Origin of the sequence: Micromonospora sp. NPDC049497 (genome assembly GCF_044465805.1) — a bacterium.
In the GTDB taxonomy this organism is placed as follows: domain Bacteria; phylum Actinomycetota; class Actinomycetes; order Mycobacteriales; family Micromonosporaceae; genus Micromonospora.
The window spans coordinates 282,504-326,011 of record NZ_JBITMC010000001.1 but is presented as its reverse complement, the minus strand read 5'-3'; the positions used below and the strand labels follow the sequence as shown (position 1 = coordinate 326,011).

Sequence of the window (43,508 nt, the reverse complement as noted above, 5' to 3'; positions counted from 1 at the left end):
CGCCTCAAGGTCGACCAGCTCCGCGACCGACTCCGCCGACGCGGCATCACCGGCACCGCCGACATGCGCAAGGACGAGCTGGTCGACGCCCTGATCAAAGCCCTTCGGGAGGGCCGCAGGACCACCCGGTCACGCAACAGCTCCGGCACCGGTTCGCAGTCCGGTCGCGGCTCCCGTTCCCAGGGCGGCTCCCGTTCCGGTTCCGGCGAGCGGCCCGGCAACCAGACGCCGAACACCCCGAACGTCAACGAGAGCGAGATCGCCCGCCTCAAGGTCGACCAGCTCCGCGACCGACTCCGCCGACGCGGCATCACCGGCACCGCCGACATGCGCAAGGACGAGCTGGTCGACGCCCTGATCAAGGCCCTTCGCGAGGGCCGCAGGACCACCCGGTCACGCAACAGCTCCGGCACCGGTTCGCAGTCCGGTCGCGGCTCCCGTTCCCGGAGCGGCCCCGGCTCGGGAGGCGCCTCCGGCTCAGGTCGCGGTTCCGGTTCAGGTCGCGGTTCCGGTTCCGATTCCGGTCGCGGTTCCGGCTCCCGAGGCGTGGGCACCGACGGCTCGGGGGCGTCGGACTCACCCCGGGCGGCGGCGCTGGCAGACCTCGAACGGCGAGCGGCGGAACTGGCGGACGTGACGCCGCAGGCTCCGGAGGTGGAGGACGTGGAGCGGCGGGCGGCGGAACTGGAGGCGGCGATGGCCGACAGGACGGCGCTGCCGGTGCCCCCGGCGCCCGACACCCCCGCACTACCGGCCGCACCTGACGACGCGAAGGCCCGGCGGTCCGAACCGAACGACACGGGATCGCCCGGATCAGCACGGGTCCCGCGCAGCCGGGGAGCCACCGGGGACCAGTCCGTACGGACCCGGGACGAGCCGGTCGGGTCGGGCCCCGACGTGACGATGGAGACGGCCGACCGGGTGCTGGCCTCGATGGTCCCGGCGGAGATGGATCCGGTGGACGAGATCGTCACACCGGAGGGCACCGTCCTCACCGCCGGATCCGATTCGGCCGACACCGCGGTGGCGACCCCACCCCTGCCCGGCACCGCCGGACGGCACAGCACCCCCTCCCCCCGCTAGCCCGTTGATCAAGGGGTTTGCGTCAGCGAAAGCGCTCCTGCTGACGCAAACCCCTTGATCAACGGCTGCCGTCGGCGGGGCGGCGGCGGGGCGGTGCCACGGGCGGGGTCAGCGGCGGACCACGCGGCGGGGTTTTGCGGCCTTGACCTCGGCGTACCGCTTGAGGCTCTGCGAGCGGTGGTCCAGGCCGAGCGCGGTGAGCAGCAGGTAGCCCAGCAGCACGCCGGCGCCGGCGGCGGCCAGGTAGAGCCAGATCTGGGCGAAGAACGTACCCGCGCCACCGGCGAACGGGTTGTTGCCGACCAGCAGCGGCCCGACCAGCACGGTCAGCAGCAGCGCGGCGCCGACGGCGACGACCAGGTCACCGCTCCACTCGGCGACCGGCCGCTGCCGGCCCCACCGGAAGGCGACCGTGGCCAGGATCAGCCCGATCACCACGAACATCCCCAGCGACACCCGGTCGGCGGCACCGTCGTCACCGTCGAAGCCGAGCCGGATGATCAGCCGGGCGACCACGTTGACCGCGAACAGCGCGACCGCGAGAACCACGATCACGCGCCACCGCTCCCTCATCGCACGCCTCCCGCCGTACCGCCCGCCCCGCTGGCGGGCCTCCTGGCAGGAATATGTACCACCGCGACCTGTGTGTCGTCAGTACCGGTCACGGAACCGGCGGCGGGCGCAGGCGCGCCGGCGGGGGCGGGGCGGCGAGGACCTGCCGGAAGCCCACCACCGCGAAGGTCATCGCACCGGCCACGATCATCCCCAGATCGACCCAGGTCCCCGCGAGCAGCAGGTCGCCCTCATCGGTCCGCAGGCCGGCGATCGCGACGAGGAGGAACCAGGGCACGGCGGGCAGCGCCACCGCCCAGCGCCGGGACACCACCCGGTGCGCGAACCAGCCCAGCAGCAGGTTCACACCGACCGCCACCAGCACCGCGACACCGATCAACTGCCCGCCGACGCGCAGCGGCGCCAGCAGCAGTTCCAGGACCGCGCTCAGCAACCCGCCGAGCGCGGCCAACACGCCGCCGACCACCCGGAGGGCGAGGTCGAGCGACTCCCGCGACCGTCCGGGGTCGGGCGGCGCGCTCTCGTCCGGGACGACCGACATCGGCGCGGCGGGCAGGGTCACCGGGCGCCGGTCGCGCCGACCGGGGACCGGTCCGCGCCGTCGACGGCGGGCAGCCCGGCGAAGAGGTCCTCCTCCCAGCCGTACGGTCCGAAGCCGGGGCCCTTCTCCCCCACCGCGAGGGTGAAGTACTCCACCCCCATGAACTCGGCGCCGAAGTTGCCGGCGATCGAGTAGAGCCACGACGTGGCGGGGATCTGGGTGGCGTGCGCCCGCATCGCCGCCTCCTTGGCGGCGTGGTGCTCGGTGGCGTCGATCCGGGCCGCGATCTGCTCGTCGGGGGTGCCGAAGGGCAGCTCGTCGGCACTGGCGATGCCGTCGAACGGGTTGTCCGACGCCTCGGTGAAGTGGGTCAGACCGGCGTCCAGGACACTGCGCGGCATCGCCGTCCAGTAGACCTTCGCCGGCGCGCAGCCCTCGGCGCGGGCCAGTTCCACCGCCCGCATCGCCACCCGGTGGGCCTGGATGTGGTCCGGGTGCCCGTAGAAGCCGTTCCCGTCGTACGTGATCATGACCTGTGGGCGGACCTCGCGCATGACCTCCACCAGGTGGCCGGCGGCCTCGTCGAGGTCGGCCTGCCAGAAGGCCCGGGGGTGCTCGTTGGTGGCCAGGCCCATCATGCCGGAGTCCCGGTAGCGGCCGGCACCACCGAGGAAGCGGTGGTCGGTGACGCCGAGTTCGCGGCAGGCGTCGGCCAGCTCGCCGATCCGGTAGCCGCCGAGCTGGTCCGCCCCAGCGGCGGCGAGCTGCGCCAGCTCCGGCACGTGGATCTCGCCCTCCTCGCCGAGAGTGCAGGTCACGAGCGTGACGTGCGCACCGGTCGCGGCGTAGTGCGCCATCGTCGCGCCGGTGCCGATGGACTCGTCGTCGGGGTGCGCGTGGACCAGCAGAAGCCGGCGGGCGGGCAGCGTCGTCACGACCGTCACTCTATCCGGCGGTTCTCCGGCACCCGGCGCCGACGCGTCCGCGCAGGTCGCCCACATCACCCCGGCGGTCGCCCTACGATCTGAAGCTGTGGACTTTCCGGAGCTGGCCGCACGTACCCGTCGGTTCAGGCTCGGGGCACCGCGCGCCGTCACCGTGGCCGACGACGGTTCCCGGGTGGTCTTCCTGCGCTCGGCCGGTCCGGAGGACCCGGCCGACGCGCTCTGGCTCCTCGACGTCGCGTCCGGGGAGGAACGGCTCGTCGCCGACCCGGCGGTGCTGCTCGGCGCGGACGGCGACCCGGCCGCGCTGAGCCCCGGCGAGCGGGCGCTGCGGGAGCGACGGCGGCTGAGCACGTCGGGCATCGGCTCGTACGCCCTGGACGACGCCGGCCGGGTGGCGGTCTTCGCGCTCGCCGGCCGGGTGTTCCGCGCGGACCTGGTGCACGGCGACGTGGTCGAGGTGGCCGCCGTCGGTCCGGTGCTCGACCCGCGCCCCGATCCGACCGGGCAGCGGCTGGCGTACGTGACGGACGCCGCCGAGGGGGTCCGCCGGGGGCAGTTGCGGGTGGTCGAGGCCGACGGGACCGACACCCTGCTGGCCGGCGAGGACTCCGGGGTGACCTGGGGGTTGGCCGAACACGTCGCGGCCGAGGAGTTCGACCGCTTCCGGGGCTACTGGTGGGCGCCGGACGGGCGGTCGGTGCTGGCCGCGCGGGTGGACGAGTCCCGGCTGGGGCGCTGGCACCTGCACGACCCGGCCGACCCGGCGAGTGAGCCGGTCAGCGTCGCGTACCCGGTGGCCGGCGGACCGAACGCCGAGGTCAGCCTGCACCTGCTCGACCTCGACGACGGCTGGGTGGACGTGCACTGGGACCGCGAGACCTACCCGTACCTGACGGCCGTGCACTGGGCCGACGGCGGTCCGCTGATCACCGTGCTGCGCCGGTCCCAGCAGCACGGGCTGGTGCTGGCGGTGGACCCACGCACCGGCGAGACCCAGGTGCACGCGGAACTGGCCGACCCCCGCTGGGTGGAGCCGATCCCGGGCACCCCGGCCCACCTGCCTGACGGCCGGGTGCTGGTGGGTGGGGAGCTGGCCCACGACGGGTACGACGCGCGCTGCCTGTTCGCCGACGGGACCCTGCTCACCCCGCCGTCGCTGTACGTGCGGCGGGTGGTCGGGCGACTGCCGAACGGCCCCGGCCCGGCGGACCTGCTGGTGGAGGCGAGCGACGGGGAGCCGAGCGAGCAGCACCTGTTCCGCGTACGCACGAGCATCGGCGGGGGTGTGGATGCCCGCCGGATCACCACCGACGCCGCCTGGCACGTCGGTGCGGTCGGCGGGGACGTGCTGGTGGTGGGCACGGCCTCGCTGGACCACGCCGGCACCCGCTGGACCGTGACCCAGGGCGAGCGGGAGGTGGCGGTGCTGCGCTCGCTCGCCGCCACCCCGCCGTACGCCCCGCTGCCGCTGCTGGAGCGGGTGACCGACCGGCGGCTGCCGGCGGCGGTGCTCTACCCGGAGAACCACGTCACCGGCCGGCGGCTGCCGGTGCTGCTCGACGTGTACGGCGGCCCGGGGCACCAGGAGGTGATCGCCGCGCGCGCGGCCTGGCTGGAACGGCAGTGGTGGGCCGACGCGGGCTTCGCGGTGGTGGTCGTCGACAACCGCGGTACGCCCGGCGTGGCGCCCTCGTTCGAGAAGGCGATCCACCGGCGCGTGGCCGACGTGGTGCTGACCGACCAGGTGGAGGCGCTGACCACGCTCGCCGACAAGCAGCCGGACCTGGACCTGGACCGGGTGGCGGTGCGGGGCTGGTCGTTCGGCGGCTGGCTGGCCGGGCTGGCGGTGCTGCGGCACCCGGAGCTGTTCCGGTGCGGGATCGTTGGCGCGCCGGTGACGGACTGGGCCCTGTACGACACCGCGTACACCGAGCGGTACCTGGGGATGCCCGAGGACGGGATGGACGTGTACGCGCACCACTCGCTGGTGGAGATGGCCGCCGAGCCGGTGACGCGTCCCGACCAGGCACGGCCGTTGCTGCTGGTGCACGGGCTGGTCGACGACAACGTGGTGGCCGCGCACACGCTGCGGCTGTCGGCGGCACTGCTGGCCACCGGCCGCCCGCACGCGGTGCTCCCGCTGACCGGGGCGACGCACATGGCCGCCGGCGGCGTCGCCGAGAGCCTGCTGAGGCTGGAGCTCGACTTCCTCCGCCAGCACCTGGGATGAGGAAGGCCCCCGGCCGACGACGTTGTCGACCGGGGGCCCGCCTGCCGGGGTGCGGCTACTGCTTGACGTGCACGTTCACGAAGGACGGGTACCCGAAGATGCTGGAGATGAAGATCCCGCCCACCTTGGACCCGTGCAGGTAGTAGCCGTTCTCCACGAAGAGCGGCACCGCCGGGGCGAGCTCCTTCATGATCCGCTGGTCGAGCTTGGCCCACTCCTTGCCCTGCTCGGTCACCGGCAGCGCGAGGACCCGGTCGAACTCCTTGTTGATCTCGTCGCTGTTGACGTACGAGGTGTTGCTGTTGTTCTCGGCCTTGATGGTCCGGCCGTCGAAGAGCACCGGCAGGATGGCCGCGCCGCTGGGCCAGTCGGCGGCCCACTGGTCGGTGTACAGGTCGTACGGGTTGTTCTTCTTGCCGACCTCGTCGAGCTTGGCGTCGGTCGGGATCGTCTTGATCGTGATCTTGAAGCCGGCCTTCTCCAGGTTGCCCTTGAGCTGGGTGGCCAGTTCCGGCGAGTCGTCGCTGATGCCGAGCACCAGCTCCGGCGTCTTACCGGCGAGCAGTTCCTTGGCCTTCTGGACGTCGCCCGTCGGGCCGGCCGGGTAGGCGTCGTACTTCTCGTAGCCGATCGTTGACGGCGGCATGAGGGTGGTGACGGCCCGCGCGGACGCCTCACCGCCGTACGCCTTGACGAAGCCGTCCCGGTCGATCGCGTAGTTCAGCGCCTGGCGCACCGACAGGTCGGTGATCCGGGAGGTGTTGATGGTGAGCCGCCACAGGCTCGGCGTCGGGCCCTGCACCGAGCGCGGCTTGAGGGCGGCGTCACCGGTGACCTTGGCGACCAGGGCGGAGGGAACGCCGTTCCAGGCCAGCGCCGCCTGGTCGTCACCGTTGTCGGCGATGACCCGGTTGGCGCCCGCCTCGGCGTCCGGGCCGAAGTTCCAGACGATCCGGTCCGGGTACGCGTGCCGCACCGGGTCGGTGTTCGGGTCCCAGTGCTCGTTGCGCTCCATGACCACCTCGACACCCGCGGTGTTCTTGGTGATCTTGTAGGGACCGGACGAGAACGGCTGGTTGTCCAGGTTGACGCCGGTGTCCTTGTCCGCCTTGAGCGGAGCCGTGTACGGCAGGGAGGCGGCGAACGGCAGGTCGCAGTGCGGCTTGGCGAACTCGAACCGGAGCGTCTTGGCGTCCGGCGTGGTCAGGCCGGGCGGCAGCGCGGTCTTGTTCGCCTTGAAGTCCCACTTGGTGTCGTACTGCGGGGTGTCGGCGAGCCACTCCTGGAGGTACGTGGGGCCGCCGGTGAGGTCCGGGTCGAAGGACCGGGCGATGCCGTACGCGATCTCCTTGGAGGTGATCGGGCTGCCGTCCTCGAACTTCACCCCGTCCTTGATCTTGAACTCCCAGACCTTGCAGTCGGAGTTGACGTCGGTGCCGGGCGTCTCGGCGAGGTCACCGACCAGGGTGACCTTGCCCGAGCCGTCGTCCTTGAACGTGGTCAGGAAGCGGCTGTAGAGCGGGGCGTTCATGAGACCGGCGAACGAGTAGACCCGCTGCGGGTCCATGTGGGAGATCTTGGTCTCCCGGATCACCCGGAAGGTCCCGCCCTTGGCCGCGCCGGGCACCTCCGCCGCCGGGCCCATCGACTCCTTCGGGTCGGTGGCGATCGACCCGCTCTGCACGCGGTCGGCATCGGTCGTGCCACCGGTGCCCTTGTTCTCGCTGCACGCGCCCATGACCACGAGCAGTGCGAGTGCTCCGCCAGCGGCGGTTGCCCTCTTCAGGCGCATCTCGCGCCCTCCTTCCCGTCAGAAGTAGAAAACCTGCGATCTATGTAACAGAGACTGGAGGAATCCTCCATGCCCTGCCCGGACCCGATGCTCTATCGCAACCGGACGCGGGGGTCGATGACGGCGTACAGCAGGTCGACCACGATGTTCGCGACGACGATGAAGACCGCGGCCACCAGCACGGTCGCCATGATGGTCGGCAGGTCACCGGCGCGGACGGCGTCGATCGCCGTCCGGCCCAGCCCCTGGATCCCGAAGGTGGTCTCCGTGATCACCGTGCCGCCCAACGCTCCCCCGACGTCGAGGCCGGCGATGGTGACGACCGGCGTGATGGCGGCGCGCAGCGCGTGCCGCCCGTACACCGTCCGCTTGGGCAGGCCCTTGGCCCGCGCCGTCCGGACGAAGTCCTCCGACAGCGTCTCCAGCATCTGCGCCCGCGACAGCCGGGCGTAGATGGCCGAGAAGAGGAAGGCCAGCGACACCCAGGCCAGCACCAACCCGCTCGCCCACTTGACGGGATCGTCGAATATCGACGTGTAGCCCGGCACCGGCGTGATCCCCAGGTTGTACGTGAAGATCAGCAGCAGCACCGCACCGACGAAATAGAGCTGCAGTGACGCCCCGGTGAGGGCGAAGCCGATGGCGAACCTGTCCAGCCAGGTGCCGCGCCGCAACGCGGAGACCATGCCCAGGCCCACCCCGAGCAGCAGCCAGAGGATCGCCGCCGGGATCACGATGCTCAGCGTCACCGGCAGCACCCGCGTCAGGGTGTCGGTGACCGCCTCGCTGTTGACGTAGGAGTAGCCCAGGCACGGGGCCTCGCACCGGCCACCCTGAGAGCTGCCCAGGTCGCGGCCGGTCACGATGCCCTTCATGTAGTTGGCGTACTGGGTGATCAGCGGGTCGCGCAGGCCGAGTTCCTCGCGGACCCGCTCCAGCCGCTCGGCGTTGCAGTTCTTCGGGCACATGCCGCTGACCGGGTCGCGCGGAAGACCGAAGAACATGAGGAAACTGAGGACGCTCACCGCGAAGAGGGTGAGCACGGCGGTGAGCAGCCGCCGGACCAGGAATCGCGTCATCGCACACCCCTACCGGGAGGACTTCGGGTCGAGCGCGTCGCGCAGCGCGTCACCGAACAGGTTGAAGGCGAGCACCAGGAGGAAGATCGTCACGCCGGGGAAGAGGACGTACGCCGGGTCGGTCTGGAGGTACGGGATGCTCTGGAAGATCATCCGACCGAAGTCGGCGGTGGGTTCGAGGATGCCGATGCCCAGGAAGGACAGCGCGGCCTCGCCGGTGATGTACTGCGGCACCGCCAGCGAGAACGCGACCAGGACGGGTGCCCACAGGTTCGGCAGCAACTGGCGGAACATGATGTGCCCCAGCCCCGCGCCGCTGGCCCGGGCCGCCTCCACGAACTCCCGTTCCCGCAGCGAGATCACCTGACCCCGGACCAGTCGGGCGGTGCTGGTCCAGCTGAAGACCGCGAAGATCGCGATCAGCACCGTCACCTGGAACCACGCCGGCACCTCCTCCCGGGCGCCGTAGAAGCGCAGCGCCACGGTCGGCACCACGGCCAGCGCGAAGATCAGGAAGGGCAGGGCGAGCGCCACGTCGGTGATCCAACTGAGCACGGCGTCGACGGCCCCGCCCAGGTAACCGGCGAGGATGCCCGTGATCACGCCGATGGTCGTCGTGACCAGTGCGGCGGCGAACGCGATGGACAGCGACGTCCGCATGCCGTAGATCATGCGGATGAAGATGTCCCGGCCCAGTCGGGGCTCCAGCCCGAACCAGTGGTCCCCGGTGATGCCGCCCGCGTAGCCGAGCGGCATCCCGTTCCCGTCGAGCAACTGCTGGAACTGCTCGTTCGGGCCGACGCCGTACAGCCGTGAGATCAGCGGCGCGGCGAGGGCCATCGTCACGAGGACGACGAGCACGCATCCGCTGACCATCGCGGTCCGGTCGCGCCGCAACCGGGCCCAGGCCAGTTGCCCCGGTGACCGGCCCACGAACGTCTTCCGCTCGTCGGGACTCACCGCGGGCTCGGTCCCGATCTCCGCCCGGGTCTCGCCCTCCACCGGCGACAGGCTCATCTCGCCACCTCCTCGACGGCGTCCGTGCCGGTCGCGTCGGCACCGGCGGTGAGTGGTCCGGTTTCGGGGAAGTGGCAGGCGGTGGCCTGGTGTCCGCCGTCGCGGGGGGTCAGGGTGGGCTCGTCGGTGGCGCAGATGTCGCGGGCTTTCCAGCAGCGGGTGCGGAAGCGGCAGCCCGTGGGTGGGTCCAGGGGTGTGGGGACGTCGCCGGTGAGTCGGATCCGTCCGGCGGGGCCGAGGCGGGTGACGTCGGGGATCGCTGACAGCAGTGCCCGGGTGTAGGGGTGCTGCGGGCGGTGGTAGATGTCGTCGCGGTCGCCGATCTCCACGATCCGTCCCAGGTACATGACCGCCACCCGGTGGCAGAAGTGCCGGACCACGGCCAGGTCGTGGGCGATGAACACGAACGCCAGCCCGAGGTCGCGTTGCAGGTCGCGGAGCAGGTTGACCACCTGCGCCTGGATGGAGACGTCCAACGCCGAGACGGGTTCGTCGGCCACGATCAGCTTCGGACGCAGCGCCAGGGCGCGGGCGATCCCGATGCGTTGCCGTTGACCGCCGGAGAACTCGTGCGGATACCGGTTGTAGTGCTCCGGGTTCAACCCGACCAGCTCCAACAGTTCCTGCACCCGCTTGCGGACCCCGCCGGGTGGAGTGATCCCGTTGACCTGCAACGGCATCGCCACGATCCGCCCCACGGTGTGCCGCGGGTTCAACGACGCGTACGGGTCCTGGAAGATGATCTGCAGGTCCTGCCGCAACGGCCGCAACTCCCGCCGCCCCGCGCGCGTGATGTCCCGCCCGGCGAACTCGATACTGCCCGCCGTCGGCTCCAGCAACCGCACCAGCATCCGACCCGTGGTCGTCTTCCCACAACCGGACTCCCCCACCAGACCCAACGTCTGCCCGGCCCGCACCTCGAAGTCCACCCCGTCGACCGCCCGCACCAGACCGGCACGACCGAAACCCTCCCGCACCGGGAAATGCTTGCTCAACCCCCGCACCCGCAGCAGCGGCTCGCCGCTGGGCGGCGCCGGCGCGACAGCGCCCAGCGGCTCGCCGGTCTCGGCGCTCATCGGGCCACCCCCACCCGGGCGACGTCCTCGGCATACAGGCGGGTCCGCTCCTCGGCCGGCAGGTGACAGGCCACCAGATGCCCCGGCGCGCCCGCCGGACGCAACTGCGGAACCTCGGTGCGGGACCGGTCACCGTTACGGCCGGCGTAGCGGCACCGCGGATGAAACGCACACCCCGACGGCAGATCAATCAACGACGGGGGGTTACCCGCGATCGGCACCAGATCCGCGTCCGCGTCACCGTGCAACGACGGCACGCTGGACAACAGGCCCCACGTGTACGGATGCTGCGGCCGCCGCAACACCTGCTCCACACTCCCGGACTCGACCGCCCGCCCCCCGTACATCACCAACATGTCATCGGCGACCTGCGACACCACACCCAGATCGTGCGTGATCAAAATGATCGCCGACCCGAACTCCGCCTGCAGATCCGCCAACAAATCCAAAATCTGCGCCTGCACCGTCACATCCAACGCCGTGGTCGGCTCATCAGCGATCACCAGATCCGGATCATTCACCAACGCCATCGCGATCATCGCCCGCTGCCGCATCCCACCCGAAAACTCATGCGGATACTGATCAAAACGCCGGGCAGGCTGCGGAATCCCCACCCGACCCAACATGTCCACCGCACGCTGCCGCGCCTCACGACGACCCGCCCCCGGATGATGCACCCGATACGCCTCCGCGACCTGCCGCCCCACCGAGTAGTACGGATGCAACGCCGACAACGGATCCTGAAAAATCATCGCCACATCCCGACCCCGCAGCCGGCGCACCTCCTCCTCCGGCAGGCCGACCAGCTGGCGGCCTCCGACGGAGATCTCACCGGTGACGGTGGCGCGCTTCGGGTCGTGCAGGCCGAGGATGGCCAGCGAGGTCACGCTCTTGCCCGACCCGGACTCGCCGACGATGCCGAGGGTCCGTCCCCGCTCGACGGCGAACGACACCCCGTCGACCGCGCGGACCACGCCGTCCTCGGTGTCGAAGCGAACCCGTAGGTCGTCGACCCGGAGGTAGGGGCCGTCGCCGGAGCGCGGCTCCGGCACGGCGGGGCGGTCCGGACTACCGGACGGCGTCGACTCGGGGCTGCCCACGACCGCCTCCCTCCGTGAGATGTAGGGAACCTACAACAGAAACCAGAGGGTGAAAATAAGCTACATCCGCGGCGCTGTCAGCGGGCCACAGCGTAACGACTCGACAACGCCTCGGACACCCTCAAACACCGCCGACAGGGCGGACCGTGGGTGCGACGGTGGTGGCGACAGTCAGGAGAGGATTTCGGTTGGGCGAGGTGGAGGTGACCATGACCGCGGCGGTGTTCGACCACGAGGGTCCGTGGACCGAGGCGAGATCATCTCTCCCGGCAACGCCGCCACCGACAAGGTGCTGAAGATGCACTACTACGCCGCTGCGGGTATCGACTGGTGTCTCCTGGTCGATCAGGTGACCGGCGCGCTGCACCTGCACCGACGCCAGGGACGCACTATGTCGAGCACGCCTCGGCGAAGCGCGGTGAGACGTTGGAGTTGACGGAGCCGGTACGGGCATCGATCCGACCGGACGAGCTTCTCGCCTGACGGATGTCGGTGCGCTCGCCTAGGGTCGGGCGCATGAGCGAGCGCCAGCGAGCGAATCATCGACGCGGTCCGGCGGTGCCTCACGACGGCACGGAGCGAAGCGGAGTGCCGTCGTGAGCGGATTCGAAGCGGCGTCCGCCGCCGTCCAGGCCGCCCTCGACGCCGGAGCACGGTACGCCGACGCCCGGGTGATGCACCGCCGCTACGAGTCGATGTCCGCCCGCAACGGCGACATCGAGGAGCTGACCCAGGACGAGAGCATCGGGCTGGGCGTCCGCGCGCTGGTCGGGTCGAGTTGGGGCTTCCACGCCGTACCCGACCTGTCGGACGCCGCGGCCCGCGACGCCGGCCGGCGCGCCGCGCGCATCGCCGCCGCGAGCGCGCGGGTCCCCGGTCCCGCGATCGACCTGGTGCCGAGCGCGGCGGCCGTGGCGAGCTGGTCCTCCCCGTGCACGGTGGACCCGCTCACCGTCCCGCTGTCGACCAAGGGCGACCTGCTCGTCGAGGCGACGAAGACGATCGTCGAGCACGGAGCCGACCACGCCGAGGGGCTCTACCAGATCTGGGACACCGACAAGTGGTTCGTCTCCAGCGAGGGCCACCGGATCGACCAGCGCATCCGGGAGTGCGGGGGCGGCATCTCGGCGACCTCCATCGGCGACGGCGAGACACAACGCCGGTCCTACCCGAGCTACCGGGGCCAGTACGGCACCACCGGCTGGGAGCTGGTGGAGTCGCTCGACCTGACCGCGCACGCCGCGGAGATCGCCGACGAGTCCCGCGCGCTGCTGACCGCGCCGCTCTGTCCGGCTGGCGAGACGGACCTGATCCTCGGCGGCGAGCAGCTCGCACTGCAGATCCACGAGTCGGTCGGCCACGCCATCGAGCTGGACCGAATCCTCGGCTGGGAGGCCGCGTTCGCCGGCACCTCCTGGCTGGACCTGGCCCAGCTGGGCTCGCTGCGCTACGGCTCGGACCTGATGACGATCACCATCGACCCGACCATCCCGGGCGCGCTGGGCAGCTTCGGCTTCGACGACGAGGGCTCCCCGGCGGTGAAGCGTGACGCGGTCCGCGAGGGGCGCTGGGTGGGTGTCCTCGCCGGCCGCGACTCGGCCTCGGTGGCCGGTCTCGACTACGGCGGCAGTGTCCGCGCCGACGGGTGGGCCCGGCTGCCGATGGTGCGGATGACCAACGTCGGCCTGGAACCGGGCCCGCACACGCTGGAGGAGATCATCGCGGCCACCGACGACGGGGTGCTGATGGACCTCAACCGGTCCTGGTCCATCGATGACAAACGGCTCAACTTCCAGTTCGGCTGCGAGGTCGGGTGGGAGATCAAGAAGGGGAAGCGGGGACGGATGCTGCGCAACCCGACGTACACCGGCATCGGCCCGCTCTTCTGGCGCTCGATGGACATGCTCTCCGGCGAAACGGTCGCCTGGGGCACACCGAACTGCGGCAAGGGCCAACCCGGCCAGGTCGGGCACACCGGGCACCCGGCGGCCCCGGCGCGTTTCCGCAACGTCCGGGTGGGGGTGCGTGCATGACCGAGCTGGACCTCGCGGGGCAGGTGATGGAGCTGGTCCGTCGCCTCGGCGGCCCGGGCGCACAGGCGGAGGCCACGGTGCTGCGCAGCGACCTGGCCCTGACCCGTTTCGCCAACTCGTTCATCCACCAGAACGTCGCCGAGTCCGGCGTCTCGGTGCGGCTGCGGCTGCACGTCGACGGGCGCACGGCGGCCGGCGGCGGCAGCGTGGTCACCCCCGACGGGCTGCGGGCGCTGGTCGAGCGCACTCTCGCCGCCGCACGGCTCTGCCCGCCGGACCCGGCGTGGCCGGGGCTCACCCCGCCCGCGCCGACACCGTCCACCACGGCCTTCGACGAGGCCACCGCGTACGCGGACCCGGACGAGCGCGCCGAACGGGTCCGCGCCTTCGTCGCGGCGGCCGGCGGGCTGGAGAGCGCCGGCTACTGCCGCACCGCGTACCGGTCGGCGGCGTTCGCCAACTCGACCGGCCACTCCGCGTCGGACCGTACGGCCGAGGCGGCGATGGACGGGATCGCCCGCAGCGGCAGCGCGGACGGGGTGGCCCGGTTGTGCGCGGACCGGCTCGCCGACCTCGACGGCGCGGCCCTCGGGGCGCGCGCGTCCGCCAAGGCCCGCGCCGCCGCCGACCCGGTCGAGCTGCCACCCGGCCGGTACGAGGTGGTGCTGGAGTCAGCCGCCGTGGCCGACCTCCTCCAGAACCTCTCCTGGTACGGCTTCAACGGCAAGCGGTACGCCGAGCGCCAGTCCTTCGCGGAGCCGGGCGCGGCGCAGTTCGATCCGTCGGTGACCCTGGTGGACGACCCGCTCGGGGCCTCCGGGCTGCCCTTCGACGTCGAGGGCACCCCGCGCGAGGCGCTAACCCTGGTCGACGCGGGGACCACCCGGGGCGTGGCGCACGACCGGCGTACCGCCGCCGAGGTCGGCGCGACCTCCACCGGCCACGCCACGCCGGGTGCGGCCACCTCAGGGCCGATGCCCCGCAACCTGCGCCTGTCCACCGCCTCCGGCGCCGACGCCCGGGGCTCGACGGACGCGCCCGGTGCGGCCGGCACGCCGCCCGGGGCGGCCGGCCTCGCGGGCGCCGTCGCCGACGGGGACACCGCCGAACTGCTGGCGGGGGTGCGCCGTGGACTCCTGGTCAGCGACCTCTGGTACACGCGGGTCCTCGACCCGAAGACCCTGGTGGTCACCGGCCTGACGCGCAACGGGGTCTGGCTGGTCGAGGACGGGACGGTCACCCGGGCGGTCCGCGACCTGCGCTTCACCGAGTCGTACCCGCGGGCTCTCGGCCCGGGCGCGGTGCTGGGTCTCGGGCGGCACGCGGTCCGACAGCCGGACCGGTTCGACGGTGTCTGGTGGGAGGCGCCGTCGCTGCGGCTCTCGTCGTGGAACTTCACCGGGGGCGCCTCCGGCTGACCCGTCCGTCCGCGCGGGAGTCATCGGCGTCCAGTGAACTTCTTAACATCCGGACATCGATCATCGCCCGAGGGGTTTTCCCCGGCCCGGACACACGGGACACTCCCTTGCGCGGACGGCCCGCGGAGATCGGCGTAACGTGTGTCACTTAGCTGCGCCGTATCACCGGTGCGGTCGTTGGTGTGCGCATGACGTTGGCAAGCGGGTGCGGGTTCGCCGGTCCGGTTGCCTACCGGAACTTGATCCGCCGCCCGTGAGGGCCCCGTCAGGGAGACGACTCGAATGACATCAACGGCAACGAAGCCGGGAGGAGCGCGTCCGCGCGCCGCCATCACGGCGAGGACGTTGCGCACGGACCGCTGGTGGGTTCAGCCCCTCATCATCGCCGCGATCCTGCTCTTCTTCATCGTCTACTCGACGATCCGCATCTTCATGGCGAAGTGGTACTACGTCGAGGACTACCACTACCTGACGCCGCTCTACTCGCCCTGCATCTCCAACGAGTGCGTACCGGGCTCGGCGCACTTCGGCACCCCGCTCGGCGACTTCCCGTTCTTCGTTCCGCTCGGGATCATCGCCTTCCCGATCGTGGCTGGCTTCCGGGTGACCTGCTACTACTACCGCAAGGCCGGCTACCGGTCGCTGTGGGCGTCCCCGCCGGCCTGTGCGGTCAACGAGCCACACAAGTCGTACAGCGGTGAGACCCGGTTCCCCCTGTTCGTCATGAACTGGCACCGCTACTTCTTCTACCTGGCGGCGCTGATCCTGCTGGTGAACATCTACGACGCCGTCCTGGCGTTCCGCGGGCCGGACGGCGGTTTCGGCTTCGGCCTGGGCACGCTGATCATCCTGGTCAACATCGTGGCGCTCGCCGGCTACACGGCCTCCTGCCACGCCTGCCGACACGTCATGGGCGGCCGTCTCAAGCACTTCTCGAAGAACCCGCTGCGGTACCGCCTCTGGACCTTCGTGTCGAAGCTGAACGTCCGGCACGGCACGTTCGCCATGACGTCGCTGTTCACGGTGATCTTCACCGACTTCTACATCATGGCCGTCTCCGCCGGCTGGTTCAGCGACCTGCGCTTCATCAACTAGAGGGCCCCTGACATGACAACTTCCTCGCGACCTGACACGGGTTCCACCACGCGAATCGAACGACACCACTACGACGTCGTCGTCATCGGGGCCGGCGGCGCCGGGCTGCGGGCGGCGATCGAGGCCCGGCTCGCCGGCAAGAAGACCGCGATCATCTCGAAGTCGCTCTTCGGCAAGGCGCACACGGTGATGGCCGAGGGCGGCGCCGCCGCCGCGATGGGCAACGTCAACAGCCGGGACAACTGGCAGGTGCACTTCCGCGACACCATGCGCGGTGGCAAGTTCCTCAACAACTTCCGGATGGCGGAGCTGCACGCGAAGGAGTCGCCGCAGCGCATCTGGGAGCTGGAGACGTACGGTGCGCTGTTCGACCGTACGAAGGACGGCAGGATCTCGCAGCGCAACTTCGGTGGCCACGAGTACCCGCGTCTGGCGCACGTCGGCGACCGCACCGGCCTGGAGCTGATCCGCACCCTCCAGCAGAAGATCGTCTCCCTCCAGCAGGAGGACAAGCGGGACCTCGGCTCGTACGACGCCCGGATCAAGGTGTTCGCCGAGACGACGATCACCGAGCTGCTCCTGGACGGCGACCGGATCGCCGGCGCGTTCGGCTACTACCGGGAGTCCGGCGAGTTCGTCCTCTTCGAGGCGCCGGCCGTGGTGCTGGCCACCGGCGGTGTGGGCCGGTCCTACAAGGTCACCTCGAACTCCTGGGAGTACACGGGTGACGGGCACGCCCTGGCGCTGCGCGCCGGCGGGACCCTGATCAACATGGAGTTCCTCCAGTTCCACCCGACCGGCATGGTCTGGCCGCCCTCGGTGAAGGGCATCCTGGTCACCGAGTCGGTGCGTGGTGACGGCGGTGTCCTCAAGAACTCCGAGGGCAAGCGGTTCATGTTCGACTACGTCCCCGACGTCTTCCGCAAGCAGTACGCGGACAACGAGGCCGAGGCCGACCGCTGGTACAAGGACGCCGACAACAACCGGCGTCCCCCGGAGCTGCTGCCGCGTGACGAGGTCGCCCGCGCGATCAACAGCGAGGTCAAGGCCGGTCGGGGCACCCCCGCCGGCGGCGTCTACCTGGACATCGCCAGCCGCCTGCCGGCCGAGGAGATCCGCCGGCGCCTCCCGTCGATGTACCACCAGTTCAAGGAGCTGGCCGACGTCGACATCACCAAGGAGCCGATGGAGGTCGGTCCGACCTGTCACTACGTGATGGGTGGCGTGGAGGTCGACCCGGACTCGGGCGCCGCCTTCGGTCACGTCCGTGGGCTGTTCGCCGCGGGTGAGGTCTCCGGCGGCATGCACGGCTCCAACCGGCTCGGTGGCAACTCCCTGTCCGACCTGCTGGTCTTCGGCAAGCGGGCGGGCGGCCACGCCGCGTCGTACGCCGACGGCCTGAGCGGACGCCCGAAGGTGCCGGTGGCCGCGGTCGAGGCCGCGGTGGAGACGGCGCTGGCGCCGTTGCAGCGGGACACCGGCGAGAACCCGTACACCCTGCAGCAGGACCTCCAGGCCGTGATGGGCGACCTGGTCGGGATCATCCGGCGCGAGAACGAGTTGGTCGACGCGCTCCACAGGCTGGCGGAGCTGCGCGAGCGCGTAGCCAAGGTGAGCGCGTCCGGTGGCCGGCGCTACAACCCGGGCTGGCACCTCGCCCTGGACCTGCGCAACATGCTGGTGGTCTCGGAGTGCACCGCGAAGGCGGCGCTGGAGCGGCAGGAGTCCCGCGGCGGGCACACCCGGGAGGACCACCCCGCGATGGATCCGGCGTGGCGGCGGGTCAACCTGGTCTGCTCACTGGAAGGCGACACCGTGCGCCTGGAGCGCAAGCCGCTGCCGAAGATGCGCTCGGAGCTGATCGGCCTCTTCGACCGCACGGAGCTGGGCAAGTACCTGACCGACGAGGAACTGGCGGAGTTCGACGCCCTCATCGCCACCGACGCCGCCGCCGCTGACGCCGCCGCCGAGAAGGAGAACCTCTGATGGGTACGAAGCGCCAGTTCCGCATCTGGCGGGGTGACGAGAGCGGCGGTGACCTGCAGGACTACACGGTCGAGGTGAACGAGGGCGAGGTCGTCCTCGACGTGATCCACCGTCTGCAGGCCACCGACGCGCCGGATCTCGCCTGCCGGTGGAACTGCAAGGCCGGCAAGTGCGGCTCCTGCTCGATGGAGATCAACGGCAAGCCGAAGCTCAGCTGCATGACGCGGATGTCGACGTTCACCGAGGACGAGACGATCACGGTGACGCCCCTGCGGACCTTCCCGATCATCCGGGACCTGGTCACCGACGTGTCGTTCAACTACGAGAAGGCCCGGGAGACGCCGGCCTTCGCGCCGCCGCCGGGCGTCGCACCGGGCGACTACCGCATGCAGCAGGTGGACGTGGAGCGGTCGCAGGAGTTCCGCAAGTGCATCGAGTGTTTCCTGTGCCAGACCGTCTGCCACGTGGTCCGCGACCACGAGGAGAACAAGACGGCGTTCGCCGGGCCGCGCTACTTCATCCGGGCGGCCGAGCTGGACATGCACCCGCTGGACGCGCGGGACGACCGCAAGGAGTACGCGCAGGCCGAGCAGGGTCTCGGGTTCTGCAACATCACCAAGTGCTGCACGGAGGTCTGCCCGGAGCACATCAAGATCACCGACAACGGGATCATCCCCATGAAGGAGCGGGTCGTCGACCGCAAGTATGATCCCCTTGTGTGGCTTGGTAGCAAGATCTTTCGGAGGGGTCAGGTGCCTCAGACCAGCGTGACCAGCGGGCATTCCAGCGGCACCGCGCACTCGGGCGGCGGGCCCGCCGGCGTGCACTCGCACGCGGGCGGTTCCCACGACCCGCGGGCGGAGGCGCAGGCGCAGGCGGGTGTCAACTGGCACCGCGAGGTGCCGCACCCGACGGCTCCGGCGGTCGACGACCGCGGCAAGCTGCCGCTGACGGAGCTCACCTTCGACCGCGCGGCGGCGCCCTCGCCGTTCGGCGACGACGTGACCTTCCCGCTGCCTCCGGAGCACCTGAACTTCGCCCACCCGGAGCAGGACAAGCACTGACGGGCACAGAACCACGACGGGGGCCGCGGCACACGCCGCCGGCCCCCGTTCCCGTTCCCCCGGTGCGGCGCGGCGAGATCGCGCTCGAACCATGACGTAGTGGCCTCGCGGGCTTGTCGAGGCCACTACGTCTCTGTTCGTGCGTGATCGTGGCGCGGCTAGGGATGCGGCGGGGCTTCGAGGAGGGGGCGGAGGGCGGCGACGATGGGAGCGTCGGCGGGGAGCCAGGTGACCGAGTCGAGTTCGGCGGCGGAGAGCCAGCGCAGCGCCGAGTGCTCCAGGGCCTGCGGCTGGTCGTCGTGGAGCAGGCGGGCCGCGTACACCTTGAGCACGGATCGGCCGTGGGCCATCCGGACGTTGCGCCCGACCCGCTCGCCGACCTCCACGCGTACGGCGAGTTCCTCGGCGCACTCCCGGGCCAGCGCGGCGGTCTCGCTCTCGCCCGGCTCGACCTTCCCACCGGGGAACTCCCACATGCCCGCCACCTCGGGCGGCGCGGAACGGGCACAGGCGAGGACCCGACCGTCCTTGATGATCGCCGCCCCGACGATGACCTTCAGGTCCCGTCGTTCGGCCTGCCTACCGCCGTTAGCCCGTTCGGTCCACACGGCCGTCCAGCGTGCCAGATCAATAGGCGGTTTGGGTACCGCGACCGACCGTCAGGTCAGGAGAACCCGGAAGTGTGGGCGTGGACACACCGTCTGCCCGACGACAGACTGTAGAACACCGACAAGACACGGGACGGCGACGATTTGGCCACAAGCCGGCAACGACGCCTGGGAGGTGCGGTGATGCGCGTGCTCTTCAGCGGCCGGGTCAAGCGCGACTATCTGAACGACGCTCTCACCTTACTCAACGGGTGGGTCCGCGAGGGAGAGCAGATCAGTCGGACCCTGGTGATCGACGATGCGCAGCACGCGGCCCTGACCGAGCGGGTCAAGGTGGTCGCCGACGCCCTGCGTGTCCGGCCGGAGATCAGCCGCCGGTCCGACCAGACCCGGATTCGCGTCGGCCACGGAAGCACCCCTCTCTCCGAGGGGGAGGTCCTGCTGGCGGCCCGCATCGAGGACGCGTACCGCGCGGTGACCGAGCACTGAGACGGGCGGGCGGCTGACGGAGGGCGCGGCTGCCTGAGAGGAACCTGGGAAAGCTGTGGTTTCCCTGAGAAGTACGCGGGTACAGATTCGGCGCGGGAGCAGACAACCAGCCCGCAGAGGACTGAACCCCTGATTCGTTACTTTTCGGGAGATGCCATGACGACGCCCACCGCCTCGAACCCGCGGCTGACCGACCACGAGCACGACGGTCACCACGACGGTCACCACGACGGTCGCGACCTGCACCGCCGCCACCTGCGTGGCGACGAGACCAAGCCGTCCTGGAAGACCACCGAACTGGCCGTCTACCTGCTGTCGGTCATCGGTGTCCTGATCGCCTCCAACGCCGTCGGCGACGGTGCCGCCGACAACGGCAGCGACTACTTCGCCGCCGACAAGGCCTGGTGGTACATCACCCTCCTGACCATCGGTTACCTGGTCAGCCGGGGCTTGGCCAAGTCGGGCAGCCGCACCCGCGACAACGACCCGCGCACCAGCCGGTAGTCGGCACGGCGCACGGGAGCCCCGCCGGCCGTCCGGCGGGGCTCCGCCGTGTCCGCCGGCGGATGGCTCGGTCAGCCGGCGACGTCCTGCGGGTACCAGCGAAGCTCCACCACGTTGCCGTCCGGATCACGCACGTAGAGCGAGGTGGCGTTGCCCCGCGCGCCGAACCGCCCGACCGGTCCCTCCACGACGGAGAAGGTCCCCGACTCGACCACCGCCGCCCAGTCCAGCGGCTCGACCACCACGCAGAAGTGATCGACGTTGGACTCACCCCGATCCCGCCGGACGAGGTCGATGATGGTGCCGGCGTCGATGCGTACCGAGGGGAACGGCACCCGGCCGGCCCGCCACTCGTCGACGCGCACCGGGGTCAGGCCCAGCGGCCCGCAGTAGAAGTCGAGGGAGCGTTCGACGTCGGAGACGTTGAGCACGAGGTGGTCGAAGCCGGTGACGCGCAGGGTGTCGGTGGTCATCAGAGGGCCTTTCCGGTGCGGTGAGGGTGTCGTCATCACGATCCGCTTCCGTGCGATCCCGACCAAGCCGTGATCGGCACACGATCGTTGCCCCGGATTCAACGATGGAGCGCGCAGCTCGCCGGGGCCGCTAGCGTCCGGTGCCTAGCGTGGAACGCATGGCGAACGCGACGTACGACCGCAAGGAGCAGTTCCAGCAGATCCAGAGCGGCCTGCTCGACGGCGAGCAGATCATCGCCGTCTACGACGCCGTCGGGACCGGCACCGGTTTCATCGGCCTGACCGACCGGCGCGTGATCATTCAGGACCGCTCGTTCGTCGGCAAGCGGTACGCGATCACCAGCATCCCGTACTCGAAGATCACCAGTGTCAGCGTGGTCAGCAACAAATCCTGGGGCGGTTCGTTCTTCTCCACCGGCGCCATCGCGATCCACGTCGGCACGCACACGTACGAGGTGGAGTTCCGCGGCGACCAGAAGAGCCACCACGTGCACAACGTGATCCTGCACCACATCAGTTGACGTTTACCGGTTGCCGGTCTCGTCCCGCCGGGGTTGGGTGAGGTCCGAAGACCGAGTGGAGGGAGCAGACGATGAGGTTAGCGCCGAGGTCCGCCCAGGTAGGAGTCACCCACCGAACGGAATCGAGGCTTCGTGTCAACTCCCGCGACTCCGGCGCCCGAGGGCGCCACTGACCGCACCACCGACCGCACCACGTCGATCTTCGACGATCCCGGCCTCTTCGGCCGGCTCTGGGCCGACACCTACGACGGCCCCGGCAACCCGAATCCGGCTCCGGCGGTCGACCTCCTCGCCGACCTGGCCGACGGCGGCCCGGTTCTGGAACTGGCGATCGGCACCGGCCGGGTCGCCTTGCCACTGGCCGCACGCGGTCTGGCCGTCGATGGTGTCGAGGCGTCACCGGAGATGGTGGCGAAGATGCGCGCCAAGCCCGGCGGCGACCGCCTTCCGGTCGTCATCGGCGACATGGCCGACGTGCCGGTGCCGGGTCCGTACCGGCTGGCGTACCTGGTGTTCAACACCCTGTTCAACCTGGCCGAGGCCGAGCGGCAGGCGGACTGCCTCCGCAACGTCGCCCGGGTGCTCGCTCCCGGTGGCGCGTTCGTCGTCGAGGCGTTCGTGCCGGACCCGGCGGACTTCGACCGGGACGAACAGGTCCACATGCGGTCGGTGACCGAGGATTCGGCCACCATCCGCGTGCACCAGTACGACCGGGCGGCGCAGACGTTCGTCCGGCAGACCATCACGTTCGACCGTGCGGGGGTGCACCTGCGCCCGTTCGCGATGCGCTACCTCTGGCCGGACCAGATCGACGAGCTGGCCGAGCGGGCGGGTCTCCGCCTCGCCGACCGGTACGCCGACTGGCACCGGTCCCCCTTCACCACGAACAGCACGTCCCACGTGTCCGTCTACCGAAAGCCCTGACCGGGCAGCAGTTTCCGGGAAAGAGTGGCTATTCCTGCTCGGATTGCCACTCTTTCTCGGTTTCTGCTCGGGCGAGCAGGGCGCGGCGTTCGGCGCCCGTGTGGGCCTCCGCCGCCTGGCGGAACAGGGCGGCGGCCCGGTGACGGTCGCCCCGCCGGGCCGTCAGGTCCGCCTCGACGGCGACCGCCAGCGGGTACGCGTCCAGCCCCCCCGCCGGCCCGCGCCGCCGCGAGCAGGGCCAGGCCCTCCGCCGGCCCGTACGCGTAGCCGTGCGCGACCGCCCGGTTCAGCTCGACCACCGGTGAGGGCTGCACCCGGGCCAACCGGTCGTACGCCTCGGCGATCGCGACCCAGTCGGTGGCCGCGGCGGACGGGGCGGTGGCGTGGTGCGCGGCGATCCGGGCCTGGAGGGCGTACGGGCCGTCCCCGGTCGCGCGGGACAGGGCGGCCAGACCCTCGGCGATCGACGTCCGGTCCCAGCGGGCGCGGTCCTGCCGGTCCAGGGTGAGCAGGTTGCCCTCGGCGTCGCGCCGCGCGTCCCGCCGCGAGTGTTGGAGGAGGAACAGGGCCAGCAGCCCGGCGATCTCGGACCGCCCCGGCAGCAGCCGGTCGAGCAGCCGGGCCAGCCGGATCGCCTCGTCGGCGAAGGCCGGCTCGCCGTTCGCGTCGTAGCCTCGGGTGAAGAGCAGGTACAGGACGGCGAGCACCCCGGGGAGCCGCTCGGCGAGCATCGGCCCGCTCGGCACCCGGTAGGGGATGCCGGCGGTCGCGATCCGCGTCTTCGCCCGGGTGAGCCGGCGGGTCATCGTCGACTCCGTGACGAGGAAGGCCCGCGCGATGTCCGCCGTGGCGACCCCGCAGACCGTACGCAGGGTCAGCGCGACCCGTGCCTCCAGCGCGAGCGCCGGATGGCAGCAGGTGAAGACGAGCCGCAGCCGGTCGTCCACGATCTCCCCCTCCCCCGACGGCGGCCCGTCATCCGGGCCGGTCAGCGCGAGCACCGCCAGCTCACGCAGCTTGCGTCGCTCGACGGTGGCCCGCCGGAGCACGTCGAGCGCCCGGTTGCGGGCGACCGTCATCAGCCAGCCGCCCGGGTTGGTGGGCACGCCCTCCACCGGCCACCGCTGCCACGCCAGCGTCAACGCCTCCTGGGCGCAGTCCTCGGCCAGGGTCCAGTCCCCGGTGACCCGGATGAGTGCGGCGACGATCCGGGCGTACGACCCGGTGGCGGCGGTGGCGACGGCCTCCGCGGCCGTCGCCACCGCGCCCTGGTCAGGCATTCAGGTCCGCGAAGGGCCGCAACTCGATCCGGCCCTGCCGGGCCATCGGGTGGGTACGCGCGACCTCGATCGCCTCGTCCAGGTCCGCGCACTCCAGCAGGTCGAACCCCACGATCACCTCCTTGGTCTCGGTGAAGGGGCCATCGGAGACCAGCAGCTCACCGTTGCGGACGCGGACGGTGGTCGCGGCGGACGTCTCGGCCAGCACGTCGCCCGTCAGACGCCGGCCGCGGGCGTCGTTCTCGGCCACCCACTCCTCGACGTCGGGCCAGTCGGACCGGTCGGTGTCCGGCTCGGTGTCGCTGCAGACGAACATCATGTACTTCATCGTGTGCTCCTCTCGGGCCTGTTCACCACCATGACGAACGGCGGGCGGCCTTCCGGACAGCCCGACGTCAGAATCTCGGCGGAAGCCGGGTGCACGGCCCGTCGTGGTCGGCGCGCAGCGAACAACGCCGGCCGCCGGGCAGCAGGGTGTCACAGAAGACCCGGTGCCGCAGGTGCTGCGCGTCCTCGGCGGAGACCGTGGTCTCGCCGGGGTCGGTGTGGGCGAGCACGCTCGCCCACCGCGCCACGACCCGAGCCAGGCGTACGGCGGACGGAGTTCGCTCCGGGCGCGTCGGTGACCGCTCGGATGCCGACCAGCAACGAACGCCGCCGGGGATCCACTTGACGTCATTGAAGTCGGGGCCTCCTGACCCCCACGTCACCCCGACGTCAATGATCTTGAGTGGATCTAGGGCCCGACGCGCACGCATACTTGATCGCATGCCGCGTCTACTGTCCTTGCAGGCCGTAGCCCGTACCCTCGCGGGTCCTCGCGGGCGGCGGTGGCGCCGCGCGCTGCTGGCGGCCGTGCTCGGCGTGGCGATCCTGACCGCCGCCACCGTGGCGAGCGCGGCGTGGGTCCGCGACGGCGCCGAGGGACACATCTTCACCGAGGAGGCCGTACCCGAGGCACCGGTCGCCCTGGTGCTGGGCACCCGGGTGTACCCGGACGGGACCCCGTCGCCGTTCCTCGTCGGCCGGCTGGAGGTCGCGTACCGGCTGTTCACCGCCGGCAAGGTCCGCGCCATCCTGGTGTCCGGCGACAACATGGAGGCGGACTACGACGAGCCGGGCGCGATGCGGCGCTGGCTGGTCGACCGGGGCGTGCCGTCCGACAAGGTCGTGCGGGACCATGCGGGCTTCGACACGTACGACTCGTGCGCCCGCGCCAAGCGGATCTTCGGCGTGGACCGGGCGACGGTGGTGACGCAGACGTTCCACCTTCCGCGCGCCGTCACCGTGTGCCGGCGACTCGGCCTGGACGCCATCGGGGTGGGCGACGAGACGGCCCGGCATCACGAGCGGACCTGGCGGATCAGCTCCGGCCGGGAGTACGGCGCCAGCGTCAAGGCCGCCTGGGACGTGCTGTGGGGCCGTGACCCCGTCCACCTGGGCCGCCGCGAGACGGGCATCGAGGACGCCCTGCGCGGCTGACTCCGTACTGATCGAGACGGATGCTTGCTAGGGGCGGCTGCGCCGATCAACGACCAACCGCTGTCCGGGGACACTCAGTCGCATCTGGACGTACGGCGCACCGAGCGGGCCGGGCCGCGATCGCCCGTCGGGCTCCCATCCGTGCCGTGCGTAGAACGAGCGGGCGCGGGCGTTGCGCTCCCAGACCTCCAACAGCCCGGTATGCAGCGCCGCCTCGGCGAGGTAGCTGACGAAGGCCGCATGCAAGGTGCTGCCGACGCCGTTGCCCCACCGGCCCGGCAGGACGTGGATCTGGTAGAGCTGACCCACCGCCCCGGGATCCTCGTCCGGCGAGTGCGGAGGGCCCATCGCGCCGATGCCGACGATCTCGCCGTCGGCGGTGGCGCACAGCACCCGCTTCACCGGCGATCGGATCGCCTCGGTCCAACCGTTCCGCTGTTCCCGCACCAGCGCCGGGTCACGGACAGCCTCCGGGGCGAGCCCACCCGCCTCGTAGTAGGCCAGCCGCGCCTGCGTGTGCACGTCGATGACGGACCCGAGATCGTCGAGGGTCGCCGTACGAACCCGCACCGGTCGACCGCCGAGGTCGGTCCCGGAGGGTCTGCTGGCGGCCGCGAAGACCCGCCCCAGGATCTGGTCGATGACGTCGTTCTTCGCCAGGCTGTAGTCGCTGGGCCGCTCGGCGGTCTCGTGCGCCAGGCGCCGCTTGGTCGCCGCGTAGAGGTCCCGGTCCTCCGGATGCGAGCGGAGCCAGTCGCGAAGGAGCCGGTGGCGCGTCGGTTCGGGTGCGCCCTGCGGCCAGACGTGGAGATTGACGTCATCCGTCTTGCTGACGAGCATCCGGTGCCCGTGCCACCACGGCTCCCGAAGCACGAGGCGGTACCCGATCCCTTCGAGGGCGGGGACGTAGCGGGACTCGTCCGTGGTGTCCTCGAGGAGGAGGTCGATGTCGATGATGGGCTTGGCCGCCAGGCCGGGCACGGAGGTCGAACCCACGTGTTCGATGTCGAGGACCAGATCGCCCAGGACCGCACCGATCGCGGAACTGGCCGTGGCGAACCGGTCCGCCCACGCCGGCTCGTAGTCCTCGATGACGACGGACCGCCAACCACGTGGCGGCTCTCCCACCAGTCCGGCGGCCAGTTGCTCCGGGCCGCCGTGGAAACGTTGGACGACCTCCTGCGGATACCCGGTCACGTCAACCTCCCGAAGAATCGAAGTCGGCCAGATTACGACACGACACCAGGCTCGGCGAACGCGAGACGGTCGTACCGTGGCTGCGCGACCTCCCTCAGGAACGAAACCAGACGATGATCATCCACCGACCCGCAGAAGCTTGCCCAGCTGACCTCGGGCCAGGTGGAGCACGTCATGCTCGACGCCCTGACCTCGGACACCCCACCACGATGGCCGGACTGGCGGGAATTCTGATCGTCCCACCGCCACTCCCTCGCCGCCGGGTCAGCGCGCGGCGACCGGACCGTCGAAGTCGGCCGCGTGGTCCCGAGCCCACTGTTCGTAGGTACGGGCGGGTCGCCCGGTCACCTCGGCCACCGTGGTCGTCACCGGCTCCGGCTCGGTGACCAGGCCGCGCCAGTAGGCGAGCGACGCGTCCACCAGGGCAGGATCGCCGAAGACCGCAAGCAACTCCTCCCGCGCCTCGGCCTCCGACTGCTCCTCGAAGCGCACCGGTCGTCCGATCGCCTCCCCGATGAGGTGCGCCTGCTCGGCCTGGGTGACGGCCTCCGGCCCGGTCAGCGCGTACGCCCGGCCAGCGTGCCCCTCGCCGGTCAGTGCCCGCACCGCCACCTCGGCGATGTCCGCCTCGTGGATGAGCGAGCGCGCTGCCTCGGCGTACGGTGCTCGCACCACACCCTCGGCGCGGACCCGGTCGGCCCAGGCCAGCGTGTTCGTGGCGAACCCACCGCACCGCAGGAACGTCCAGTCCACACCCGACGCCTCCACCAGCCGCTCCACCGTGCCCCACACGCTGTCCGGCTGGTCCCCCGCCTGCAATGCGGAGAGGTAGACGACCCGGCGGGCGTGCCTGGTCACGGCCTCGACGGCAGCCGCCGCCCCGTCGGCCGAGAACGACGGCCAGAGCAGGAACACCGTCCCCGCGTCGGCCACCGCGGCGGCCAGGGACTCCGGCGCGTCGAGGTCCCCCCGTGTGACCTCGACGTCGCCGGGCAGGTGAGCGGCGGGCGGGTCACGGGTGAGGGCACGTACCGGCGCGTCGGCCCGCCGGAGCAGGGACACCACATGGCGGCCGACGTTTCCCGTCGCCCCGGTGACCAGGATCGTGTCTCGTCGCGTCATGAAAACGATCCTGGTAGCTGAAGTGCACTTGAGGTCAAGGCCCTGCTGCAGGGGATACGGTCCGGGCGTCGTCACCCGGTCGCCGCCATTCGCGTAGCCGGCGGTACGCCTCCAGGCCGTCCGGCACCCACGCCCATTCGGTGAGTCGCCGTTCCAGCTCGTCCTCGGTCAGGAAGGCGTGCCAGGCGACCTCTGCGGGCTGCGGATCCACCGGCGACGGGCACCGCACCTCGTACACCGCGGACCACCAGGCGTGCTCCGGTGTCTCGTAGCGGAACCTGAACAGGGGCACCGGTGAGGGCAGCCCGGACACCCCCAGCTCCTCCTCGGCCTCGCGCAGCGCTGCCACGTCGTACGATTCGCCCGCACCGACCACGCCACCGACGAACATGTCGTGGAGCGACGGAAAGACGAGCTTGTCCGCTGTCCGGCGGTGCACGAAGACTCGTCCGGCAGCGTCGCGGGCCAGCACGAACACGGCGCGGTGCCGCAACCTGCGCGCGTACGCCTCGTCGCGCCGCGCCCGCCCCACCACGCGGTCCTGCTCGTCCACGATGTCCAGCAGCTCGTCCGCGGAGCGCGTCGAATGATCCTCCACGCGAAGATCCAACCACCCGTCGTCGATGCCCACCAGCCATACGCCGGCGACGGCCGGCCTTCGGCAGCTCGGGCGTCCACCGCCGACCGCCCACGGGTTAGGGTGCTCGTGATGTCGAGGGACGTGGACGACTTGCGCGCGGCCCCGGTCCGGCGGGTGCTCATCGTCGGAGGTCCCGGAAGCGGCAAGACGACGCTCGCGCGCACGATCGCCGCTCGGCTCCGGCTCCCGCACCACGATCTCGACCGGTTGGCCTACGACCCTCCGGGGGCGCAGGCGGAGGCACCCTTCTGGCGGTGGGAGCGGGTCCGTGACGACCGCCGTCGCGAACGGGCATCCGCACTCGCCGCAACCGAAGATTGGGTGGCGGAGGGGTTGTACGCCGGTTGGACCGCCGCACTGCGGGATGCCGCCGACGTGATCCTGTGGCTCGACCTGCCGACGCCGGTGACCATCTGGCGGGTCGTGCGGCGCGCGATCGCACACCGCTGTCGCGGCGGCCGTGACTGGGACATCCGGTCCGCCGTCCGGGTCGGCCGCGGCGCACGCGCCTACCGGACCCGGCCTCCCGCCACGCAGGACCACCTGCGGGAGCGAGACGGCGCGAACGGGACCCGGACCCTGGAAGCGTTCCTGAGGCCGGTCGCCCCTAAGGTCGTCCGCTGTCGTACCGACGAAGGGGTCCGCCGGGCGGTCGAGTCGCTGAGCGGCGCAGACTCGGCATGATCTACCTGGGCCGCACCACAAGGTACGACGACAGCATGCACGAACTCTTCGAGAAGCTGCCCTGCTGACCACCCGGCGCACAGTTCAGGGAGGATCTGCCCATGGCCGTCAGACGAGTCGTCCCGGACCTCAGGAGCACGTCGATGGAGGAGGCCAAGGCGTTCTACACCGGCGTCCTCGGGCTTGAGGTGGTCATGGATCACGGCTGGATCGTGACGCTGGCCGACCCGGAGCGACCGGGAGTGCAACTGAGCCTCATGACCCACGACGCGACGGCACCCGTCGTACCCGTCGCCTCCATCCAGGTCGACGACGTCGACGCGGCCTACCGGGCGGCACGCGCCGCCGGAGCCGAGATCGTGCACGAGCTGACCGAGGAGCCGTGGGGCGTACGACGGTTCTTCGTCCGGGACCCCGACGGCCACGTGATCAACGTTCTGGCCCACGACTAGGAACGTCTCTCGACCTCGTCGACCAGACCTCGCGAGTCCTCCTTGCCGTTCTCACAGCCTGGTGGAAGCAGAAGGGCTGAGCCACGATCCCGGCGCCCAGGGCAGCGAATCGACCTCGGCCGCGGATTCAGACGTTGAAGCGGAACTCCACCACGTCGCCGTCCTGCATCACGTACTCCTTGCCCTCGATGCGGACCTTGCCCGCCGCCTTCGCGGCGGCCATCGAACCGGCCGCGACCAGGTCGCCGTAGGAGACGACCTCGGCCTTGATAAAGCCGCGCTGGAAGTCCGAGTGGATCACACCCGCGGCCTCCGGCGCGGTCGCGCCGACCGGGACGGTCCAGGCCCGCGCCTCCTTGGGGCCGGCGGTGAGGTACGTCTGGAGCCCGAGTGTCCGAAAGCCCACCCGGACCAGCTGGTCGAGGCCCGGCTCGTTCTGGCCGATCGACTCCAGCAGCTCGCGGGCCTCCTCCTCGGGCAGGTCCACCAGCTCCGACTCGATCTTGGCGTCCATGAAGACGGCCTCGGCGGGGGCGACCAGGGCGCGCAGCTCGTCGAGGAACGCGTCGTTGCCCAGCTCGGCCTCGTCGACGTTGAAGACGTACAGGAACGGCTTGGTGGTGAGCAGGTGCAGCTCGCGCAGGTGCTCCAGCTCGATGCCGGCTCCGGCGGCGCCCGAGTACAGCGTCACGCCAGTGTCGAGCAGGTCGACCGCCTTCTTGGCGGCGGTCACCGCGGCGGCCCTGTCCTTGCGGAGCTTGGCCTCCTTCTCCAGCCGCGGGATCGCCTTCTCCAGCGTCTGGAGGTCGGCGAGGATCAGCTCGGTGTTGATCGTCTCGATGTCGTCGGCCGGGGAGATCTTGCCGTCGACGTGCACCACGTTGGGGTCGGAGAAGGCGCGCACCACCTGGCAGATCGCCGAGGCGTCGCGGATGTTCGCCAGGAAGGCGTTGCCCCGCCCCTGCCCCTTGGAGGCGCCGCGCACCAGGCCGGCGATGTCGACGAACGACACCGGCGCGGGCAGGACCTTCTGGGAGCTGAAGATCTCGGCGAGCTTGGGCAGCCGCTCGTCCGGCAGCCCGACGACCCCGACGTTGGGCTCGATGGTGGCGAACGGGTAGTTCGCCGCGAGCACGTCGTTCTTGGTCAGCGCGTTGAACAGGGTGCTCTTGCCGACGTTGGGCAGGCCGACGATGCCGATGGTGAGACTCACGACGGGCCAGCTTACGCGGTGGGCCCCGGCCTCCGGGCACGCAGTCCCGTCGACGGGCCGAAATGGGGCCGCCGGGACGCCGGGCCCGTTGTTACCGTGCGCGGGTGACCCAGAAGCTGCCCGAGCTGTACGTGGCCGTGGACGTCGAGGCGGACGGGCCGATCCCCGGGCCGTACGGCTACGGAGCGTCGGCCGGCCGGTGTTCCTCGCCGCCCCGGCGGTGTGGGACGGGATGTTCGTGCACTGGTACTTCACCCGGTTCGTCGGGCACAGCCCTTTCGGCGCCACCGGCTCCGGCATCGACCTGCGCAGCTACTGGATGGGGCGTACCGGCGGCGAGTGGTCGACCAGCCACCAGAGCACGATCAAGCGGGAGCTGGGCCTGACCGGCCTGCCGCACACCCACCACGCCGGCGAGGACGCCGCCGAGCTCGCCCAGGTCTTCGACGCCGTACGCAGCGGGCGGGTCAGCCCAGCAGGCGAGTCGTGATCGGCGTCTCCGTCACACCGCCGTCGGCGCCGCGGCTGACCTCGTACGCCGAGACACCCGGACGGTCCGCGACCGCCTCGACCAGGCGCTGCCCCCGGTAGAGCAGGCCGGTGCCGTCGTCGGTGCAGTGCGCGGTCGGGAGCGTGCCGTCGCCGACGAGCCGGTGCATCAGCGGCCGGCGCTGCTCCTCGCTGTCGTAGTGGACGCCGTTGCCGTACGGCAGCCAGCCCAGGCCGTCGGTGAATCCGCGCAGCGTCGTGCCGAAGCTGTCGGTGGCCCCGCCGGTGTGCCAGCAGATCGAGCCGGCGGACACGCCGCCGAGCACCACGCCGGCCTCCCAGCACTCCCGCAGGATGTCGCCGAGGCCGTGCACCCGCCACACCGCGCAGAGGTTCGCGACGCTGCCGCCGCCCACCCAGACGATGTCCTGGGCCAGCAGGTGGGCCCGGACGTCGTCGACGTTCGGCATGGGGAAGAGCGCCAGGTGCGTCATCCGGAAGCGGCTGCCGGCGAACGCCTCGTACACGCGGGCCAGGGTCGTCGGCTGGTCCCCCTCGGCCTGGTTGAGGAAGCAGATGCGCGGTTGCTCGCCGGCACGCGCCAGCTCGGCGGCGAGGTCGAAGACCGGGTTGACCCGCCGGGGTTCGCCGTTCCGGCGCGGAGCGTAGATGCCCATGCTGGTGGCGAGGATGGTCGGTTCGCTGGCGGGCACGGTCGTCCTTCCGTCGGTGGCGCCGCCCATCCTGCCGCAGCCACGGCAACCGGGTCCCGCCGGGCCGTGGGCCCGGTCACCCCTCCTGGCCGGCCACGGCGGCGAGGAGCGTACGCAGCAGCTCCGCGAGGCGTTCCTGGTCCTCGGGAGGCAGGGCGTCGAGCAGCCTGCGCTGCACGGCCAGTCCCGCGTCCGCCGCCTCCTCGACCAGCTCCCGACCGGCGTCGGTGAGGGTGACCTGCAGGCCCCGCCGGTCCGCCGGGTCGGGTGACCGCCGGACCAGCCCGGACCGCTCCAGCCGGTCCAGCCGGCCGGTCATGCCGCCGGAGGTGAGCATCAGCGACGCGGTGAGGGCCTTCGGTGGAAGCGTGTAGGGGGCACCGGCTCGGCGCAGCGCCGCGAGCACGTCGAACTCGCCACGGGTGATGGACCAACGGGCGTACGTCCGCTCCTGGGCGTCGCCGACCAGCCGGGCCAGCCGGTAGATCCGCCCGAACACCGCCATCGGCTCCGGCCGCATCGAGGGGCGTTCCCTCCGCCACTGCTCGACGATTCCGTCCACGTCGTCCCGCTCCGCCACATCGGGATTGTGCCGCACGTCCCACTCCCGCTTCCCCTTGAGGCCAAGTAGCTTAGCCCTAAGATACTTGGAGTCGAGCGAAAAGAGGAGAAGCGATGCGTACCCGCTCCGCCGACATCCTGCTCACCGCCGCGGCGCCGACGGCCTGGGGCACCACGTACCTGGTGACCAGTCAGTTGCTGCCACCGGACCGACCCCTGTGGTCGGGCGCGATCCGGGCCCTGCCGGCCGGCCTGCTGCTGCTCGCCCTGACCCGCCACCGTCCGCGCGGCTCCTGGTGGTGGCGCTCGGCCGTGCTCGGTGCGCTGAACATCGGCGCGTTCTTCCCCCTGCTGTTCCACGCCGCGTACCGCCTTCCGGGCGGGACCGCCGCCGTCCTCGGCGCGGTTCAGCCGCTGATCGTCGCCGGGCTGACGATGCTCGTACTCGCCGAACGCCCGCCACGCCGCACGCTGATCGCCGCCGTCGGCGCCCTCGCCGGGGTGGGTCTGGTGGTGCTCCGGCCGGATGCCGCGCTCGACGCCGGCGGCGTCGCCGCCGGGCTCGCCGCGACCGCCGCCATGGGCGCCGGCCTGGTGCTGACCCGCCGCTGGGGGCGTCCACCGGGCGTCGGCACGCTCACCGCGACGGGCTGGCAGCTCACCGCCGGAGGGCTGATGATCACGCCGCTCGCCCTGGCCGCTGAAGGGCCGCCACCGACGCCGGACACCCCGGCACTGCTCGGGTACGCGTGGTTGACGCTGGCCGGCACCGCCCTGGCGTACGCGCTCTGGTTCCGGGGTGCGGCGCGGCTGCCGGTCACCCAGGTGTCACTGCTGGGCGCCCTCAGCCCGTTGACCGCCGCAGCGCTCGGGTGGGTCGCCCTCGGCCAGGCCATGAGCAGCTGGCAGGTGGCCGGCTTCGCGCTGGCCGTCACGGCGACGGTCGCCGGCCAGGTGTCCACCCGTGGGCCGGGTCAGTCTCGCGGCCCTGACTGGCGCGGGACGACCGGCTCGACCCGCAGGGCGCCGGGGGCCAGCTCGCCCGCGGCGGCCAGCGGCAGGGTGAAGCGGCCGTCGGCGGCCGGGCCGGCCGCGTGGGACTCCCCCAGCATCCAGCGCACCTCGTCGGCCGTCCAGCCGAGGCCGGACCGGCCGGCGATCTCGCGGACCAGTCGCAGCGCGACCCGGGTGTCGTCGTCGTAGAAGCGCATGCACCAGTGGTGCACCCACATGCCGAGCGCGCGCAGCCCTTCGGTGTCCAGTGAGCGGACCAGCCGGCCACAGGCGGTGTCGCCGAACGCCCGCCCCGGGTCACCGGCCCGGTCGCGGTCCAGCGCGCCCACGGCGGCCGGGGCGACCGCCCGCATCCGGTCGTAGAAGCTTTGCACCACGGCGGGATCCAGCGGGGGCAGCTCGTCCCGTGTCGACGCCGCTCCCCGACCCGCAACGCTCGCCATCGCCGCGCCCCTTCTTGAGTTGGTGGCCGGACGGTACCGACCACAACCGACACTTTCCGCACCGGCAGCCGGTCCGGCCCGGAGCGGTGGTTGTTAAGCGGGGGCCCCTCCTCTACCGGAGGCGTTAAGAAGGTGCCCTTCCTTGCACCGTCACGGCCGTGTCCGATTTCCGCGAGCCAGGCGGCTGAGCTGCGGGGCATCATCGGTGTCGTGGAGTTGGACTTCGAGCGGTGCTACCGGGCCGTCGACAGCCGTGACCAGCGGTTCGACGGGTGGTTCTACACGGGCGTGACGTCGACCGGGATCTACTGCCGGCCGTCCTGTCCGGCGATGACGCCGAAACGGCAGAACGTCCGGTTCTTTCCCTCGGCCGCCGCCGCGCAGGGCGCCGGGCTGCGCGCCTGCCGCCGCTGCCGGCCGGACGCCGCGCCGGGGTCGCCGCAGTGGGACGTCCGGGGCGACGTGGTCGGCCGCGCCATGCGGCTGATCGCCGACGGCGTGGTGGACCGGGACGGCGTACCGGGACTGGCCGCCCGACTCGGTTACACCGAGCGGCACCTGCACCGGATGCTCCGCGCCGAACTCGGCGCCGGGCCGCTCGCGCTCGCCCGGGCCCAGCGCGCCCAGACGGCCCGCACTCTGGTCGAGACCACCGGCCTGGGCATGGCCGAGATCGCCTTCGCGGCCGGCTTCGGCAGCGTCCGGCAGTTCAACGAGACCGTCCGCGAGGTGTACGGGGTGGCGCCGTCCGAGCTGCGTACCGCCCGGGGAGTCCGACCGGCCCCGGCGGGCGCGGGCACGATCACGCTGCGGCTCGCGTACCGTCCGCCGTTGCACGCGGCGGCGTTGCTGGACTTCCTCGCCCTCCGCGCGCTGCCGGGCGTCGAGGAGGTACGCGACGGTGCGTACCGCCGGGGGTTGCGGCTGCCGCACGGCACCGGCGAGGCGACCCTGACCCCGACGGACGGGTACGTGGCCGCGACCCTGCGGCTGACCGACATGCGCGACCTGTCCCCGGCGGTGGCCCGCTGCCGGCGGCTGTTCGACCTGGACGCCGACCCCGCCGCGGTCGACGACACGCTCGCCGCCGACCCCGCGCTGGCCGGGGCGGTCACCGCCGAGCCCGGCGTCCGGGTGCCGCGGGCGGTGGACGGCTGGGAGATGGCCGTCCGCGCGATCATCGGCCAACAGGTCTCGGTCACAAGCGCCCGAACCACCCTGACCCGCCTCCTAACCCACCTCCCCACCCCCACCCCCACCGGCGTTGATCATGAGGTTGACGGGTGCTCTGATCTCCGAACCACCCGTCAACCTCATGATCAACCGGGCGCGGGGCGGGGGTTTCGGGGGTTTCCTTCGGCGGCCGAGGTTTTGGGGATTTCGGATTCGGGGTTCGGGATGCCGGGTGGGCGGCGGGAGAGTATTCGGGCTCTCGCTCGGGCCGTCGCCGACGGGGGGCTGAACCTGGAGCCGGGTGGGGACCGGGAGGAGACCCGGCGCCGGCTCACCGAACTGCCCGGGATCGGGGCGTGGACCGCCGGCTACGTCGCGATGCGCGCGCTCGGCGACCCGGACGTCCTGCTCCCCACCGACCTGGGCGTGCGGCGCGGCGCCGCCGCCCTCGGCCTGCCCGACGACCCGAAAACCCTCGACGCGTACGCCGACCGCTGGCGCCCCTGGCGCTCGTACGCGGTCGTCCGACTCTGGAGAGCAGCATGAGCATGAACGACAGCACTGTCCTGCACACGCCCGCCGGTCCGCTGAGCATCGTGGCCGGACCGGACGGGGCGGTACGGGCGGCCGGCTTCACGGCCGACCCCGCGACCCTGCTCCCCCTCGTGCACCCGCGGCTGCGGGCGCCCCTGCGGCAGCGGGCCGACCTGGGGCCGGTCACCGCCGCCGTCGTGTCCTACCTGGACGGCGACCTTGCCGCGATCGACGTGGTGCCGGTGGAGCAGCACACGTCCGGCGAGTTCATGGCGCACGCGTGGACGGTGCTGCGGGACGTGAAGGCGGGCGAGCCGGTGACGTACACGGCGTACGCGGGGCTGGCCGGCCGGCCCGCCGCCGTCCGCGCCGCCGCGGCGGCCTGCGCCCGCAACGCCGCCGCCCTCTTCGTCCCCTGCCACCGGGTGCTGCGCACCGACGGGACGCTCGGCGGTTACCGCTGGGGGCTGGATGTGAAGAAGTGGCTTCTCGGGCACGAGCGTCGAGTGACGGAAAACTGACAGCGGCAACGCTCCCACTTGTCGCTACCGTCGGGTAGTGCCTGCGGAGAGCGACGGCAGCCCGGCCCCCACAGCCGGCCGACATCCGCTGCACAACCTCTGGCGACTGCGCCACTACCTGCGCCCACACGCGGCCGAGTTCGGCTGGCTGATGCTCGCCGGGCTCGCCGCGACCGGCGCGGGCATCTCCGTACCGCTGGTGGCGCAGCGGGTGGTGGACGGCCCGGTGGCCCGGCAGGACCCGGCCGGGCTGGTGCGGCTGGCCGGCCTCGCCCTGCTGCTCGGCCTCGCCGAGGCACTGTTGATCTTCATCCGGCGCTGGGTGCAGTCGTCGTCCTCGATGGCGATCGAGGCGGCCATCCGCGAGGACGTGTACGCCCACCTGCAACGCCTGCCGGCCAGCTTCCACGACCGGTGGCAGTCCGGTCAGCTGCTCTCCCGCATCACCAGCGACCTGTCGGTGATCCGCCGCTTCCTCTCGTTCGGCCTCTTCTTCCTGGTGCTCAACCTGGTCACCTACGTGGCCGTGGTGGTGCTGCTGATCCGGCTGCACACCGCCCTGGGCCTGCTGGTGGCCGCCAGCGCGGTGCCGCTGTTCCTGATCACGAGGCGGTTCGCGCGGGCGTACCACACCGCCTCCCGGCGGATGCAGGACCAGCAGGGCGACGTGGCCACCCTGGTCGAGGAGACCGCGCAGGGCCTGCGCACCATGAAGGCGTACGGGCGGGGACCCGAACTGGTCGCCCGGTTCGCCGGCAGCGCCCGGACGCTGCACGACACCGGGGTCGGCAAGGGCCGGCTGCTGGCCCGCACCTCCGCCCTGCTGGACCTGGTGCCGAACCTGACGCTGGGCGTGGTGCTGGTGACCGGCGCGGCGGCCGCCGCGCGGGGCGTGCTGACCATCGGCGAACTGGTGGCCTTCGTCAGCCTCCAGTTGATGCTCACCTGGCCGGTGCAGGGACTGGGCTGGATCATCGCGAACGGGCAGGAGGCCGCCACCGCCGCGGACCGGGTGCAGGAGGTCCTGACCACGCCACCGGCGATCGTGGACGCACCGCACGCGGTCACCCTGCCGCCCGCCGAGGTGGCCGGCCGGCTGCGGTTCGAGGCCGTCTCGTTCCGCTACCCGGGCACGACCGCGCCCGTGCTGCGCGGGATCGACCTGACCGTCGAGCCGGGCGAGACGCTCGCCCTGGTCGGCGCCACCGGCTGCGGCAAGAGCACCCTGCTCTCCCTGGTGCCCCGACTGCACGACGTGACCGACGGCCGGATCACCCTGGACGGGCACGACCTGCGGGACCTGCGCCTGGCCGCGCTGCGCCGGCTCGTCGGGGTCGCGTTCGAGGAGCCGACGCTGTTCTCCATGTCGGTGTGGGAGAACCTCACCCTGGGCCGCCCGGACGCCGCCGAGGACGAGGTCGGTGCGGCGCTCGCGCTGGCGCAGGCCGACTTCGCGTACGACCTGCCGTGGGGGTTGGCCACCCGGGTGGGCGAGCAGGGGCTGTCGCTCTCCGGTGGGCAACGGCAGCGGCTCGCGCTGGCCCGGGCGGTGCTCGGCCGGCCCGCCCTGCTCGTTCTGGACGACCCCCTGTCCGCGCTGGACGTGCACACCGAGGCCCTGGTCGAGGCGGCCCTGAAGCGGGTGCTGGGGAACACCACCGCCCTGCTGGTCGTGCACCGGCCGTCCACCATCGCCCTCGCCGACCGGGTGGCGCTGCTGGAGCAGGGGCGGATCACGGCGGTGGGGACGCACTCCGAACTGCTGGCCACGGTGCCCGCGTACCGCGCGGTGCTCGCCGCCGAGCCGCCGCCCGTCGTTCCGGCCACCGACCCCACGCCCGGCGGGCGGGGCCTGGTGCGGTCGTGACGGCCACCGGGAACGACGTCACCCGGTGGCGTGGTGTCGCCGTCGACCCCGACGCCGACCGCAGCCGCGCCGAGGACACCGACCCGGAGTCGGTGACCCGGCTGCGGGCCCTGAGCCGGGTGCTGCTGCGCGACCTGCTGCGCCCGCACCGGCGCCGGCTCGCGGTCGCCGTCGGGCTGCTGCTCAGCCAGAACGCGGCCGCGATGGCCGGGCCGTACCTGGTGATGCTGGGCATCGACCGGGCCATCGGCCCGCTGCGAGCCGGTGACGGCGGCCCGCTGGCGGCGATCGCCGCCGCGTTCGTCGCGGCCTCCGCCGTCGAGTACGCCGCCCGCCGCGGCTTCCTCACCCTCTCCGCGGGGATCGGCCAGGCCGTCCTGCTCGACCTCCGCGAGCGGGTGTACGCGCAGTTCCTGCGCCTGCCGGTGGCCTTCCACGAGCGGTACACCTCCGGCCGGATGGTGTCCCGGCTGACCAGCGACCTGGACTCGATCGGCGAGCTGGTCGGGGGCGGCCTGGACAGCCTGGTGCTGGCCGCGCTGTCGGTGCTGTCGGTGGCCGGCATCCTCCTCTGGCTCGACCTGCCGCTGGCCGCGGTGACCCTGCTCGCCTTCCCGTTCCTGTTCGGGCTCTCCCGCTGGTTCGCCCGTGCCTCCGCCGCCGCGTACCGGCGTACCCGGGAGACGATCGCGCTGGTCATCGTCCACTTCGCCGAATCGATGCGGGGCATCCGCGCGGTGCAGGCGTTCCGCCGGGAGCCGCGCAACCAGCGGATCTTCGGTACGGTCAGCGACGACTACCGCCGGGCCAGCCTGCACGCGTTCCGGCTGATCGCGACGTACTCACCGGGCATCAAGGTGATCGGCAACGTGACCGTGGCGGCGGTGCTCTGCTACGGCGGCTGGCGGGTGCTGCGGGGGGCGACCGAGCTGGGGGTACTGGCCGCGTTCCTGCTCTACCTGCGGCGGTTCTTCGAGCCGATGCAGGACCTGAGCCAGTTCTACAACTCGTTGCAGTCGGCGACGGCGGCGCTGGAGAAGCTCGCCGGGGTGCTGCACGAGCGGCCGTCCGTACCGGAGCCCGCCCGGCCCGTCCCGCTGCCCGCGACCCCCCACCCGGGCGCGGTGGCCTTCCGGTCGGTCACCTTCGGCTACCGCGCGGACGCACCCATCCTCACCGACCTGGACCTGACCGTCCCGGCCGGGCAGACGGTCGCGCTGATCGGGCCGACCGGGGCCGGCAAGTCGACCGTCGCCAAACTGCTCGCGCGGTTCCACGACCCGGTCTCCGGGACGATCACCCTGGACGGGGTCGACCTGCGCGACCTGGCCGACGCCGACCTGCGCCGGGCGGTCGTGCTGGTCACCCAGGAGACCCACCTGTTCGGCGGTACGGTCGCGGAGAACATCCGCTTCGGCCGGCCCGGCGCCGACGACGCCGCCGTGGAGGCCGCCGCGCGTGCGATCGGCGCGCACGACTTCATCGCGGCGCTCCCCGACGGGTACGCGACCCAGGTGCACCGCCGGGGCGGCCGGCTCTCGGCCGGGCAGCGGCAACTGGTCGCGTTCGGGCGGGCGTTCCTCGCCGACCCGGCGGTGCTGATCCTCGACGAGGCGACGTCGTCGCTCGACGTGCCCACCGAGCGGACCGTGCAGCGGGCGCTCGGCACCATCCTGGCCGACCGCACCGCGCTGGTCATCGCCCACCGGCTGTCCACCGTGGAGACCGCCGACCGGGTGCTGGTGCTCGACGCCGGCCGGGTCGTCGAGGACGGCCCACCGGACCGGCTCGCCGAGGCCGACGGCCGGTACGCCGCCCTGCACCGCCAGTGGCGCGACTCCCTCGCGTAGGGCCTCACCGCTCGATCTCGATCGTCACCGGTCCGCTGGTGGGCGGCGAGACCGCGTCCGGTTCCGGCGGTTCGCCGGTGTTGTCCGTCCCACCCTGTCGGCGCTCGACCAGGAAGAACACCGCCACCACCAGAGCGGCCGCAGCAGCAAGGGCCGGCGTCGCGAAGGTCCGCGACATCGGCGCGTCCCACGCGTGGGCCAGCCACAGCGGCACCAACAGCTGTGCGCCGAGCAGGAACGCGGCGAATCCGAAGCCCAGCAGACCGGCCACCGGTGCCGCGGCCCGATCCGGCCGCACCGTCACCCGCGCGACCCCGACCGCCCACACCAGACCGAAGCAGAGCAGCACGAGGGTCAGCTGGGCGGCGTCGTCCCGGCCGGCCCGGTGCAGCCGGAGCACCAGCGGGAACGCAGCGGCGACGACCAGCAGGGCGACCGCGTCCCAGGGCACGGACCGGTCGGCGTACCGGACGAGGGCGAAGGCGACCACCACGGTCAGCAGAGCCGCGGGCACCAGCAGGACAGTCACCGACCCACCGCCGCCGGTGGTGTTCCCGAAGGCGTAGAGGGCGGCCGGGCCGACCGCGAACGCGGGAAGCACCCAGCGGACCCCGGCGGCCCGCCAGACATGCCAGGCGTAGCCGGTCAGCACCGCGGCCACCAGGATCGCCAAGCCGGCCGACCAGGGCACGTCCAACGGGACACCGGCCGGGTCGCCGCGCAGGGAGCTGGTGCTGCCGCCCCGCCACACCTGGACCACCTGCACAGTCGTCGCGACGGCCGCGACGACCACCACGGTCCTCCACCGCCAGGCCGCCGACGGGCCGGGGACGGTGAAGCCGCCACCACCGGCCATCAGCGCGGCCACGGTCACGACGGCGAGCGTCACCCACAGCACGAGGTCGACGCCGAAGCTGTCGACGCGGTCGGGTCGGGTCATCGACAGGGCCGGCTGGAGCAGGAGACCCGTCACCAGGGCCGCGCCGACGACCGGGCGGGCCGGGCGGGCAACCTGGCCCACGGCGAGCACCGCACCACCGAGGGCGAGACCGGCGCCCCCGATCGTGACGAGCACCGCGCCCCCCGGCGACGGCCCCGGCTCGTCGGCACCCCCGGCGAGGGCGGGAAGCAGGCCCACCACGGCCTGCACGGCGAGACCGGACGCCGCCAGCCACCACCCGGACACCCGACCGTTCAGGGTCGCCGCGACCAGTGCCAGCAGCAGCACCGGCATCCCGAAGGCGATCGGGCGGGACCATCCGCTACCCATCAGGCCCCAGAGGCCGGAGTGGGCGGCCAGGGGTACCGCGTCGGCGGCGAACACGACGCCGGTCGCGAGCGCAGCGAGCATCCCCACGACGACCTGCCCGACGGACGTGAAACGTGTTTCCGGAGCCACCATGAACCGCCTCCCGGGACATGTGGAGGGGATGGTGTCACACCGGGACGTGGTGCGCGGCCCGCCGGGCCCGTCCTACGGCCCGGCGGGTGCGGCCGCCTCCGCGATGAGGTCGCGGCGAAGACGGCGGACACCAGGCGAAGCCGAAGAGGAGCACCAGCAGCAGGGCGCCCACCGCGGCGAAGACCGGGACGGTGAACGACGGCCCCTGACTTGGCCCGTCGTACTCGAGCCGTACCACGACCGGTGCGAGCGCCGTCGCGGTGAGCACCAGCGCGGCCGGCCCGAGGACGAACACCCCGGCGTCCCCGGCGGGCCGGTCGACGCCCGGCAGGACGGCCTGCACGATCCCGTAGCCCAGCGCCAGGCCGAGCCCCACCACGATCAGCACCGGTCCGACCGTCCGGACGGACGGGAACTCCGCCCGCACCACCGCCGAGGTCAACGGCGTCGCGACGGCGGCGACCACCAGTCCCACCGCGTCCCAGGGCGCGAGGTCCTCCGCGTGCCGGCCCACCAGTGCGCCGCCGACCACCGCCACCAGGCCGAACACCAGCACCAGTGCGCTCCCGGGCGTCGGCGAGATCACGTCGAGCCGGAACCCGATCACCATGATCGGCCCCGCCGCGGCGCAGAGCACCACCCAGCGGGCGGCCCGCGCCCGACCGGCCCGGTAGGCGTACGCCGCCAGCAGGAGGGCGACCACCACGGCGAGGGCGACGGCGGAGAAGTGGGCGAACGGCTCCACCGCCCGCTCCCGGCGGGGACCGGCGAGCCCGTCGGGGCTGTACCGGAAGCCGTCGACGATCCTCAGCCGCACCGCGAGACCGACCGTGAGGAGCACCGTGGCGCCGGTCACCGCCACCAGGGCACCCACGCGCGGCCGGGCGGGGACCGCCGGGACGCCCGAGGCTCGACGGAACGTGACGGCGGCGGCCACGACCGTGGCGGCCACCGCGATCCAGAGCTGAAGGTCGGCAGGCTGGAGCGTCCGAGCGGTCGGCACGGGCCCGTACGGCGCCGGCTCCGGCAGGAACGCGCGGAACAGCGCGCTGCTGACGGGATGCAGAACCAGGCCGCCGACCAGGCCCGCGCCGAGCCACCAGCGGGTGGACCGTGGGGTCTGGGCGACCGCGAGCAGACTCCCGCCCAGGGCCAGGCCGACGCCCGCGGAGACGGCGAACACGACCACCAGCTCGCTGACCGGACGCGACCGTTCGGGCAGCAGCGTGACCGTGGCGTCGGCGACGACCAGGTCTCCGACGAGGACGACCAGCAGACCGACGGCGGCCACCAACCATCCCGACACCCGCGACAGCAGCCCCGGCACGGCGACCGCCACCGTGAGCAGCGCCGCCGCGTACGCCGCCCGGGCCAGCGACGGGTCGGGCACCAGGTCGTCGACGGCGGAGATCAGGGCCAGTGGTAGACCCCGGACCGCGAACAGCACCCCGATCGACGCCGCCGCCACGACACCGACCACGTCGGGCCACGCCGCACGCGCGGGAACCCCCTCGTCCATGCGACCTCCCCGGCACCCGGACGACGGGGACGATGCTGTCACAGCCGGCGACCACCCGCTGTCCCGTGTGCAGCGGACGGGCCTACCAGGTGTCGATGTGCAGCACCTCGTCCAGGGGCTGGCGCTTCGCCGGCCGGAAGCCCTGCCCGATGTAGTACGCGGTGGGGATCAGCGCGGCCTGCCGCACGTCGGCGGGGAGCCCGAGCAGCTCCGCGACCTCCGCCTCGTACGCGAGGTGCAGAGTGGTCCAGGCGGTGCCGAGACCGCGCGCCCGCGCGGCGAGCATGTAGCTCCACGCGGCCGGCAGCACCGACCCCCACAGCCCGGCCTGGTTGCCGGCCGGGAGCTCGCCGCCGCCGTGCGCCTGGAGGCACGGGATGAGCAGCACCGGCACCTCCCCCATCCGGTCACCGAGCCAGGCGACGCTGTCCCCCACCCGGCGCTGGACTTCGGCGCGTTCCGGGTCCCCGGCGAAGAGCCGGGCGGCCGAGCCCTCGGAGGCGAGGTAGCCGTGCACCGCCCGCTGGTAGAGGCGGCCGATCGCGGCCCGCTTCGCCGCGTCGGTGACCACGACCCACTGCCAGCCCTGGCGATTCGAGCCGGACGGCGCCTGGAGGGCGATCTCCAGGCACTCCCGGACCAGCTCCATCGGCACCGGCCGGGTCAGGTCGAGGCGCCGGCGGACCGTACGGGTCGTGGTGAGCAGTTCGTCGGGGCTCAGGGGAAGCGTCGGCATCCGGTCATCGTGACACGGAGATAAGCCGTGGTCCGGTCGATAGCGGCTGCCTACGATCGACGG

42 protein-coding genes and 3 pseudogenes are annotated in these 43,508 nt (G+C 72.1%); 22 read left to right on the top strand and 23 right to left on the bottom strand.

All coding sequences use genetic code 11. The features are described 5' to 3' along the window. A pseudogene (locus ACIBR0_RS01530) lies at positions 1-1,083 on the top strand (hypothetical protein); the annotation flags it as partial. A gap of 108 nt (positions 1,084-1,191) precedes the next feature. On the opposite strand, the gene ACIBR0_RS01525 reads toward ACIBR0_RS01530, so the two are convergent. From ACIBR0_RS01525 to mshB, 3 genes are all read right to left on the bottom strand, one after another. After that, on the bottom strand, positions 1,192-1,656 hold the full coding sequence (locus ACIBR0_RS01525; protein WP_396712086.1) for a hypothetical protein: 465 nt from the start codon (positions 1,654-1,656) through the stop codon (positions 1,192-1,194). 88 nt (positions 1,657-1,744) lie between these two features. Continuing rightward, a complete protein-coding gene (locus tag ACIBR0_RS01520; RefSeq protein ID WP_396712437.1) occupies positions 1,745-2,197 on the bottom strand; it encodes a hypothetical protein in 453 nt (150 codons plus the stop codon). Positions 2,198-2,214: 17 nt separating this feature from the next. After that, positions 2,215-3,141 carry an N-acetyl-1-D-myo-inositol-2-amino-2-deoxy-alpha-D-glucopyranoside deacetylase gene (gene mshB / locus ACIBR0_RS01515; protein ID WP_396712084.1) on the bottom strand — a complete coding sequence of 309 codons (927 nt, stop codon included), beginning with the start codon at positions 3,139-3,141 and terminating at the stop codon, positions 2,215-2,217. 88 nt (positions 3,142-3,229) lie between these two features. Here mshB and ACIBR0_RS01510 point away from each other — a divergent pair, with 88 nt between their 5' ends. Then, the gene (locus ACIBR0_RS01510; protein WP_396712082.1) at positions 3,230-5,374 is read left to right on the top strand and encodes a prolyl oligopeptidase family serine peptidase; all 2,145 of its coding nucleotides are present in this window, start codon (positions 3,230-3,232) and stop codon (positions 5,372-5,374) included. A gap of 55 nt (positions 5,375-5,429) precedes the next feature. On the opposite strand, the gene ACIBR0_RS01505 is transcribed toward ACIBR0_RS01510, so the two are convergent. From ACIBR0_RS01505 to ACIBR0_RS01485, 5 genes are all read right to left on the bottom strand, one after another. Continuing rightward, entirely contained in the window at positions 5,430-7,166 is a 1,737-nt protein-coding gene (locus ACIBR0_RS01505) for an ABC transporter substrate-binding protein (protein ID WP_396712081.1), read from the bottom strand. A 92-nt stretch (positions 7,167-7,258) separates the two neighbouring features. After that, positions 7,259-8,245, bottom strand: a complete 987-nt coding sequence (locus tag ACIBR0_RS01500) for an ABC transporter permease (RefSeq protein WP_396712079.1) — start codon at positions 8,243-8,245, stop codon at positions 7,259-7,261. A gap of 9 nt (positions 8,246-8,254) precedes the next feature. After that, a complete protein-coding gene (locus ACIBR0_RS01495) occupies positions 8,255-9,262 on the bottom strand; it encodes an ABC transporter permease (protein ID WP_357034578.1) in 1,008 nt (335 codons plus the stop codon). Then, positions 9,259-10,338 carry an ABC transporter ATP-binding protein gene (locus ACIBR0_RS01490; protein WP_396712077.1) on the bottom strand — a complete coding sequence of 360 codons (1,080 nt, stop codon included), beginning with the start codon at positions 10,336-10,338 and terminating at the stop codon, positions 9,259-9,261. Before ACIBR0_RS01490 ends, ACIBR0_RS01495 begins: the two co-directional genes overlap by 4 nt. After that, the gene (locus ACIBR0_RS01485; RefSeq protein ID WP_396712436.1) at positions 10,335-11,390 is read right to left on the bottom strand and encodes an ABC transporter ATP-binding protein; all 1,056 of its coding nucleotides are present in this window, start codon (positions 11,388-11,390) and stop codon (positions 10,335-10,337) included. Before ACIBR0_RS01485 ends, ACIBR0_RS01490 begins: the two co-directional genes overlap by 4 nt. A 289-nt stretch (positions 11,391-11,679) precedes the next feature. Between ACIBR0_RS01485 and ACIBR0_RS01480 the strand changes: the two genes are divergently transcribed. The 6 genes from ACIBR0_RS01480 to ACIBR0_RS01455 all read left to right on the top strand — a co-directional run bounded on the left by ACIBR0_RS01480 (position 11,680) and on the right by ACIBR0_RS01455 (position 19,034). Further along, positions 11,680-11,874, top strand: coding sequence for a hypothetical protein (locus ACIBR0_RS01480; RefSeq protein WP_396712075.1), 195 nt, complete (start codon positions 11,680-11,682; stop codon positions 11,872-11,874). Positions 11,875-12,034: 160 nt separating this feature from the next. Next, complete coding sequence (locus ACIBR0_RS01475; protein WP_396712073.1) at positions 12,035-13,471, top strand: TldD/PmbA family protein; 1,437 nt, start codon at positions 12,035-12,037, stop codon at positions 13,469-13,471. Then, complete coding sequence (locus tag ACIBR0_RS01470; protein WP_396712071.1) at positions 13,468-14,889, top strand: TldD/PmbA family protein; 1,422 nt, start codon at positions 13,468-13,470, stop codon at positions 14,887-14,889. The genes ACIBR0_RS01475 and ACIBR0_RS01470 overlap by 4 nt, the downstream gene beginning before the upstream one ends. Positions 14,890-15,171: 282 nt before the next feature. Then, positions 15,172-15,984 (top strand): hypothetical protein, encoded by an 813-nt coding sequence (locus ACIBR0_RS01465; protein WP_396712069.1) that lies wholly within the window; start codon positions 15,172-15,174, stop codon positions 15,982-15,984. 12 nt (positions 15,985-15,996) lie between these two features. Continuing rightward, a complete protein-coding gene (locus ACIBR0_RS01460) occupies positions 15,997-17,970 on the top strand; it encodes a fumarate reductase/succinate dehydrogenase flavoprotein subunit (protein ID WP_396712067.1) in 1,974 nt (657 codons plus the stop codon). Further along, on the top strand, positions 17,970-19,034 hold the full coding sequence (locus tag ACIBR0_RS01455; RefSeq protein ID WP_396712065.1) for a succinate dehydrogenase/fumarate reductase iron-sulfur subunit: 1,065 nt from the start codon (positions 17,970-17,972) through the stop codon (positions 19,032-19,034). The genes ACIBR0_RS01460 and ACIBR0_RS01455 overlap by 1 nt, the downstream gene beginning before the upstream one ends. 158 nt (positions 19,035-19,192) lie before the next feature. On the opposite strand, the gene ACIBR0_RS01450 is transcribed toward ACIBR0_RS01455, so the two are convergent. After that, on the bottom strand, positions 19,193-19,642 hold the full coding sequence (locus ACIBR0_RS01450; protein ID WP_357031132.1) for a (deoxy)nucleoside triphosphate pyrophosphohydrolase: 450 nt from the start codon (positions 19,640-19,642) through the stop codon (positions 19,193-19,195). A gap of 183 nt (positions 19,643-19,825) precedes the next feature. On the opposite strand from ACIBR0_RS01450, the gene ACIBR0_RS01445 reads away from it, so the two are divergent. After that, on the top strand, positions 19,826-20,131 hold the full coding sequence (locus ACIBR0_RS01445; protein WP_396712063.1) for a 4a-hydroxytetrahydrobiopterin dehydratase: 306 nt from the start codon (positions 19,826-19,828) through the stop codon (positions 20,129-20,131). 156 nt (positions 20,132-20,287) lie between these two features. After that, positions 20,288-20,635, top strand: a complete 348-nt coding sequence (locus ACIBR0_RS01440) for a hypothetical protein (RefSeq protein WP_396712061.1) — start codon at positions 20,288-20,290, stop codon at positions 20,633-20,635. Between the two features lie 71 nt (positions 20,636-20,706). On the opposite strand, the gene ACIBR0_RS01435 is transcribed toward ACIBR0_RS01440, so the two are convergent. Beyond that, positions 20,707-21,108: a VOC family protein gene (locus tag ACIBR0_RS01435; protein ID WP_396712060.1), complete on the bottom strand. Its 402-nt coding sequence runs from the start codon at positions 21,106-21,108 to the stop codon at positions 20,707-20,709. A 158-nt stretch (positions 21,109-21,266) separates the two neighbouring features. Here ACIBR0_RS01435 and ACIBR0_RS01430 point away from each other — a divergent pair, with 158 nt between their 5' ends. Both ACIBR0_RS01430 and ACIBR0_RS01425 read left to right on the top strand, forming a co-directional pair. After that, the gene (locus ACIBR0_RS01430) at positions 21,267-21,629 is read left to right on the top strand and encodes a PH domain-containing protein (protein WP_396712058.1); all 363 of its coding nucleotides are present in this window, start codon (positions 21,267-21,269) and stop codon (positions 21,627-21,629) included. Positions 21,630-21,827: 198 nt separating this feature from the next. Further along, positions 21,828-22,553: a class I SAM-dependent methyltransferase gene (locus ACIBR0_RS01425; RefSeq protein ID WP_396712435.1), complete on the top strand. Its 726-nt coding sequence runs from the start codon at positions 21,828-21,830 to the stop codon at positions 22,551-22,553. Here ACIBR0_RS01425 and ACIBR0_RS01420 read toward each other — a convergent pair. The 3 genes from ACIBR0_RS01420 to ACIBR0_RS01410 all read right to left on the bottom strand — a co-directional run bounded on the left by ACIBR0_RS01420 (position 22,538) and on the right by ACIBR0_RS01410 (position 24,498). Continuing rightward, a complete protein-coding gene (locus ACIBR0_RS01420) occupies positions 22,538-23,833 on the bottom strand; it encodes an RNA polymerase sigma factor (RefSeq protein ID WP_396712055.1) in 1,296 nt (431 codons plus the stop codon). The two genes, ACIBR0_RS01425 and ACIBR0_RS01420, sit on opposite strands and share 16 nt — an antisense overlap. After that, a complete protein-coding gene (locus ACIBR0_RS01415) occupies positions 23,826-24,161 on the bottom strand; it encodes a YciI family protein (RefSeq protein ID WP_396712053.1) in 336 nt (111 codons plus the stop codon). Before ACIBR0_RS01415 ends, ACIBR0_RS01420 begins: the two co-directional genes overlap by 8 nt. A 67-nt stretch (positions 24,162-24,228) precedes the next feature. Next, entirely contained in the window at positions 24,229-24,498 is a 270-nt protein-coding gene (locus tag ACIBR0_RS01410; protein WP_396712434.1) for a hypothetical protein, read from the bottom strand. 103 nt (positions 24,499-24,601) lie between these two features. On the opposite strand from ACIBR0_RS01410, the gene ACIBR0_RS01405 reads away from it, so the two are divergent. Continuing rightward, a complete protein-coding gene (locus ACIBR0_RS01405; RefSeq protein WP_396712051.1) occupies positions 24,602-25,315 on the top strand; it encodes a vancomycin high temperature exclusion protein in 714 nt (237 codons plus the stop codon). 27 nt (positions 25,316-25,342) lie between these two features. Here the strand turns inward: ACIBR0_RS01405 and ACIBR0_RS01400 are convergent, their stop codons facing one another. Continuing rightward, on the bottom strand, positions 25,343-26,512 hold the full coding sequence (locus ACIBR0_RS01400) for a GNAT family N-acetyltransferase (protein WP_396712048.1): 1,170 nt from the start codon (positions 26,510-26,512) through the stop codon (positions 25,343-25,345). Between the two features lie 50 nt (positions 26,513-26,562). Here ACIBR0_RS01400 and ACIBR0_RS01395 point away from each other — a divergent pair. After that, positions 26,563-26,746, top strand: a pseudogene (locus tag ACIBR0_RS01395) (hypothetical protein); the annotation flags it as partial. Between the two features lie 30 nt (positions 26,747-26,776). On the opposite strand, the gene ACIBR0_RS01390 reads toward ACIBR0_RS01395, so the two are convergent. Both ACIBR0_RS01390 and ACIBR0_RS01385 read right to left on the bottom strand, forming a co-directional pair. After that, positions 26,777-27,634, bottom strand: a complete 858-nt coding sequence (locus ACIBR0_RS01390) for an NAD(P)H-binding protein (RefSeq protein ID WP_396712046.1) — start codon at positions 27,632-27,634, stop codon at positions 26,777-26,779. Positions 27,635-27,668: 34 nt separating this feature from the next. Continuing rightward, positions 27,669-28,232, bottom strand: coding sequence for an NUDIX hydrolase (locus ACIBR0_RS01385; protein WP_396712045.1), 564 nt, complete (start codon positions 28,230-28,232; stop codon positions 27,669-27,671). A 111-nt stretch (positions 28,233-28,343) separates the two neighbouring features. Here ACIBR0_RS01385 and ACIBR0_RS01380 point away from each other — a divergent pair, with 111 nt between their 5' ends. Together ACIBR0_RS01380 and ACIBR0_RS01375 are read left to right on the top strand one after the other, a co-directional pair. Continuing rightward, entirely contained in the window at positions 28,344-28,958 is a 615-nt protein-coding gene (locus ACIBR0_RS01380) for a hypothetical protein (protein WP_396712043.1), read from the top strand. 101 nt (positions 28,959-29,059) lie between these two features. Then, positions 29,060-29,410 (top strand): VOC family protein, encoded by a 351-nt coding sequence (locus ACIBR0_RS01375; RefSeq protein WP_396712041.1) that lies wholly within the window; start codon positions 29,060-29,062, stop codon positions 29,408-29,410. A 127-nt stretch (positions 29,411-29,537) separates the two neighbouring features. Here ACIBR0_RS01375 and ychF read toward each other — a convergent pair whose 3' ends face one another. Beyond that, positions 29,538-30,623 carry a redox-regulated ATPase YchF gene (ychF, locus tag ACIBR0_RS01370; RefSeq protein WP_396712039.1) on the bottom strand — a complete coding sequence of 362 codons (1,086 nt, stop codon included), beginning with the start codon at positions 30,621-30,623 and terminating at the stop codon, positions 29,538-29,540. 199 nt (positions 30,624-30,822) lie between these two features. Here ychF and ACIBR0_RS01365 point away from each other — a divergent pair, with 199 nt between their 5' ends. After that, a complete protein-coding gene (locus ACIBR0_RS01365; RefSeq protein ID WP_396712037.1) occupies positions 30,823-31,113 on the top strand; it encodes a hypothetical protein in 291 nt (96 codons plus the stop codon). Here the strand turns inward: ACIBR0_RS01365 and ACIBR0_RS01360 are convergent. Together ACIBR0_RS01360 and ACIBR0_RS01355 are read right to left on the bottom strand one after the other, a co-directional pair. After that, complete coding sequence (locus tag ACIBR0_RS01360) at positions 31,091-31,855, bottom strand: Type 1 glutamine amidotransferase-like domain-containing protein (protein WP_396712036.1); 765 nt, start codon at positions 31,853-31,855, stop codon at positions 31,091-31,093. The two genes, ACIBR0_RS01365 and ACIBR0_RS01360, sit on opposite strands and share 23 nt — an antisense overlap. Positions 31,856-31,901: 46 nt before the next feature. Continuing rightward, positions 31,902-32,405 carry a MarR family winged helix-turn-helix transcriptional regulator gene (locus tag ACIBR0_RS01355; protein ID WP_396712034.1) on the bottom strand — a complete coding sequence of 168 codons (504 nt, stop codon included), beginning with the start codon at positions 32,403-32,405 and terminating at the stop codon, positions 31,902-31,904. 95 nt (positions 32,406-32,500) lie between these two features. Here ACIBR0_RS01355 and ACIBR0_RS01350 point away from each other — a divergent pair. Beyond that, positions 32,501-33,319: pseudogene (locus ACIBR0_RS01350) on the top strand (EamA family transporter); the annotation flags it as partial. 41 nt (positions 33,320-33,360) lie between these two features. Here ACIBR0_RS01350 and ACIBR0_RS01345 read toward each other — a convergent pair. After that, complete coding sequence (locus ACIBR0_RS01345; protein ID WP_396712032.1) at positions 33,361-33,843, bottom strand: hypothetical protein; 483 nt, start codon at positions 33,841-33,843, stop codon at positions 33,361-33,363. Positions 33,844-34,053: 210 nt separating this feature from the next. Here ACIBR0_RS01345 and ACIBR0_RS01340 point away from each other — a divergent pair, with 210 nt between their 5' ends. The 4 genes from ACIBR0_RS01340 to ACIBR0_RS01325 are packed head-to-tail and all read left to right on the top strand — an operon-like array spanning position 34,054 to position 39,788. Beyond that, positions 34,054-35,562, top strand: a complete 1,509-nt coding sequence (locus ACIBR0_RS01340) for a DNA-3-methyladenine glycosylase 2 family protein (RefSeq protein WP_396712030.1) — start codon at positions 34,054-34,056, stop codon at positions 35,560-35,562. Then, positions 35,559-36,071, top strand: a complete 513-nt coding sequence (locus ACIBR0_RS01335; protein ID WP_396712028.1) for a methylated-DNA--[protein]-cysteine S-methyltransferase — start codon at positions 35,559-35,561, stop codon at positions 36,069-36,071. The genes ACIBR0_RS01340 and ACIBR0_RS01335 overlap by 4 nt, the downstream gene beginning before the upstream one ends. 37 nt (positions 36,072-36,108) lie before the next feature. Next, complete coding sequence (locus ACIBR0_RS01330) at positions 36,109-37,938, top strand: ABC transporter ATP-binding protein (RefSeq protein ID WP_396712026.1); 1,830 nt, start codon at positions 36,109-36,111, stop codon at positions 37,936-37,938. Continuing rightward, complete coding sequence (locus tag ACIBR0_RS01325; RefSeq protein WP_396712024.1) at positions 37,935-39,788, top strand: ABC transporter ATP-binding protein; 1,854 nt, start codon at positions 37,935-37,937, stop codon at positions 39,786-39,788. Before ACIBR0_RS01330 ends, ACIBR0_RS01325 begins: the two co-directional genes overlap by 4 nt. A 4-nt stretch (positions 39,789-39,792) precedes the next feature. Here ACIBR0_RS01325 and ACIBR0_RS01320 read toward each other — a convergent pair whose 3' ends face one another. The 3 genes from ACIBR0_RS01320 to ACIBR0_RS01310 form a co-directional block, all read right to left on the bottom strand. Continuing rightward, positions 39,793-41,190 (bottom strand): hypothetical protein, encoded by a 1,398-nt coding sequence (locus tag ACIBR0_RS01320; RefSeq protein WP_396712022.1) that lies wholly within the window; start codon positions 41,188-41,190, stop codon positions 39,793-39,795. Between the two features lie 34 nt (positions 41,191-41,224). Beyond that, positions 41,225-42,709, bottom strand: coding sequence for a hypothetical protein (locus ACIBR0_RS01315; protein ID WP_396712020.1), 1,485 nt, complete (start codon positions 42,707-42,709; stop codon positions 41,225-41,227). An 82-nt stretch (positions 42,710-42,791) separates the two neighbouring features. Continuing rightward, entirely contained in the window at positions 42,792-43,445 is a 654-nt protein-coding gene (locus tag ACIBR0_RS01310; protein WP_396712019.1) for a nitroreductase family protein, read from the bottom strand. Positions 43,446-43,508 lie beyond the last annotated feature (63 nt).

Excerpts from the sequence above, each read along its gene's own strand:
- ACIBR0_RS01430 (WP_396712058.1), top strand. The coding sequence starts at position 21,267 with ATGGCGAACGCGACGTACGACCGCAAGGAGCAGTTCCAGCAGATCCAG.
- ACIBR0_RS01420 (WP_396712055.1), bottom strand. The coding sequence starts at position 23,833 with ATGCCTGACCAGGGCGCGGTGGCGACGGCCGCGGAGGCCGTCGCCACC.
- ACIBR0_RS01405 (WP_396712051.1), top strand. The coding sequence starts at position 24,602 with ATGCCGCGTCTACTGTCCTTGCAGGCCGTAGCCCGTACCCTCGCGGGT.
- ACIBR0_RS01440 (WP_396712061.1), top strand. The coding sequence starts at position 20,288 with ATGACGACGCCCACCGCCTCGAACCCGCGGCTGACCGACCACGAGCAC.
- ACIBR0_RS01375 (WP_396712041.1), top strand. The coding sequence starts at position 29,060 with ATGGCCGTCAGACGAGTCGTCCCGGACCTCAGGAGCACGTCGATGGAG.
- ACIBR0_RS01465 (WP_396712069.1), top strand. The coding sequence starts at position 15,172 with ATGACATCAACGGCAACGAAGCCGGGAGGAGCGCGTCCGCGCGCCGCC.
- ACIBR0_RS01320 (WP_396712022.1), bottom strand. The coding sequence starts at position 41,190 with ATGGTGGCTCCGGAAACACGTTTCACGTCCGTCGGGCAGGTCGTCGTG.
- ACIBR0_RS01500 (WP_396712079.1), bottom strand. The coding sequence starts at position 8,245 with ATGACGCGATTCCTGGTCCGGCGGCTGCTCACCGCCGTGCTCACCCTC.
- ACIBR0_RS01380 (WP_396712043.1), top strand. The coding sequence starts at position 28,344 with ATGTCGAGGGACGTGGACGACTTGCGCGCGGCCCCGGTCCGGCGGGTG.
- ACIBR0_RS01345 (WP_396712032.1), bottom strand. The coding sequence starts at position 33,843 with ATGGCGAGCGTTGCGGGTCGGGGAGCGGCGTCGACACGGGACGAGCTG.
- ACIBR0_RS01415 (WP_396712053.1), bottom strand. The coding sequence starts at position 24,161 with ATGAAGTACATGATGTTCGTCTGCAGCGACACCGAGCCGGACACCGAC.
- ACIBR0_RS01335 (WP_396712028.1), top strand. The coding sequence starts at position 35,559 with ATGAGCATGAACGACAGCACTGTCCTGCACACGCCCGCCGGTCCGCTG.
- ACIBR0_RS01390 (WP_396712046.1), bottom strand. The coding sequence starts at position 27,634 with ATGACGCGACGAGACACGATCCTGGTCACCGGGGCGACGGGAAACGTC.
- ACIBR0_RS01490 (WP_396712077.1), bottom strand. The coding sequence starts at position 10,338 with ATGAGCGCCGAGACCGGCGAGCCGCTGGGCGCTGTCGCGCCGGCGCCG.
- ACIBR0_RS01315 (WP_396712020.1), bottom strand. The coding sequence starts at position 42,709 with ATGGACGAGGGGGTTCCCGCGCGTGCGGCGTGGCCCGACGTGGTCGGT.
- ACIBR0_RS01520 (WP_396712437.1), bottom strand. The coding sequence starts at position 2,197 with ATGTCGGTCGTCCCGGACGAGAGCGCGCCGCCCGACCCCGGACGGTCG.
- ACIBR0_RS01435 (WP_396712060.1), bottom strand. The coding sequence starts at position 21,108 with ATGACCACCGACACCCTGCGCGTCACCGGCTTCGACCACCTCGTGCTC.
- ACIBR0_RS01310 (WP_396712019.1), bottom strand. The coding sequence starts at position 43,445 with ATGCCGACGCTTCCCCTGAGCCCCGACGAACTGCTCACCACGACCCGT.
- ACIBR0_RS01505 (WP_396712081.1), bottom strand. The coding sequence starts at position 7,166 with ATGCGCCTGAAGAGGGCAACCGCCGCTGGCGGAGCACTCGCACTGCTC.
- ACIBR0_RS01460 (WP_396712067.1), top strand. The coding sequence starts at position 15,997 with ATGACAACTTCCTCGCGACCTGACACGGGTTCCACCACGCGAATCGAA.
- ACIBR0_RS01360 (WP_396712036.1), bottom strand. The coding sequence starts at position 31,855 with ATGGGCGGCGCCACCGACGGAAGGACGACCGTGCCCGCCAGCGAACCG.
- ACIBR0_RS01525 (WP_396712086.1), bottom strand. The coding sequence starts at position 1,656 with ATGAGGGAGCGGTGGCGCGTGATCGTGGTTCTCGCGGTCGCGCTGTTC.
- ACIBR0_RS01495 (WP_357034578.1), bottom strand. The coding sequence starts at position 9,262 with ATGAGCCTGTCGCCGGTGGAGGGCGAGACCCGGGCGGAGATCGGGACC.
- ACIBR0_RS01455 (WP_396712065.1), top strand. The coding sequence starts at position 17,970 with ATGGGTACGAAGCGCCAGTTCCGCATCTGGCGGGGTGACGAGAGCGGC.
- ACIBR0_RS01445 (WP_396712063.1), top strand. The coding sequence starts at position 19,826 with ATGCGCGTGCTCTTCAGCGGCCGGGTCAAGCGCGACTATCTGAACGAC.
- ACIBR0_RS01470 (WP_396712071.1), top strand. The coding sequence starts at position 13,468 with ATGACCGAGCTGGACCTCGCGGGGCAGGTGATGGAGCTGGTCCGTCGC.